At 65.6% G+C, this 57,671-nt stretch carries 45 protein-coding genes (2 of these 45 running past the window's edge); 27 read left to right on the top strand and 18 right to left on the bottom strand.

All coding sequences use genetic code 11. The annotated features are described in order from the left end of the window. Nucleotides 1-28 carry the beginning of an MFS transporter gene (locus tag ACR65J_RS05590; RefSeq protein ID WP_440166837.1) on the bottom strand. It extends 1,442 nt beyond the left edge of the window, so only the first 28 of its 1,470 coding nucleotides appear in the window; its start codon is at nt 26-28; its stop codon lies off the left edge, out of view. A 1-nt stretch (nt 29) separates the two neighbouring features. Next, entirely contained in the window at nt 30-1,022 is a 993-nt protein-coding gene (locus ACR65J_RS05585) for an LLM class flavin-dependent oxidoreductase (protein ID WP_440166835.1), read from the bottom strand. A 140-nt stretch (nt 1,023-1,162) separates the two neighbouring features. On the opposite strand from ACR65J_RS05585, the gene ACR65J_RS05580 reads away from it, so the two are divergent. Further along, nucleotides 1,163-2,035 carry an aldo/keto reductase gene (locus tag ACR65J_RS05580; protein ID WP_440166834.1) on the top strand — a complete coding sequence of 291 codons (873 nt, stop codon included), beginning with the start codon at nt 1,163-1,165 and terminating at the stop codon, nt 2,033-2,035. A gap of 46 nt (nt 2,036-2,081) precedes the next feature. Beyond that, a complete protein-coding gene (locus tag ACR65J_RS05575; protein WP_440166832.1) occupies nt 2,082-2,780 on the top strand; it encodes a type 1 glutamine amidotransferase domain-containing protein in 699 nt (232 codons plus the stop codon). A gap of 101 nt (nt 2,781-2,881) precedes the next feature. Here the strand turns inward: ACR65J_RS05575 and ACR65J_RS05570 are convergent, their stop codons facing one another. Beyond that, nucleotides 2,882-5,221 (bottom strand): coiled-coil domain-containing protein, encoded by a 2,340-nt coding sequence (locus ACR65J_RS05570; RefSeq protein WP_440166830.1) that lies wholly within the window; start codon nt 5,219-5,221, stop codon nt 2,882-2,884. Nucleotides 5,222-5,542: 321 nt separating this feature from the next. Between ACR65J_RS05570 and ACR65J_RS05565 the strand changes: the two genes are divergently transcribed. Then, complete coding sequence (locus tag ACR65J_RS05565) at nt 5,543-6,520, top strand: ABC transporter substrate-binding protein (RefSeq protein WP_440166828.1); 978 nt, start codon at nt 5,543-5,545, stop codon at nt 6,518-6,520. A 76-nt stretch (nt 6,521-6,596) separates the two neighbouring features. Here the strand turns inward: ACR65J_RS05565 and ACR65J_RS05560 are convergent, their stop codons facing one another. After that, nucleotides 6,597-7,295, bottom strand: a complete 699-nt coding sequence (locus tag ACR65J_RS05560; RefSeq protein ID WP_440166827.1) for a maleylpyruvate isomerase family mycothiol-dependent enzyme — start codon at nt 7,293-7,295, stop codon at nt 6,597-6,599. Between the two features lie 332 nt (nt 7,296-7,627). Between ACR65J_RS05560 and ACR65J_RS05555 the strand changes: the two genes are divergently transcribed. The 4 genes from ACR65J_RS05555 to catC all read left to right on the top strand — a co-directional run bounded on the left by ACR65J_RS05555 (nt 7,628) and on the right by catC (nt 11,398). Then, nucleotides 7,628-9,001 carry an MFS transporter gene (locus ACR65J_RS05555; protein ID WP_440166825.1) on the top strand — a complete coding sequence of 458 codons (1,374 nt, stop codon included), beginning with the start codon at nt 7,628-7,630 and terminating at the stop codon, nt 8,999-9,001. Between the two features lie 77 nt (nt 9,002-9,078). After that, complete coding sequence (locus ACR65J_RS05550) at nt 9,079-9,993, top strand: LysR substrate-binding domain-containing protein (protein WP_440166822.1); 915 nt, start codon at nt 9,079-9,081, stop codon at nt 9,991-9,993. Continuing rightward, nucleotides 9,990-11,090 (top strand): mandelate racemase/muconate lactonizing enzyme family protein, encoded by a 1,101-nt coding sequence (locus ACR65J_RS05545; protein WP_440166820.1) that lies wholly within the window; start codon nt 9,990-9,992, stop codon nt 11,088-11,090. The genes ACR65J_RS05550 and ACR65J_RS05545 overlap by 4 nt, the downstream gene beginning before the upstream one ends. A gap of 29 nt (nt 11,091-11,119) precedes the next feature. After that, nucleotides 11,120-11,398 (top strand): muconolactone Delta-isomerase, encoded by a 279-nt coding sequence (catC, locus tag ACR65J_RS05540; protein WP_275180556.1) that lies wholly within the window; start codon nt 11,120-11,122, stop codon nt 11,396-11,398. Between the two features lie 29 nt (nt 11,399-11,427). On the opposite strand, the gene ACR65J_RS05535 is transcribed toward catC, so the two are convergent. The 5 genes from ACR65J_RS05535 to benA form a co-directional block, all read right to left on the bottom strand. Beyond that, entirely contained in the window at nt 11,428-14,259 is a 2,832-nt protein-coding gene (locus ACR65J_RS05535) for an AAA family ATPase (protein WP_440166818.1), read from the bottom strand. A 60-nt stretch (nt 14,260-14,319) separates the two neighbouring features. After that, nucleotides 14,320-15,147, bottom strand: coding sequence for a 1,6-dihydroxycyclohexa-2,4-diene-1-carboxylate dehydrogenase (locus tag ACR65J_RS05530; RefSeq protein ID WP_440166816.1), 828 nt, complete (start codon nt 15,145-15,147; stop codon nt 14,320-14,322). After that, nucleotides 15,147-16,718, bottom strand: a complete 1,572-nt coding sequence (gene benC / locus ACR65J_RS05525) for a benzoate 1,2-dioxygenase electron transfer component BenC (RefSeq protein ID WP_440166814.1) — start codon at nt 16,716-16,718, stop codon at nt 15,147-15,149. The genes ACR65J_RS05530 and benC overlap by 1 nt, the downstream gene beginning before the upstream one ends. 123 nt (nt 16,719-16,841) lie before the next feature. After that, entirely contained in the window at nt 16,842-17,378 is a 537-nt protein-coding gene (gene benB / locus ACR65J_RS05520; RefSeq protein ID WP_440166812.1) for a benzoate 1,2-dioxygenase small subunit, read from the bottom strand. A 35-nt stretch (nt 17,379-17,413) separates the two neighbouring features. After that, nucleotides 17,414-18,799, bottom strand: coding sequence for a benzoate 1,2-dioxygenase large subunit (gene benA / locus ACR65J_RS05515; protein ID WP_440166810.1), 1,386 nt, complete (start codon nt 18,797-18,799; stop codon nt 17,414-17,416). Nucleotides 18,800-19,126: 327 nt separating this feature from the next. Here benA and catA point away from each other — a divergent pair, with 327 nt between their 5' ends. Together catA and ACR65J_RS05505 are read left to right on the top strand one after the other, a co-directional pair. Continuing rightward, nucleotides 19,127-20,008 carry a catechol 1,2-dioxygenase gene (gene catA / locus ACR65J_RS05510; RefSeq protein ID WP_224023546.1) on the top strand — a complete coding sequence of 294 codons (882 nt, stop codon included), beginning with the start codon at nt 19,127-19,129 and terminating at the stop codon, nt 20,006-20,008. 91 nt (nt 20,009-20,099) lie between these two features. Next, complete coding sequence (locus tag ACR65J_RS05505) at nt 20,100-21,383, top strand: benzoate/H(+) symporter BenE family transporter (protein WP_440166808.1); 1,284 nt, start codon at nt 20,100-20,102, stop codon at nt 21,381-21,383. 30 nt (nt 21,384-21,413) lie between these two features. Here the strand turns inward: ACR65J_RS05505 and ACR65J_RS05500 are convergent, their stop codons facing one another. Beyond that, nucleotides 21,414-21,602 (bottom strand): hypothetical protein, encoded by a 189-nt coding sequence (locus ACR65J_RS05500; protein ID WP_440166806.1) that lies wholly within the window; start codon nt 21,600-21,602, stop codon nt 21,414-21,416. 151 nt (nt 21,603-21,753) lie between these two features. On the opposite strand from ACR65J_RS05500, the gene ACR65J_RS05495 reads away from it, so the two are divergent. The 7 genes from ACR65J_RS05495 (at nt 21,754) to ACR65J_RS05465 (ending at nt 32,374) form a co-directional block, all read left to right on the top strand. Beyond that, the gene (locus tag ACR65J_RS05495) at nt 21,754-22,347 is read left to right on the top strand and encodes a TetR/AcrR family transcriptional regulator (protein ID WP_440166804.1); all 594 of its coding nucleotides are present in this window, start codon (nt 21,754-21,756) and stop codon (nt 22,345-22,347) included. A gap of 130 nt (nt 22,348-22,477) precedes the next feature. Then, nucleotides 22,478-24,016: an aldehyde dehydrogenase family protein gene (locus ACR65J_RS05490; RefSeq protein ID WP_440166802.1), complete on the top strand. Its 1,539-nt coding sequence runs from the start codon at nt 22,478-22,480 to the stop codon at nt 24,014-24,016. Continuing rightward, nucleotides 24,017-25,657 (top strand): GMC family oxidoreductase, encoded by a 1,641-nt coding sequence (locus ACR65J_RS05485; protein ID WP_440166800.1) that lies wholly within the window; start codon nt 24,017-24,019, stop codon nt 25,655-25,657. Nucleotides 25,658-25,803: 146 nt separating this feature from the next. Next, nucleotides 25,804-27,378, top strand: a complete 1,575-nt coding sequence (locus tag ACR65J_RS05480; protein WP_440167411.1) for an APC family permease — start codon at nt 25,804-25,806, stop codon at nt 27,376-27,378. 150 nt (nt 27,379-27,528) lie between these two features. Continuing rightward, entirely contained in the window at nt 27,529-28,098 is a 570-nt protein-coding gene (locus tag ACR65J_RS05475) for a hypothetical protein (protein ID WP_440166798.1), read from the top strand. After that, nucleotides 28,095-30,971, top strand: coding sequence for an ATP-binding cassette domain-containing protein (locus ACR65J_RS05470; RefSeq protein ID WP_440166797.1), 2,877 nt, complete (start codon nt 28,095-28,097; stop codon nt 30,969-30,971). Before ACR65J_RS05475 ends, ACR65J_RS05470 begins: the two co-directional genes overlap by 4 nt. A gap of 383 nt (nt 30,972-31,354) precedes the next feature. Next, a complete protein-coding gene (locus ACR65J_RS05465) occupies nt 31,355-32,374 on the top strand; it encodes a S1C family serine protease (protein ID WP_440166795.1) in 1,020 nt (339 codons plus the stop codon). Nucleotides 32,375-32,508: 134 nt separating this feature from the next. On the opposite strand, the gene metH is transcribed toward ACR65J_RS05465, so the two are convergent. The 4 genes from metH to ACR65J_RS05445 form a co-directional block, all read right to left on the bottom strand. Continuing rightward, on the bottom strand, nt 32,509-36,171 hold the full coding sequence (metH, locus tag ACR65J_RS05460; protein ID WP_440166793.1) for a methionine synthase: 3,663 nt from the start codon (nt 36,169-36,171) through the stop codon (nt 32,509-32,511). Between the two features lie 790 nt (nt 36,172-36,961). Beyond that, complete coding sequence (locus ACR65J_RS05455; protein WP_440166791.1) at nt 36,962-37,273, bottom strand: 4a-hydroxytetrahydrobiopterin dehydratase; 312 nt, start codon at nt 37,271-37,273, stop codon at nt 36,962-36,964. A gap of 355 nt (nt 37,274-37,628) precedes the next feature. Next, nucleotides 37,629-38,159, bottom strand: a complete 531-nt coding sequence (locus ACR65J_RS05450) for a putative glycolipid-binding domain-containing protein (RefSeq protein WP_440166789.1) — start codon at nt 38,157-38,159, stop codon at nt 37,629-37,631. 875 nt (nt 38,160-39,034) lie between these two features. Next, nucleotides 39,035-39,829, bottom strand: a complete 795-nt coding sequence (locus tag ACR65J_RS05445; RefSeq protein WP_440166787.1) for an IclR family transcriptional regulator — start codon at nt 39,827-39,829, stop codon at nt 39,035-39,037. 386 nt (nt 39,830-40,215) lie between these two features. On the opposite strand from ACR65J_RS05445, the gene ACR65J_RS05440 reads away from it, so the two are divergent. Both ACR65J_RS05440 and ACR65J_RS05435 read left to right on the top strand, forming a co-directional pair. Next, nucleotides 40,216-40,446, top strand: a complete 231-nt coding sequence (locus tag ACR65J_RS05440; RefSeq protein WP_440166786.1) for a hypothetical protein — start codon at nt 40,216-40,218, stop codon at nt 40,444-40,446. Between the two features lie 1,354 nt (nt 40,447-41,800). After that, on the top strand, nt 41,801-42,454 hold the full coding sequence (locus tag ACR65J_RS05435; RefSeq protein WP_440166784.1) for a DUF8453 domain-containing protein: 654 nt from the start codon (nt 41,801-41,803) through the stop codon (nt 42,452-42,454). A 310-nt stretch (nt 42,455-42,764) separates the two neighbouring features. Here ACR65J_RS05435 and ACR65J_RS05430 read toward each other — a convergent pair whose 3' ends face one another. Beyond that, nucleotides 42,765-44,621, bottom strand: a complete 1,857-nt coding sequence (locus ACR65J_RS05430) for an APC family permease (RefSeq protein ID WP_440166782.1) — start codon at nt 44,619-44,621, stop codon at nt 42,765-42,767. A 602-nt stretch (nt 44,622-45,223) separates the two neighbouring features. Continuing rightward, nucleotides 45,224-46,582: an aspartate aminotransferase family protein gene (locus ACR65J_RS05425; protein ID WP_440166780.1), complete on the bottom strand. Its 1,359-nt coding sequence runs from the start codon at nt 46,580-46,582 to the stop codon at nt 45,224-45,226. A gap of 124 nt (nt 46,583-46,706) precedes the next feature. Between ACR65J_RS05425 and ACR65J_RS05420 the strand changes: the two genes are divergently transcribed. Further along, a complete protein-coding gene (locus ACR65J_RS05420) occupies nt 46,707-48,230 on the top strand; it encodes a PucR family transcriptional regulator (RefSeq protein ID WP_440166778.1) in 1,524 nt (507 codons plus the stop codon). 93 nt (nt 48,231-48,323) lie between these two features. On the opposite strand, the gene ACR65J_RS05415 is transcribed toward ACR65J_RS05420, so the two are convergent. Then, nucleotides 48,324-49,829, bottom strand: a complete 1,506-nt coding sequence (locus tag ACR65J_RS05415; protein ID WP_235008751.1) for a CoA-acylating methylmalonate-semialdehyde dehydrogenase — start codon at nt 49,827-49,829, stop codon at nt 48,324-48,326. A gap of 526 nt (nt 49,830-50,355) precedes the next feature. Between ACR65J_RS05415 and ACR65J_RS05410 the strand changes: the two genes are divergently transcribed. Further along, a complete protein-coding gene (locus tag ACR65J_RS05410; RefSeq protein WP_440166776.1) occupies nt 50,356-51,069 on the top strand; it encodes a GntR family transcriptional regulator in 714 nt (237 codons plus the stop codon). 3 nt (nt 51,070-51,072) lie between these two features. Next, entirely contained in the window at nt 51,073-51,669 is a 597-nt protein-coding gene (locus ACR65J_RS05405) for a short chain dehydrogenase (RefSeq protein ID WP_440166774.1), read from the top strand. 109 nt (nt 51,670-51,778) lie between these two features. Here ACR65J_RS05405 and ACR65J_RS05400 read toward each other — a convergent pair whose 3' ends face one another. Beyond that, complete coding sequence (locus tag ACR65J_RS05400; RefSeq protein ID WP_440166772.1) at nt 51,779-52,138, bottom strand: hypothetical protein; 360 nt, start codon at nt 52,136-52,138, stop codon at nt 51,779-51,781. On the opposite strand from ACR65J_RS05400, the gene ACR65J_RS05395 reads away from it, so the two are divergent. From ACR65J_RS05395 to ACR65J_RS05370, 6 genes are all read left to right on the top strand, one after another. After that, complete coding sequence (locus ACR65J_RS05395) at nt 52,122-52,976, top strand: substrate-binding periplasmic protein (RefSeq protein WP_142118070.1); 855 nt, start codon at nt 52,122-52,124, stop codon at nt 52,974-52,976. The two genes, ACR65J_RS05400 and ACR65J_RS05395, sit on opposite strands and share 17 nt — an antisense overlap. Before the next feature lie 34 nt (nt 52,977-53,010). Then, nucleotides 53,011-53,748, top strand: coding sequence for an amino acid ABC transporter permease (locus tag ACR65J_RS05390; protein ID WP_142118072.1), 738 nt, complete (start codon nt 53,011-53,013; stop codon nt 53,746-53,748). After that, nucleotides 53,745-54,611, top strand: coding sequence for an amino acid ABC transporter ATP-binding protein (locus ACR65J_RS05385; RefSeq protein WP_440166770.1), 867 nt, complete (start codon nt 53,745-53,747; stop codon nt 54,609-54,611). The genes ACR65J_RS05390 and ACR65J_RS05385 overlap by 4 nt, the downstream gene beginning before the upstream one ends. A gap of 51 nt (nt 54,612-54,662) precedes the next feature. After that, nucleotides 54,663-55,925 carry an NAD(P)/FAD-dependent oxidoreductase gene (locus ACR65J_RS05380; protein WP_440166768.1) on the top strand — a complete coding sequence of 421 codons (1,263 nt, stop codon included), beginning with the start codon at nt 54,663-54,665 and terminating at the stop codon, nt 55,923-55,925. Nucleotides 55,926-55,993: 68 nt separating this feature from the next. Then, entirely contained in the window at nt 55,994-56,911 is a 918-nt protein-coding gene (locus tag ACR65J_RS05375) for a dihydrodipicolinate synthase family protein (RefSeq protein WP_440166766.1), read from the top strand. After that, on the top strand, nt 56,908-57,671 hold the 5' portion of the coding sequence (locus tag ACR65J_RS05370) for a proline racemase family protein (protein WP_440166764.1). The gene runs 313 nt beyond the window's last position; only the first 764 of its 1,077 coding nucleotides appear in the window; its start codon is at nt 56,908-56,910; its stop codon lies beyond the right edge, outside the window. Before ACR65J_RS05375 ends, ACR65J_RS05370 begins: the two co-directional genes overlap by 4 nt.

Below are 57,671 nucleotides of genomic sequence, written 5' to 3'. Positions count from 1 at the left end.
ACCCTACGCCGTCTTTTGCGTCGGTCATCCTAGACCGCCACCAAACCTGCGGACTGCGCCAGCAGCTCAACGGACCGCAGCCGCTCCTGGGTGCCGGGGCTCTGGTGCGCCACGATGAGTTCGTCAGCGTCGGCGTGCTTGCCGAAGCTGTCCAGGTAGTCGATCACGACGTCGGGTGTCCCCACTGCGGAGTAGGTCATCATTTGTGCCATGTGCCGGCCCTGGGGTGAGTCGAGGATCATGTCCGCCTCGTCGTCGGTGAATTCGCGGGTGCCGCCGCCGAAGAACAGGGAGACGCGCGCCCGCTTGGTGGCCTGGAACATGGCCTGCGCTTCGGAAGCGGAATCGGCTGCGATCACGTTGACGCCGGCGATCACGTGGGGGGCATCCAGCTGCGCGGACGGCTTGAACTCGCTCCGGTAGATGGCCACGGCGTCCTGCAGGGCAGCGGGGGCAAAGTGCGAGGCGAAGGCGTAGGGCAGGCCCAACTGGGCGGCCAGCCGGGCGCCGAACAGGGACGAGCCCAGAATGTAGAGCGGAACGTTGGTCCCCTTGCCGGGGGTGGCCTCCACGCCCTGGATGCGGGTGGGTCCGGTCAGGTATCCCTGCAGTTCCAGGACGTCCTGCGGGAAGCTGTCCGCGGACATGGGGTCGCGGCGCAGGGCGCGCATGGTGTTCTGGTCACTGCCCGGGGCCCGGCCCAGGCCCAGGTCGATCCGGCCCGGGTGCAGGGTTTCCAGGGTGCCGAACTGTTCGGCGATGGTCAGCGGGGAGTGGTTGGGCAGCATGATGCCGCCGGCGCCCAGCCGGATGCTTTCGGTGTGCGCCGCCACGTGGGCGATCAGCACGCTGGTGGCGGAGGAGGCGATGGAGGACATGTTGTGGTGCTCGGCGTACCAGACGCGCCGGTAGCCCAGCTTCTCGGCGCTTTGCGCCATGGCCACGCTGCCCGCCAGGCTCTCCGCCGCCGTCTGGCCTTTGCCGATGGTTGCCAGGTCAAGAATGGAGAGGGGAAGAGTCACGTCGGTTGCGGCCTTTCAGGAACGTTTCGTAAGAAGTCGCCGGCCGGATCGCGGCGGGCACTTGATGCATAACCACCGCGGGGCCCGGGTTATTTCGTCTTTGCCGGAATACTCAGCACACTGATGATGTTGCCGCCCCTATGAGCCATGATTCAACGAACCAGCTGGAACTGTCCGCAACCATCGACCTCAAGGACCTGGGAACCGTGCACCGGCTCGGTTTTGGTGCCATGCGCATCGTGGGTGACGGTGTCTGGGGTCAGCCCGCAGACCGCCGCGCGGCCGTGGCCGTGGTGCGCCGCGCCGTCGAACTCGGCGTCGACTTCATCGACACCGCAGATTCCTATGGCCCCAACATCAGCGAGGAAATCATCGCCGAGGCGCTGCACCCGTACAAGGAGGGCCTGAAGATCGCCACCAAGGTGGGCTTCACCCGCACAGGGCCCAACAAGTGGGTTCCCGTTGGCCGGCCGGAATACCTCCGCCAGCAGACGGAGCTGAGCCTGCGCAAGCTGAAGGTGGACACCCTGGACCTGCTGCAGCTGCACCGGATCGATCCCAAGGTGGACGCCGAGGAGCAGTTCGGCGTGCTGCGCGAGCTCCAGGACGAAGGCAAGGTCCGCGCCCTGGGCCTGTCCCAAGTGAGCGTCGAGGAGCTGGAGGCGGCCGGGAAGCACTTCACGGTGTCCACGGTCCAGAACCGCTACAACCTGACCGACCGCAGCTCGGAGGACGTGCTCCGTTACTCCGAAGAGAACGGCATCGGCTTTATCCCCTGGGCGCCGATTTCCGCCGGCGAGCTCGCGCAGCCGGGCGGCCCGCTGGATGAGGCCGCCAAGCGCCTGGGCGCCACTACCTCACAGGTGGCCCTGGCCTGGCTGCTGCGCCGCTCCCCCGTGATGATGCCCATCCCCGGCACCGGCTCCGTGCAGCACCTCGAAGAGAACATGGCCGCCGCCAACATCACGCTCGACGACGACACGTACGCTGAACTGGAAGCAGCAGGAAAGTAGCAAGCGGCTTCCAGCCACTCACGTCAGCAAAGACAGGAGAAACACCATGGCAAACATTTTGATGGTCGTATCGGCTGCAGATTCCCTCACCATGAAGGACGGCAGCGAACACCCCACCGGCTATTGGGCTGAGGAACTGGTGGTATCCCACCAGACCCTGACCGACGCCGGCAACACGGTCCACATCGCCACCCCCGGTGGCAGGAAGCCCACCGTAGACCAGGTAAGCCTGGCTCCCGAGTCGGCGGGCGGCGAGGAACGCGCCCAGGGCTTCCGCGACTACATCGCAAAGATCGACGGCGAGCTGGCGCACCCGCTGGTCCTCGCCGACGTCGACATTAACTCCTACGACGCCGTGGTGATGCCCGGCGGCCACGGCCCCATGGCGGACCTGTACAAGGACACCGACCTGGGCCGCATCCTGGTGGCTGCCAACAAGGCCGGCAAGGTCATCGCCCCGTTCTGCCACGGTCCCGCCGGGCTGCTGAGCGCAACGGACGACGACGGCACGTTCACTTTCAAGGGCCGGCGCCTCACGGTCTTCACCAACGAGGAGGAACTCGGCGGCGGCACCGGCGAGAACACCCCATGGCTGGTGGAGGACGCCCTCAAGGAGAAGGGCGCCGTGATTGAAAACGGTGCGGCCTGGTCCTCCAACGTGGTGCGCGACGGCAACCTCATCACCGGGCAGAACCCGCAGTCCAGCGAGGACGTGGCAAAGGAAGTCCTCGCGGCACTGTCGTAACCAGCCGGCATTGACGCACTAAAAGAGGGGGCCAGTCCGCGATGGACTGGTCCCCTCCTTGCGGCGCACGTCGTTGGGCGCCGCACTTCATGCCTCCTGGATCATCCGGCGCAGCCCCCGTTCCCGATGCTCGGGTCGATGGCCGTTATCTGCTTTTGCAGGTCTGCAAGCTGGGTCTGGAGGCCGGTTACGACCAGCTTCTGCGCATCAACCGCGTCTTTATTGGTCTTCTTCGTGGCCTGAAGGTCGCGGAGTTTTGCCTGGGCGGCGGTAAGCTGCGTGTCCACCGTATTGAGCTGGCTCTGCAAGGTCTTCAGTTTCGCTTCCGTGGCGTTGATGTCGTCGTTGAGCTGGTTGAGCTCGTCCAGCAGCGGCGCCACCCTGCCCTGCAGGGAAAGGACGTTGGCTTCAGCCGCAGAGATTTGGTCATTGAGGTCCGTAATCCGGGCAACCAGGTCGCTGCCGATCTGGTTTAGCGAGGCGATCTCACCGGTCTTCGTGGCAACGGCACTGTTCGCGGTATCAAGGGTGGCCTGGAGTCCGCTGATCTGGCTCTGCAGCGCGGAAAGCTCTGCGTTCTTGTCGTCTACTGCTTTCTTGGCTGCGGCCAGCGCATCGTTTGCCTGCGTCAAGGTGGCATTCTTCGCCTCGAGGACCGCCTTCTGGTCCGTGATGGCCTGCTGGGCCTGCTGCGAATTCTCTGCTAGGCCGGCTAGCTGGGCTGTCATACCGTTCACCACCTGCTGCTGTGCCGCCACTGCAGCTGCAGCGTCTTTTGCCGCCTGTTCCAGTGCCGGGAGCTGCCCCTGCAGGGTGTCCAGCTCGGCCTGCTCGTTGGTGACTGCCGAGTTTGCCTGGGTCAGGGCATCCTGCAGTGCTGGCAGCTGTCCCTGAAGGGTGACGATATCAGTCTGTTTTGCGGAAACTGCTGCATTTGCGGCGTCGAGCACCGCCTGAAGAGGCACAACGTTCTGCTGCAGGGCGCTGCTTTCCTGCTGCTTGGCCAGCAACTGGGAATTGAGGCTGTCCACCTGCTTCTGCAGGGTTACGAGGTCACCTTGAAGCCCGGAAATCTGTGTGTTCTTGTCGGTGATCTGGTTGTTCACTGTCGTCAGCTGGGCTTGAAGGGCGTCGCGCTGGGCGATCAGTTCCTTCTTGCCTCCGCCGTTGCCGTTGTTGTTGATCGCATCGATCTGCTTGTTGAGGGTTGCGATCTGCGACTCGAGACTGGACTTCTGCGTCTGCAGCGCAGTCAGGTCCTTTTGGGCCTGGGTCAACGCGGCCTGCGTCGTGGCCACCTGGCTCTTTAAGTTGTCAATCTGGCTCTGGAGGTTGGCGATGTCGGTGTTCACGGCAGCGATCTTGGCGTTGTTGTCGCTGACGGCCTTTGCAGCGGCCGCCGCGTTGGTCTGAAGGGTCCGCAGGTCCGCCTGAGCTGCAGCGATCTCGGCGTTCTTGGCGTCCAGGGCCGCCTTGGCGGTAGCGGCCGTGGACTGCAGGGCTGTGAGCTCCGCCTCTGCAGCGGCGATTTGGTCTGTCTTGGCGGTGACGGCGGCATTGGCGGCTGCCGCAGCGTCCTGCAGCCCCGCCAGCACGGTCTTGGCGTCATCCACCTTTTGCTGCTGGGCCTGCAGCTCTGCTGCAGCGGTGTTTCCGGCAGTCACCAGCGTGTTCAGCAGGATTTCGGCCTCAGATACCGCCGTCTCCGCAGCCTTCACATCGGAGGCAGCCTGGGCTGCCTTAGCGTTCAGTGCATCGAGGTCCGCCTGCGCCTGCTGGATCTGCGTTTCCTTGGCAGCAAGGTCGGAAGCCGCCTGGCCCGCAGTCTTCTGCAGCGCGGCAAGCTCCGTCTGGGCGGCCTCAAGGGACTGGGTGTTCGCTGCCTGCTGCGCCTTGAGATCAGCAAGCTTGGCCTTCAGATCAGCGGAGGCAGCTTGGGCCGCGGCGAGTTCATCCTGCAGCGGTGCCAGCTGGCTCGTCACGCTTGCCTGCTGTTTCTGCAGGTCGGCGAGGGAGCCCTCGGTGGTCTGCACCTGGAGGGTCAGGCTCGTTTGCTCGGCAGTCAGCCTGTCAACCTCTGCCTGTGCCGTTTGTTCCTGGCCGTCCAGCTGCGTCGCCTCCGCCTCCAGATCAGCCAGTGTTTTCTCCACGGCGGCCTTCTGCGCGTTCAAGTCATCCGCCTGTGACTGGAGCACCGCCCTCTCCGCCTGCCGGGCAGCAATGGCGTCGGCGTTCTTCCTGGCAGCGGCCTTCAGGAGGTTCTCCTGGACAAATCCCCGATGCGCGGTCTGGTTCACCACCCCCGTACAGATCCCAGTGGCGGACGTCGTCGCGGCGACGGCAGGCTGGACCAGCACCATGCTGGTGGTGAGCAGTCCGGGCAGGACCACAGCTGCAGCCAGGCGCCGAGACAGGGGGGATTTGGATGGGGAAGTGCGCATGCGAGCTCCTGATAAGACCGTTGCAGCGGTCCACTCTGGCCGCCATATAGCCCAACGGTAGGATCCGGCTACGGGGTAGAACACGCGTAATCACCACTTGTCTTTTTTCCCCAAGTACTCGCTTTCTGCTGTATGGGTGACAGGCACCTGTCCGGCGGAGTTATGACCGGCGAATATGACCGCCGCGGTCCTCCGGTGAACTGCCGTTACTCCCTGTATCCCCGGGTTTCACGGCCTTTGATTCCCCCTCCGCGGCTGCCGGATAGTGGCTGCAACGCGCACATCCCGTTGCATCTTCCACCCCCGTTCCAAGGAGGAACCATGGCCATCACCATCAGGCCGGCCGCCGTCGTGGCCCTTACCGTCTCAGCGCTGCTGGGGCTGGCTGCCTGCTCGGACCCCGGCGCTTCGGCGGCGACAGCACCGTCGTCGTCCGCCACGAACTCCGTCGGCAAAACCTTCAACCTGTCCCCGGAGCAGGACCGCTTCAAGGTCTCCGCGGACCCAGCCGCTGCTGCCCTGGTCCCGGAGGCGATCAAGGCCGACGGCAAGCTCACCGTGGTGACCACCGGCGGCGCGGCGCCGCTCAGCCTCTTCGCCACGGACAACAAAACCCTGATCGGCAGCGAGGTGGACATCGCCTACGCCGTGGGCGAGTCGCTCGGCCTGCAGGTGGAGGTCCTGCCGGTGGCGTGGGCGGACTGGCCGCTGGGCATCGAATCATCCAAATACGAGGCCGTCCTCTCCAACGTCACCGTCACCGAGGCGCGCAAGGAAAAGTTCGACTTCGCCACCTACCGCAACGACCTCCTGGGCTTCTACGCCAAGAGTGATTCCGGCATCGGCGGGATCAAGGAAGCCAAGGACGTGGCCGGCAAGCGGATCATCGTGGGCTCCGGCACCAACCAGGAAGCCATCCTGGTGCGGTGGGACGAGGAGAACAGGAAGAACGGCCTGGCGGCGGTCCAGTTCCAGTATTACGACGACGACTCGGCCTCGAGCCTGGCCCTTCAGTCAGGCCGTGCGGACCTGACGTTTGGGCCCAACGCCGCAGCCGCGTACAAGGCGGCGCAGGACGGAAAGACGAAGCAGGTGGGCACGCTGGAGGGCGGCTGGCCGCTGAAGGCCGAGATCGCGTTTACCACCAAGAAGGGCAACGGGCTTGCGGTCGCCGCGCAGGCTGCGCTGAACCACCTGATTGACGACGGCACCTACGCCAGGATCCTGGACCGCTGGGGCCTCTCCTCCGAGGCCATCGAGAAGTCCGAACTGAACCCGGCGGGCCTGCCGAAGAAGTAGGTATCCCGCCGACGAAGGAATCCCCGCCGGGTGTACCAGCGATCCGCTGGCGCCTGGCGGGGATTTTTATATGGCCCTACCAGACCGGCAGCGCAGGCACGGGGCCCGCCACCTCAACGTCTTCGGCGTCGCCGCGTGCCAGCCATTTCAAGAGGCCCTCCCGGTCTGACTCAACCCGCAGGGCGCCGTCGCCGATGACCCATTCATCGCGTTCCTCGGTAACTAGCGTCATCCCGGGCGCACCCTTGGCACGCATGGCACGCACCACGGCCTCGATGGCGTTCAGCAGCGAATCGGGGTCGGCCTCCTCGATGGTCCAGGCGGTGTCCAGGTCATGGTGGTGCACCACCACCTCGGCAATCCGCAGCGCCACAATGGAGGTTGCCGGCAGCTCCCGGCCACCCACCTTTACCTCCGGCGCCGCCAGCTCCCCGGTCAACCGCTGGGCTTCATCGGCGAAAGCGGTGGCCGAGTCCCGCACTTCAGCCAGGAGCTCCTCCCGCGGCATGGCAGCAAGGGTTGCGATAGCCTCCGCGCGCGCTTCAGGGGACGCGTACAGCTGGCGTTCCTCCCCGGAGGTGGCCCAGTCGATCAGCCCCACCAGGGCACGTCCGCTGGATGCGACGTGCGCGATGACGTGGGCACGGGTCCACCCTTCACACAGCGAAGGAGCAGCCAGCTCTTCATCGGACAAGGAGGAGACCGTGGCAAGGAACATGTCCGTCTCCCGGCCCAGGCGGGACAGGTCTGAGTGCAGCCGTGCTGGATTGATCATCCCGCCAGCCTAACCGCGGCGCCAGGCCCCCGGCCAGGGCTACGGGCCGCCTGGTTCATACTGGCCGCCTATGGACTAAGACGCGGCCTGCCAGCACCGGCGGGACGCCCTTGCCGCCGGGCGCATTGGGCCTGTTCCTGCCGGATCCATTGCAAAAACAGCCCCTTTGATACGCAGGAACGGAACAATGCACCCCCGGCGCGAAACCGGGCATTTCCCTCATATGCCGTACGTCACATTGCCTGTCAGGCTGGGTTGCCGAGGCCCCGGCGCGGATCCATCCGGTCGCCGCAACGACGCCTCCCCACCCGCCCCCTGAAAGGACCTGCGCCATGACGCTGCCGCACCCCCAATCCACGATCTCCGGAAACCCGGGAAAGGAGACCCGGACAGCCAACTGGGTGGCTTTCGTCATCTGCGCCGCCCTCCTGTTTGATGGCTACGACCTGGTGGTCTACGGCACCGTCCTTCCGGGCCTGCTCGCAGACGCGGGCCAGATCGGGCATTTCGATGCAGCCACCGCCGGGCTCCTGGGATCCTGGGCCCTCATTGGCGTGCTGGTGGGGTCGCTGGCATGCGGGGCGATCGGAGACTTCTTCGGCCGCCGCCGGCTGATGCTCGCGGGCATCGCCTGGTTCTCCCTGGGCATGTTCGCCACTGCCCTGGCCACGGACGTCACCGCCTTCGGCGCCCTCCGGTTTGCCACCGGGCTGGGCCTGGGCGTCGTTATCGCCAGCGCCGGCGCCACGATGGCCGAGTTCGCACCCGCGGGACGGCGGCAGTTCTACAACGCGATCGTCTACTCCGGGGTCCCCGCGGGCGGCGTGCTGGCGTCCGTCCTGGGCATCGCCTTCCTGGACAGCATTGGCTGGCGCGGCCTCTTCATCATTGGGTCCCTGCCCCTCCTGGTCATCCTGCCCATTGCCTGGCGGAAGCTTCCGGAATCCCCGCGATGGCTGCTGGCCCGGGGCCGGGAAGAGGAAGCCCTCGCCGCCGCCTGGCGCACCGGGGTGCCGCTCGCCGAAGAGCAGGTGATCCGGGAGGCCGGCGCCGCACCACGGAAGTCCGGGTTTGCCGCCGTCTTCTCCCGCCAGTTTGTCGTGGCATCCATCCTGCTGGGCCTGATGTCCTTCTGCGGTCTCCTCCTGACCTACGGGCTCAACACCTGGCTGCCCAAGATCATGGAAGGCTACGGCTACGGCCGGACCTATGCCCTCTTCTTCCCACTGGCCCTGAACCTCGGTGCCGTGGTGGGCGGACTGATGGCCTCCCGGATGGCCGACCGGAACGGACCGCAGCGGGTCATTGCTGCCACGTTTGCCCTCGCCACCATTTCCCTGGGGCTGATGACGTTCAGCTTCCCGTTGCCGCTGCTCTTCACCTTCATCGCCACTGCAGGGGTGGGAACCCTGGGCACCCAGGTGCTGGTCTACGGTTTCCAGTCCAACTACTTCACCACCAATGCCCGTGCGGCCGGCGTCGCCTGGTGCGCCAGCGTGGGCCGGCTGGGCGGGGTGCTGGGCCCGATCATCGGCGGCTGGCTGGCAGCGGCGGGGATCGGCGGGGCAACAGCCTTCTACATTTACGGGGCAGTGGCCCTGCTCGGGGGCGCCGTCACCGTCTTGGTACCGCGCCAACACGAGCTGCAGGAAGCCCTGCCCGCGGTTGAAGAGCAGCAAGATTACGTAGAAAAAGTATCTAAGTAGGGCTCTTTATGGTTACTCTATGACTCAATGAGGCCGCACAGCGCCTCACCCCGAATGATTGGAGAGGTGGCACCGCAATGGAGATCCGGCAGCTGAACTACTTCATTGCGGTGGCGGAGGAGCGGCACTTTGGCAGGGCGGCCAAACGCCTGCACATGGCGCAGCCACCCCTGTCCCAGCAGATCCGCCAGCTGGAAGAGCAACTGGGTGTCCAGCTTCTCAACCGCACCACCAGGCGGGTGGACCTGACGGCGGCGGGCCAGCTCCTGCTGGACCGCGGCCGTCAGATCGTCAACGACGTCGAGACGCTCCGGGCGGATGTCTACCAGGTGGGCAAGGGCGCCACCGGCGTCCTCCGGGTCGGCTTCTCCGGGTCAGCAACCTACGGCGTCATGCCCCGGATCGCGCGGCTCACCAAGCAGGTCCTTCCCGGCCTGTCGCTGGCGCTGAACGGAGAGATGCTGACGCCGTCCATGGAAGCGGGGCTGCGGAACGGGACCCTGGATGCGGCACTGCTGCGTCCCCCCGTTGCCTCCGAGGAGATCGACTACCGCGTCGTCACCCAGGAACCACTCGTCGTCGCGCTTCCCTCCTTCAGCGCCCTGGCGGTGGACCGGCCCGTGGCCATGCACGAACTGCAGGACCAGGACTTCATCGCCTACTCCCCGGAGTCCGTACTGAACCGCATTACCTCGGACCTCTGCCGCCAGGCAGGCTTCCAGCCGCGGATCACCCAGGTGGTTGGTGAAACCTCCACAATGCTGGCGTTCGTGGCCGCTGGCGGCGGCATTGCCGTCATGCCCTCCAGCGTGCGCGCCTTCCAGCTCGACGGCGTCGCGTACCGGGAAATCGACAATGCTCCGCCGGTGGAACTCGCCGTCGCCTGGCTGCGCGGCCACCGGTCCGCCCTCCTGCAAAACTTCCTGGACGTCGTGGGCACCGCAACTGCTGACGCCTCTGCTCCTGCTGATGAAAGGCTCCTCCCATCATGAAGATCGCAGCCATCGAGGCGATCCCCTACTCGATCCCGTACCGCCACCCGCTCCATTTCGCTTCCGGGTCCGTGCACGAGGCCGACCACGTCCTGGTCCGCGTCCACACCGATGACGGGCTGGTGGGAACCGCAGACACCCCGCCCCGCCCGTACACCTATGGTGAGACGCAGAAGTCCATCGTCGCGGTGGTGCAGGATGTCTTCGCCCCGCAGCTGGTGGGCATTGACGTCTTTGACCGGGAGAAGATCCAGGCCGTGATGGCGCGGACCGTCCACAACCAGACGGCCAAGGGCGCGGTGGACATTGCCGTGTGGGACGTCATCGGCAAAACCCTGGGGCAGCCCGTGACCAAGCTGCTGGGCGGCTACACCGACTCGCTGCGCGTCTCCCACATGCTCGGATTCAAACCCGCCGAGGAACTCCTGGCACTGGCCCTGGAGTTCCGGGAAACGTACGGCATCAACACCTTCAAGCTGAAGACAGGCCGCCGTCCGCTGAACCTGGACATCGAGGCCGCCAGGGTGCTGCGGGAAGGCCTGGGCGAGGACGCCGAGCTGTACATGGACGCCAACCGCGGCTGGACAGCCAACGAGGCCGCCGAGGTGCTGCGCCGCACCGCCGACCTCGGCCTGCAGTTCCTTGAGGAGCCGGACGACGCCCGCGAAATCCTGGGCCGCCGCCGCCTGGTCACCAACTCCCCCATCCCCATTGCCGCCGACGAATCCGCCGCCAACCTGGGCGAAGCGGCCCGCGAGATCCTTACCGGCGGGGCCAACCTCCTGTCCGTCAAGACCGCCCGGTCCGGCTTCACCGAAGCCGCCAAGATCGTTGGCATGGCCGAGGGCATGGGCATCGACGTCTACATCGGCAACCAGATCGACACGCAGGTGGGCACCGTGGCCTCGGTGGTGTTCGGCGCAGCCTTCGCCCACACCGCCAAGCGCGCGGCGGAGCTGTCCAACTACCTCGACATGACCGATGACCTGCTGGCCCGGCCGCTGGCGATCACCGGCGGCCGGATCCGCGTTCCTGAAGGCGCCGGCGCGGGCACTGACGTGGATGACGACAAGCTCGCCCACTACCGCACAGACTGACACCCATCCCTACCACCGAGAGGTCATCCATGAAGTACCTGGTCCATATGGACGTCAACCTGCCCGCCGGCATGCCTGCCGAAGAAGCCGCCGCAATCAAGGCCACGGAGAAGGCCTACTCCCAGGAACTGCAGCGCTCCGGCAAATGGCCCGAGATCTGGCGCGTGGTGGGCGAATACGCCAACTACTCCATCTTCGACGTCGAATCGAACGACGAACTGCACGGCATCCTGCAGGGCCTTCCCCTGTTCCCGTACATGGACATCACGGTGGTTCCGCTGGCCAAGCACCCGTCGGACGTCAAGTAACTACCGGTTAGTGCTGCGGCGTTGCCGGGTCAGTCCTTGGCCCGGAACGCCGCCGCGAGTTCGCTGCGTGACCGGATTCCCATCTTCCGGTACAGCCGCGTCAAGTGGTACTGCACCGTCTTTTCGGCCAGGAACAGGGCCCGGGCAGCTTCCTTGTTGGTTGCGCCCGCAGCTACCAGCTCGGCCACGGCCTGTTCCTGGGCGGTGAGCTGTTGATGGTGGCTGCCCACCGAAGAAAGCACCGGGTCCGCCGGGTCCGGCAGGTTCCCCACGTCCAGGCCGGTGGCCTTCAGCTCACGGTCGCACCGTTCCACGTACGTTGCCGCGCCGAGGGTGTCATACAGGTCCCGGGCAGCACGTAGCACCGAAGACGCCAGGCGGCGCTTTCCGGCCCGGCGCATGCTTTGCCCGAACGCGAAACTGATCCGCGCCCGCAGGTAGGGGCGGTTGAGCCCGCGGAGGTGCCCGAGCGCCGCCTCGAAGTACTCCCTCGCCGTGTCCGGGTCCCCCTGTGCGGCCAGCAGCCGGCCCCTGGCCCACGCCACGCGGGCCAGGTCGGAGGGGACTTCCCGCTCGCGGTGCACTCCTTCGAATGCGGTGAGGAACGTCTCTGCGGCGTCGAGCTTGTCAGTCATGACCAGCGCATTGACGTAGGTGTCCTGCCACGGCCAGAAGGACACCCGCTGATCGGTCCAGGGGTCCAGTTCGGCCAGCGGCTGCAGGGCGGCCAGGGCACTTTCGTAGTCGGCCCGTGCCTCGTGGAAGCGGGCGCGCGCCAGGCTGGCCGGGACCTGCATGGCCCGGTAGGTTCCCGGCTGCACCGCGGCCTGTGACACGTAGTAGCGTGCCCGGTCCCAGTCACCCCGCATGGACCACAGCTCGGCCGCCGTCCAGTACAGCAGCGGCCGGATCAGCGGCATCCGCGAGGTCTCCAGCCGCACGCTTGCCCGGGAGATGGTGGCGGCGGCCGCATCCCAGTTGCCCAGCACAAGGTGGGTGCGGGCCAGCCAGGCCTCGGCCCACAGGGAGATCCGCAGCGATCCCCCGCGGTATTCGGTGGGGGCGGCCGACTCAAAATTCACCAGCGCGGACTCGGCGTTGTCCAGGCGCAGGGCCAGCCAGCCGGCACCCATCTGCACCCGCTGCTTCTGCGCATTCTCGGCCGCCTGGGCAGAGGCCCGCTGGTAGGAAGCCTCGGCGTCCGCAATCCGGCCCTGGGCGTAAAGGCCCAGTCCGTAGATGGCCTCCGACTCGATGTGCGCCGGAGTTCCGGGCTCGGTCAGAGCCATGGCGCGTTCAGCCCAGCCGGTAATCATCGGACCGTCCCAGGAGGCCACCCCGTGGAGGACGAACCGCTGGGCCACCTGCGCTGCCGCGGCGGGTTCATGCTGCGGATTGCTGGTGCGCCAGGCCATCTCCAGTTGGCTTTGGGCGCTGTCATTCTGGCCGGACACCGTGGACAGGTACCCCAGCACCGAGGAGCGCAGGGGCGACGGCGGCAGGGCATCCACTGCCCCGGCCCAGGCCTGCGCCTGCGCCACGTTGCCGGAGCCCACCAGGGCATCGACGGCTTTCAGGAGCCGGAGGTTCCGGGCGCGGATATCGGGGGACAGCCGCGAGGCGGAGAACAGCGCGGTGGAGGCATCCTGCCACGCCCCGACCGTGGCCTGCCGCCGTGCGAATTCCTCCAGTTCGGCGGCCAGGGGTTCGTCGGCTGCCGGGGTGGCGGCAACGCGGTGGCCCAGCTGTTCGCCCTCGGACTGGACAACCTCGGCGGCCTTCCAGTGCAGGGCAATGCGCCGGCTGGGGACAATCTGTTCGTAGACCGCTTCCGCGGTGCCCGGTTCGAGGAAGGCGACGGCGGAGCGGGACTGGTCCACGGACAGTCCAAGCAGCCCCACGCGGTGCCCCTCATCGAGGGCCGGCATGACGGATTCCAGGCCGCCCACCCTGGCCACCTCAGCCAGCCCCGCGCCGGGGCCGAGCACCGCTGCGGCTTCCGCGGCGGCCACCAGGGCGGGGGACGCGGCAGCCAGGACACTGCGGACCCTGGCACGCACCCGGGAAGTAGGCGGCAGGGAAGGGAACCACGACTGCCAGGTCTCCGGGGGCAGTTCACGGAGCAGCTCCACGATGGACTGGGCTATCCCGCCGGTGTGCGTCACCAGGCCGTGGGCCGCCGTCGCACTGAGGTCCAGGCCGAACAGGCTCCGGGCCACGTCCTGGACCTGCTGCGGCGAGAGGGGCTCCAGCGGAATGCGGACCACCTGGTGGCCGGTGAGGAAGTCGAGCACGCCGGCGGGGACACGGGGCGCGTCTACAGGATTGAGGGTCAGCAGGAACAGGACCCGCTTGTCGTGCAGCCTGCGCATGACGAAGGTGAGGATGCGCAGGCTCTCCTCGTCGAGCTTGTGGACGTCGTCGACGGCGACCACCACGCTGCCGTGCGTCTGCAGGCCTTCGAGATGGGTGCTGAGGGTGGAGGCGTAGTTGACCACCTGGTCGGGGGTCAGGGAAGCGACGGGCCCCGGCGCGGGGGCCGGGCCGCCGTCGTAATCCTTTGCCGTCCGGAGCGGCAGGGTCCGCATCAGCTGGGAGTAGCCGGCCAGGGCGAACTGGGCCTCCCAGTCGTCCCCCATGGCGGACAGCACGCGGACGCCGCGGGCGGCCGTGCGGCAGTGGTCAAGGAAGAGTTCCAGGAGCGCGGTTTTGCCGGACCCGGACGGACCGGAGAGGACCACGGTTCCCACTTTGCCCTTGCGGACGGTGCGGAGAATTTCGAGCAGCTGCTCGAACGCCGCGGCCCGGCCCGCCAGCGGGAAGTCCTCCGCCATCTCGCCCTGGGTGGAGCCCGCTGTCATGGCCGCAATCCTACCGGAGCGGCCCGGGCGCCCCTGGTGCCGCGCGTCCAGCACCGGCCCCTACCCCAGGTCGCCGCCGGCCACCGGGAGGATGCTGCCGGTGAGGTAGGACGCCTCGTCCGAGGCAAGGAACACGATGGGCGCCGCCTGCTCGTCCAGGGTGCCGTAGCGCTTCATGAACGAGGACTCCACCGTCTGGTCAACGATGGTCTGGTACCAGTCCTTCTCAGTGGCGGATTCGGCGTCCGGCCCGCGCTTGACCTTACGCGGCGGGGCTTCCGTGCCGCCCGGGGCGGTGGCCACCACCCGGATGCCACGCCCGGCCACCTCCATGGCCAGCGACTGGGTCAGGGCGTTCACGCCACCTTTCGCCGCGGCATAGGGCACCCGGTGCATTCCGCGGGTGGCTACCGAGGAGACGTTCACGATCGTGCCGGAGCCCTGCTCGATCATGGCCGGCAGGACTGCCCGGCAGGTCCAGAGCGTGGGAAAGAGCGAGCGGCGGATTTCCTTCTCGATCTTGTCCTCGTCGTACTCCTCGTAGGGGCGGGCCCAGATGGTCCCGCCCACGTTGTTGACCAGGACGTCCACCCGCCCGTGGGCCGCGAGCGCGGCCTTGATGGCCTGGGTGGCACCGGCGAAGGTCTCCAGGTCTGCGGTGACAGCCGTGGCTGAGCCCCCCGAACCCGACGCCCTGGCGGCCTCGCCGATGCCGCGGGCAACATCGTGGACCAGGTCCGCGCGGTCCACCAGGACCACGGCGCCGCCCTCTGCGCCGATGCGTTCGGCCACCTTCTGGCCGATCCCCTGGGCGGCCCCGGTGACAACGGCGACCTTGCCGCCGAACCTGCCCGGGGTCACGTATTGCCCGGCGTACGGCGCAGCCATCAGCGGGCGGCCTTGGCGTCGATGGCCCCGGCCATGGTGTCCTTCGCGTCCTGGGCATGGGCGGTGATGACGGCGCGCAGGTGGTCCTTGTCGCCGCGTTCGAAGGCATTCACGATCTCAAGGTGGTCCTGGGTGACGCGTTCGAAGATCGGCGTGCCGGCCTCGAAGGCCGCGGCCATCTGGGCGTGGACGTCCAGGCGCCGGTAGGACTCCAGGAGCATCGGGTTGTCGCAGACCATGAAGAGGTACTCGTGGAATTCCTCGTTGGTGCGCGCGAACTCCTCGGGGTCGGTGATGTTCCCGCCCTGCACCGAGCCGGTGGTGGCTTCCGCGAGCCGGCGGAACTGGCGCAGCTGCTGTTCACTGAGCCTTCCCAGCAGCAGTTCGCTGACCGCAAGCTCTAGGCCCATGCGGGCGTCCAGCTGGGCGAAGCTGTCCTCCTTGCGGAAGTCCAGCCGGCCGGTCTCCAGCGAGGACACGGCCTCGCCGCGGCTCATGGTGTCGCCTTCGGCCTGGATCTTCCCGGCCGGTGCGGGGGCGCCGGTTTCGGCGTCGCCCCCGGTGGTCTCCTTCGGCGCGAAACGTTCGAAGTAGAAGTTGGCGGGCTTGATGCCTTCGATGTCCAGCCACTTGGAGACGGCGTTGACCATGGGCGGCGGGCCGCAGAGGTAGATGTCCACGTCGCCGTCGTTGAGGTGCTTCGGTTCGATGATCTGGGTGACGTAGCCGGTGTGCGGGGCGGAGGTGCCGGGCTCGGAGGCGATGTAGTCCCAGGTGAAGCCGGGCAGCTTCGCCTCGTAGGCGCGGAGCCAGTCCAGGCCCACGATGTCCGCCTCGCGGGTGAGCCCGTAGATGAGGTGGACCGGGGTGGACGGCGGGTTCTCGGAAAGCTTCTCCAGGATGGACAGCAGCGGGGCCAGGCCGGTGCCGCCGGCCAGGAGCAGCAGGGGCCGCTTCGGCTCGCGCAGGAAGAAGGATCCGTAGGGGCCGGTGAATTCGATGGCGTCGCCTACCGCGGCGCGGTCGCGCAGGTACTCGGACATGGCGCCCTGCGGGGTCACGCGGACCATGAAGGACGCGTCCTGGACCTCGGGGCCGCTGCTGAAGGAGTAGGAGCGCTCGGCGTCGGTGCCGGGAACCTTGAGGTTGACGTACTGCCCGGGGAGGAAGGCGAGCGCGTCGCGGTTGTCCACCTCAAGGGTGAAAGAGACCGTGGTGTCCGTGTGCCGGTTGAGCTCCTTGATGGTGGAGCTGAAGGTGGCGGCCGCCGTCTTGGCCGACTCGGACGTGGCCGGGATCTGGATGGCCAGGTCGGACTCCGGGACGGCCTGGCACGTCAGCATGTAGCCCTTTTCGAGTTCCTCCTCCGTCATGGCGTCGTCGATGAAGTCGCCCGGGTCGAAGGAGCCGGAATCGCAGAACGCCTTGCAGGTGCCGCAGGCGCCGTCGCGGCAGTCCGACGGAATGTTGATGCGCGCCTTGTAGGCCGCGTCCATGACGGTCTCATAGTCGCCGACCTTGATGACTTTCGTAACGCCGTCTTCGAAGCTGAGGGCTACTTTGTGGCCCATGGGGTCCTCCTGACTGGGCGGGCGCGTCGTCGCGTCCGGGAAAAGTTGGGGCGTGCCCGTCGGGCACAGGGGTGGGAGCTGCCGTGCGGCGCCCGTTCGTCCCGGGCGCCGGCTGCGGGCAGGTCAGATCATGTAGACGTCCACCACGTGGTGGATGTAGTCGTTCTTCAGGACCACTTTCTTCTTCAGGATCACCGGCTGCGGGCCGGAGAGGTCCAGGGTGTAGTAGCTGGTGCCGAAGTAGGTGTCCGTCGTGTTGTAGCGGAAGTAGAGGGTGAACCAGTTGAAGCGCACCTCCACCGTGCCGCCGTCGTTCGACAACACCTCGATGTCCGTGATGTTGTGGCCCGTGCGCGGCTCCGGGAGGGAAGTGGCCGATGACCTGTCGGTCTTGATCCGGAACACCCGGTCCTCGATGCCGCCGCGGTTGTCGTAGTAGATCAGGGAGATCTCGTTCTGGGGGTCCTGCGTCAGCTGGTCGTCCACGTCCCAGGCCGGCATCCAGAATTCGGAGTCCGGGTGGTAGCACTCCAGCCATTCATCGAACTGGCGGTCATCCAGCAGGCGGGCTTCCCGGTAGAGGAACGCCCGGACGGTTTCGAGGTTTGCGATCTCCTCCGCGGTCTTCAGGGCCGGGGCGGTGTGGGTCAGGTTGGTCATGGGTTCTGCGCTCTCTGTGGTTGCGGCGGGCTCTCTCAGGCAGTGACGGGAACGGATTCCAGGGCGGAACGCTCCTCTTCCTCCGCCAGGGCCCGGTCCATGACTTCCTTCCAGTACCCGTGCTGGATGGGGTAGAGCCCTTCGTCTTCGGTGCGCACGCCGGAGGCGATCACCCGGGTCATGCCCAGGGCCTGCGCCTGCTCATCCGGTCCGGTGATCTCGTGGGTGGAGCCGCGGGTCATGTCGTTCCACGGTGCGCTGGTGGCCCAGTAGGTCTTGTTGCAGGAGCGGAATTCCTCCAAGTCGTCCGGGGTGGCCATGCCCGTGGCGTTGAAGAAGTCCTCGTACTGGCGGATGCGCTTTGAACGGTTCTCCTGGGACTCGCCCTTGGGGGCGATGCAGTAGATGGTCACCTCGGTCTGGTCCGCGGAGATCGGCCGGAAGTGGCGGATCTGCGAGGAGAACTGGTCCATGATGTAGACGTTCGGGTACAGGCACAGGTTGCGGGAGATGTTGATCATGAAGTTCGCCATCTCCTCGCCGTACTTGGCCACAAGCTCGTCGCGGCGGTCCCAGAGCGGACGGTCCTGGGGGTTGGTCCATTCCTGCCACAGCAGCAGGTGTCCGTGGTCATAGGAGTAGAAACCTCCCTTGACCTTGCCCCACTTGCCGGCGTCCATGGCCTTGGTCTTATTGGCGGAGTCGCCGGCGCTGCGGCGCGCGGTGGTGGCGGCATAGTTCCAGTGCACGGCCGTGACGTGGTAGCCGTCCGCGCCGTTCTCGGCCTGGACCTTCCAGTTGCCGTCGTAGGTGTAGGTGGACGAACCCCGCAGCACTTCCAGGCCTTCGGGCGACTGGTCGACAATCGAGTCGATGACCTTGGTGGCATCGCCCAGGTGCTCCTCGAGCGGGAGCACGTCGGCCTTCAGCGAGCCGAACAGGAAGCCGCGGTAGGACTCGAAGCGGGCCACCGTGGTGAGGTCGTGCGAGCCTTCCTTGTTGAAGGTCTCGGGGTAGCCGGCGTTCCGGGAGTCCTTGACCTTCAGCAGCTCGCCGGAGTTCTTGAAGGTCCAGCCGTGGAAGGGGCAGGTGAAGGTGGTGCGGTTGTCCGTCTTACGCCGGCACAGCATGGCGCCGCGGTGCGAACAGGCGTTCACCAGGCAGTTCAGCTTCCCGTCCTTGTCCCGGGTGATCATCACGGGGGTGCGGCCGATGTAGGTGGTGAAGTAGTCGCCCACGTTGGGGATCTGCGACTCGTGGGCGAGGTACACCCAGTTGCCTTCGAAGATGTGCTTCATCTCGAGTTCGAAGATCTCCTGGTCGGTGAAGATCTCGCGCTTGGCCCGGATGACGCCGTTCTCTCGGTCGTCGATCACGGCGTCTGCAAGGACCTCGCGGGCATGGATCAGGTTCTCGGTCATGGCGTGCTCCTTCATTGGAGATTGCTGGACGGATGGGCGGAGGTCCACTCGGGAAAAGGCTTCGGCGGCGGACGTTGTCCAGCAATTCTTGCCGCTCGTGATTGGCCTCACATCAGGCAAATACCTAGGTTCCACCAAGGGTGCCTTTATGTACTGATAATGACTCAAAAGGCGCCTAGTTGATATTTGTAGCGTCCTTATCTCCGGCTTACGCTTGAGACCGAGATCACGCGGTGCGGCGCAGGGCAGGTGGAACGTCCGCCCCGCAGGCCGCGTGGGGAGCAGGAGCCCTTCCTGTCCCATTCAATGAAGAAGGTGGACATCGTCATGACCCAAACCCCAACGGACAGCCGCACTGAAAACGAAGGCACCGCCGTCGAAGCAGGCTCCAAGGCAACCGAGCGGTTCGCTGCGTCAGGCAAGCTCTCCCGCGTGGATGTATCCAAAGAACGGGTGAGCCTGCTGGCCGGCGCACTGATCAAGGCCGCCAACGACATCGTCGTCGAGCACCAGGTCACCTACGAGGAATACAACGCCCTGAAAGCGTGGCTGATCAAGGTGGGCACGGACGGTGAATGGCCGCTGTTCCTCGACGTCTGGCTTGAACACACCGTTGAGGACGTGAACTCCCAGGACCGTCCCGGCACCGTCGGCACCATCGAGGGCCCCTACTACGTTCCCGGCTCTCCGGAACTCCAGACGCCCGCCACCGTGGAAATGCGCGACGACGAAGAGGGCACCCCGCTGCGCTTCACCGGCCAGTTCACCGACACCGACGGCAACCCCATCCAGGGTGCCCAGGTGGAGATCTGGCACGCGGACGCCGCCGGCTTCTACTCCCAGTACGCCCCGGGCATGCCCGAGTGGCTGTTCCGGGCCACCGTCAAGGCCTCCGACGACGGCCGGTTCGAGATCAACACGATGCGTCCGGCGCCCTACCAGATCCCCACGGACGGCGCCTGCGGGCAGCTGATCAACGCCGCGGGCTGGCACGCCTGGCGTCCCGCGCACATCCACATCAAGGTATCCGCGCCGGGCTACGAGCCGGTCACGCAGCAGCTGTACTTCCCCGGCGACCCCCACAACGCGGACGACATCGCCTCGGCAGTGAAGCCTGAACTGATGCTGGACCCCCGCCCCCGTACCGACGGGAAGGGCGAGGAAGTAGTTTATGACTACGTCCTGGCAAAGCAGGGCCAGAAGAAGTAGCAGGCAAACTGGGAGTTACCCCCGCACGGAGGCGCTCCGGAGCTGATGCTTCGGAGCGCCTCCGGTTTTTCCGCGCCAGCCAGGAGTTCCGATGAGCCATCCCCGCCCCGACCCGGCCGCCACATCCGTCGGGTCGGCCCCGCCGGCGCCGGCGCCGGAACCCCTTCTGGAACGCCCGGGGGTCCGGCCCGCTGGTCCGCGCCGGATTCTTCGCGACCTGGGCCTGTCGTATGTCTCCAACGGGGCAATCGGGCTCATTTTCGCGGCGTCCGGACCCATCGCCGTCACCCTGGCCGTGGGGTCGGCCGGCGGCCTGACCCAGGGCCAGCTGTCGTCCTGGGTTTTTGGCATTCTCTTTTCCGGCGGGGCGGCCACGCTGCTGATGTCGCTCGTTTACCGGCAGCCCCTGGGCTTCGCCTGGTCCATCCCCGGCACGGTACTCCTGGGACCATCGCTGCAGCACCTGGCCTTCCCCGAAGTCGTCGGGGCCTTCTTCACCTCCGGCCTGCTGATCCTCGCCCTGGGCGCCACCGGGGTGGTGCGCAAAGCGATGGCGCTGGTGCCCATGCCGCTCGTGATGGCCATGGTGGCCGCGGTGTTCCTGAAATTCGGCACCGACATCGTTGCCTCAACGCAGGACAACCCGGCCGTGGCGGCTCCGATGGTGGTTGCGTTCCTGGTCCTCACCGCGGTCCCCAAGCTTGGCCGGTACCTACCGCCGGTCCTGGGCACCCTGGTGGCAGGCGGCATCGCAGTGGCGGCCAGCGGCCAGTTCCACCTGCCACCTGGCGGACCGCTCCTGGCCACCCCGGTCTTCACCGCCCCTGATTTCACGTGGGCCGCCCAGCTCGAACTGGTGGTTCCGCTGGCCCTCACCGTCCTGTTCGTCCAAAACGGCCAGGGCATCGCCGTCCTCCGCGCCGCCGGCCATCAGCCGCCGGTGAATGCCTTCGCTATTGCCTCCGGAGCGTTCTCGGTGCTGAACGCCGGGTTCGGGGCCGTTTCGGCATGCGTTACCGGCCCCACCAACGCGCTGTTGACCTCGTCCGGGAAGAGGGAGCGCCAATATACGGCCGCCGTGGCGTACGGCCTGCTGGCCCTGGTGTTCGCGGCGTTTGCCCCCACCCTGACCCGGCTGATGCTGGCCGCGCCCAAAGAGTTCGTTCTGGCGCTGGGTGGCATCGCGATGCTGCGGGCACTTCAGCAGGCCTTCGTGACCGCCTTCGCCACCAGCTTCACCCTGGGTTCGCTGGTGACGTTCGTGGTGACCATCTCGGGCATGAACCTCTTCAACATCCATGCAGCCTTCTGGGGCCTGGTGATTGGCTACGGGGTGTCCCGCCTGCTGGAGCGTGAGGACCACGCCCAATCCTGACAGCTGCACTTCCCGGCGGGTTCTTCTGCGTCAGCGCATGTCCGGTTCCAGCGCCCAGGCAAGCCGGTGCAGGAAAGTCGCGGTCCTGCTCCTGAACGCCAGCCATGCAGGCCGCTCCCACCAGGGCTTCGCGCTGATCTGCGGGGCGTGGGGCTGTGCGCTTTCACCCGTGCGGATGGCGCCCGCAAATAAGAGGGCAATGAGGCTTGCGCTTTCCATCGTTCTCCAAGCTCTACTGATCAATCCGGTGTACCACCACCGTGCCCTTCCAAATAAGGCTTCAAACACCATCTGGAGGTCCATCCCGTTGCGGGGAGAGCGTGCCGGTGCTGCGTTAGGCACGTGCAGTATTAGGCAATAGTCTGGCCAGATGGGGACCAGTGCCGTGAACTCCGGCGAACAGATGGACAGGCAGACGCGCATCCTCGATGCGGCGATGGATTTGCTGTCCCGCCACGGCATCTCGGGCGTGAGCATGCGCGCCGTGGCACGCGAAGCGGGCGTGGCGCTTGGCCTGGTGAACTACTACTACGACGACAAGACGACCCTGATCAGGGCGGCCCTGCGCCGGGTGGATGAGCACGACGTTGCGCTCGTGGCCCCCGACCCATCGCTGGCCCCCGACGAACAGTTGCGCGCGGCCCTGCGCCGCGTAGCGGGGGCGGACCTGTTGACCACGCGCTACCTTTCCCTCCGCCTGCACCTGTGGGCCCTCGCCCAAGCGGACGAGGACTACGCGCAGATCAACGCCGCCGCCTTCGACCGGTACATCGACGGGCTCGCAACACTGGTGTCCAACGCCAACCCCGGGCTTTCCTGGGAGGCCTGCAGGGAGCGGGGGGCGGAGATCGTGGTGATCCAGAACGGCGTGTGGCTGACGGCCCTTCTGGGGGTGGACAAGGCCTCCATCGAGCGAAGCATCGCCCGTACGGAGCAGATTGCGTTCGCGCCGGCCCCGGACTAAAGCGGCCGGAACCCGGAAGCCCACCTGATCGAGGGGGCTTTGGAAGGCAACAGTAGCGCCATAAACAGCATTGAACAAGCGTTCAAGAAAAGTATTGAACACTCGTTCAACGTGCATTACTGTCCTTCCTATGACTTACGCCACAGCAACGCAGGACGTCAGCGCATCCCCTGAAACCACCACAGCGTCCTCCCTGTTCATCAACGGGCGATGGGAGGCCGCGGCATCCGGCGCGGTGCGGGAGATCCGCAACCCGGCCGACGGCGAACTGGTCGCCACCGTCTCGGAGGCCGGCCGGGACGACGCTGAACGTGCCATCACCGCCGCCCGTGCCGCCTTCGACTCCGGGGCCTGGTCCAGCGTCCCGGCACCCGAGCGTGGCACCTTCCTCCTGAAGGTCGCCGCCGGCCTCCGCGAACGCCGCGAAGAGTTTGCCCGCGCGGAATCGCTCGATACCGGCAAGCGGATGGTCGAGAGCCGCATCGACATGGACGACATCGCCGCCTGCTTCGAGTACTTCGGCAGGCTCGCCGGGCAGCAGGCGGGCCGGGTGGTGGACGCCGGGGACGCCGCCGTCGTGAGCAGGATCGCCTACGAACCCGTTGGCGTCTGCGGGCTCATCACGCCGTGGAACTACCCGCTCCTGCAGGCGGCGTGGAAGATCGCCCCCGCGCTGGCCGCCGGCTGCACCTTCGTCCTCAAGCCCTCCGAACTGACGCCCTCCACCAGCATCCTGGCCATGCAGCTGCTGCAGGACCTCGGCCTGCCCGACGGCGTCGCCAACCTCGTCACCGGTGCCGGCGCACAGGCGGGCGCCCCGCTCTCGGAACACCCCGACGTCGACCTTGTCTCCTTCACCGGCGGCCTGGAAACCGGCAAGCGCATCGCCGCCTCCGCCGCCGGCACCGTCAAGAAGGTGGCGCTCGAACTCGGCGGCAAGAACCCCAACGTTGTCTTCGCCGACGCGGACTTCGATGCCGCCGTCGACAACGCCCTGAACGGCGCCTTCGTCCACTCCGGGCAGGTCTGCTCCGCCGGCGCCCGGCTGCTGGTGGAGGAATCCATCGCCGAACGCTTCGTGGACGAACTGGTCCGCCGGGCAGAGGGCATCCGCCTGGGCGGCCCCTTCGACGACGCCGCAGAAACCGGCCCCCTGATCTCCGCCGCCCACCGGGACAAGGTCCACGCCTACGTCCAGCGCGGCCTCCAGGAAGGCGCGCGGCTCCGCACCGGCGGCGCCGCACCGCAGGGCGAAAAGTACGACGCCGGCTTCTACTATCAGCCGACCATCCTGGACCGCGTCTCCCGCGGCATGTCCGTGGTCACCGACGAGGCGTTCGGCCCGGTGGTGACGGTGGAAACCTTCCGCACCGAGGACGAGGCCGTGGCCACGGCGAACGACACCATCTACGGCCTGGCCGGCGCGGTGTGGACCCAGGACGCCGGCAAGGCGCAGCGCGTGGCGTCCCGCCTGCGGCACGGCACCATCTGGATCAACGACTACCACCCCTACCTCCCCCAGGCCGAGTGGGGCGGCTTCGGCCAGTCCGGCGTCGGCCGCGAGCTGGGCCCCACCGGCCTGGCCGAATACCAGGAAGCCAAGCACATCTACCAGAACACCAGCCCGCAGGTCACCGGCTGGTTTGCTGACCACGGCAAGGAGAACTAGATGCACTACGACAACATCGAGGACGCGACAGAACGCGGGTTCGACTACGTCGTCATCGGCGGCGGTTCCGCGGGCGCGGCCGTGGCAGCACGGCTGAGCGAGGATGCGGAGGTGACCGTGGCCCTCATCGAGGCGGGCCCGGACGACCGCAATATCCCCGAGATCCTGCAGCTGGACCGCTGGATGGAACTGCTGGAATCCGGTTACGACTGGGACTACCCCATCGAGCCGCAGGAGAATGGCAACTCCTTCATGCGCCACGCCCGCGCCAAGGTGATGGGCGGCTGCTCCAGCCACAACTCCTGCATCGCCTTCTGGGCCCCGCGCGAGGACCTGGACGAATGGGAGTCCAAGTACGGCGCCACCGGCTGGAACGCCGATGCCGCCTGGCCGCTGTACAAGCGGCTGGAAACCAACCAGGACGCCGGGCCCGACGCACCGCACCACGGGGACTCCGGCCCCGTGCACCTGATGAACGTGCCCCCGGCGGATCCTGCCGGCGTCGCCCTCCTGGACGCCTGTGAACAGGCGGGCATCCCCCGCACGAAGTTCAACACCGGCACCACCGTGGTCAACGGCGCCAACTTCTTCCAGATCAACCGCCGCGCGGACGGTACCCGCTCCTCCAGCTCCGTGTCCTACATCCACCCCATCGTGGACCGCCCCAACTTCACCCTGCTGACCGGCCTGCGCGCCCGCCAGCTGGTGATCGACGCGGACAAGCGCTGCACCGGCGTGGACGTGGTGGACGGTGCGTTCGGCCGCACCCACCGGCTCACCGCGCACCGGGAAGTCATCGTGTCCACCGGTGCCATCGACTCCCCCAAGCTGCTCATGCTCTCCGGCATCGGCCCGGCGGCGCACCTGGCCCAGCACGGCATCGAGGTCCTGGTGGATTCCCCCGGCGTCGGCGAAAACCTGCAGGACCACCCCGAGGGCGTGGTGCAGTTCGAGGCCAAACAGCCCATGGTGCAGACCTCCACCCAGTGGTGGGAAATCGGCATCTTCACCCCCACCGAGGACGGCCTGGACCGCCCCGACCTGATGATGCACTACGGCTCCGTGCCGTTCGACATGAACACGCTGCGACACGGCTACCCCACCACAGAGAACGGCTTCAGCCTCACCCCCAACGTCACGCACGCCCGCTCCCGCGGGACGGTCCGGCTGCGCAGCCGCGACTTCCGCGACAAGCCCATGGTGGACCCGCGCTACTTCACGGACCCGGACGGCCACGACATGCGCGTCATGGTGGCCGGGATCCGCAAGGCCCGCGAGATCGCCGCCCAGCCCGCCATGGCGGAATGGACCGGCCGGGAGCTCTCGCCCGGAATCGGGGCGCAGACGGACGAGGAGCTGCAGGACTACATCCGCAAGACCCACAACACCGTCTATCACCCCGTGGGCACCGTCCGCATGGGCCCGGCCGACGACGGCATGTCGCCGCTGGATCCCCAGCTGCGGGTCAAGGGCGTCACCGGCCTCCGGGTCGCCGATGCGTCCGTCATGCCCGAGCACGTCACCGTCAACCCCAACATCACCGTCATGATGATCGGCGAGCGCTGTGCTGATTTGATCCGCGCCGACTATGCCGGCGCGGACGCCCTGGAAGAGAAGGAGCTCACCACGTCCCTCGCCTGAACGGCGGGTCACAAGGGGCCGCATTCCTCAACGATGACGGCCCCGCAGAACGTTATCTTGCCGCACCCCAGGGCGGCCGGTCACATCGTGCTTTTCTGATCTAGGAGTCCAATTTGGAACCCAGCAAGAGTATTGATTCAAGCGGCATGGACGAATTTGGCTACACCCAGACCCTCGACCGGAGCATCGGCAAGTTCGCCAGCTTCGCCGCGGGTGTCAGCTATATCTCCATCCTCACCGGTGTTTTCCAACTGTTCTACTTCGGCTTTTCCATGGCCGGACCGGCGTATGCCTGGTCCTGGCCCATCGTGTTCGTCGGCCAGCTGATGGTGGCCCTGTGTTTCGCCGAGCTGGCCGGCCGCTACCCTGTTGCGGGCTCGGTCTACAACTGGGCCAAGCGGCTGTCCTCCGGAACCTCGTCCTGGCTGGCCGGCTGGCTGCTGCTGTTGTCCTCCATCATGGCGCTGGGCTCGGTGGCACTGGCGCTGCAGATCACCCTCCCCCAACTCTGGGAGGGCTTCCAGTTCGTCGGGGACGGCACCGGGCCCTATGACTTCGCCATGAACGGCGTGGTGCTGGCCACCATCATGATCACCATCTCCACGCTCATCAACGCCTTCGGCGTGAAGCTGATGACCAGGATAAACAGCATCGGCGTCTTCGTGGAGCTGGTCGCCGCCGTCCTGCTGATCCTGGCACTGGGCTGGCACGTGGTGCGGGGGCCGGAGGTCTTCTTTGATACGGCCGGTTTCGGGGAAGGCAAGGACCTGGGCTTCTTCGGCGTCTTCCTCATCGGCGCCATGGCCTCCGGCTATGTCATGTACGGCTTCGACACCGCCAGCTCGCTGGGCGAGGAAACCAAGGACCCCAAGAAGACCGCTCCCAAGGCCATCCTGCGCGCCGTTACGGCGTCCTTCCTGCTGGGCGGCGGAATCCTGCTGTTCGGCATCCTGGCCGCACCGGACCTCAGTGACCCGCAGATCGGCTCCCCCGACGGCGGTCTGCAGCACATCGTCCTTTCCGTCCTGGGCGGCCCGTTCGGCAAGGCCTTCCTGGCCTGCATCGTGGCGGCTGTGGTGGTCTGCACCCTGGCCGTCCACGCCGCCGCCATCCGCATGATGTTCGCCATGGCCCGCGACAACAACCTGCCCTTCAGCCGGCAGCTCAGCAAGGTGGATCCGGTCCGCAGGACGCCCACAGTCGCGGCCATCGTCATCGGCGTCATCGCCGTCATCCCGCTGCTGGTCAACGTGATGCAGCCGGCCATCTTCACCATCCTGTCCAGCATCAGCATCGTGCTGATCTACCTGTCCTACCTCCTGGTCACGGTCCCCCTGCTGCGCAAGCGGCTCGCCAGGAAGTGGCCCATCCTGGATGACGGTTCCGAGCCCGGGTTCTGCATGGGCAAGTGGGGGCTTCCCGTAAACATCCTCGCCGTCCTGTGGGGTGCGGCGATGACGGTGAACCTGGTCTGGCCCCGCCCGGAGATCTACAACTCGGTGCCGCCGTTCGAGTGGTACCTGCAGTGGGGCGGGGTGTTCTTCGTGGCCGCCGTGGTGATTGGCGGGGCCATGCTCTACCGCCTGAAGATCCGCCATCAGACCGGGGTGCTGGCCGAACACGCCGCCGCAGTCGCCGCCCATCCGTCGTCCAACGACCCCCGGTTCGACGCCACCGAGGACGCGGTGCCAGCCAACGCAGTCCTGGCAACCGAGGGCTAGCAACACCACAGCAGAACGGGCCGACGTCGGCACCCACCCGGGTGCCGACGTCGGCCCTTCCTGCGTCCCCGGACGCTGCCATGTTGAGCGCCGGCGTCACACAACGGAACGGCCATCGGATCCGGACCGGCAACGCCCTACCCTTGACAGGTGACTTTGACTAAGATCCGTACCGCCGCCGCGGGCTCACTCGCCGCCGCCGGTCTCCTGCTTACCCTTGCCGGCTGTTCCACGCCGGCGGCCAACCAGCCCAGCTCCTCTGCGCCTGCCTCTTCAGCAGCGGCTTCCTCCAGCGCCAGCGCCGCCTCAACCTCTGCCGGTCCCTGCGCCGGCGTGAAGGTCATCGTCGATTCCGGCGCCCTGAAGCAGTCCGCCGCCGACACCTCCACCTGCGTGTCCGTGGACGGACCCACCGTGGCCGCCAAGGTCCTCGAACAGGCCAAGATCAAGACCGAGGGCACCGCCAAGTACCCCACAAGCTTCGCGTGCCGCGTCAACGGCGTGCCCGCCGCGGACTTCGACATCAAGCACAAGGGTGGCACCACCCGTGAAGCGTGCGATGACAAAAACACTGTCTCGTATTGGGCGCTCTGGGTGAAGCCCGCCGCCGGCACGTGGGCTTACGCGCAGGAAGGCCTGGACAGCCTGAAGCTCAACCCCGGCGAGAGCCTTGAACTGCTCTACACGGTGGACAACGAACCGGCAGCCCCCGCGGCATGACCTTCCGGCCCGCGCCGTTGCGCGCAGCGGCGGTTCTCGCTGCTGTGTTCATCGCGGCGCGGGTCGCCTACCGGGTCCTTTTCAACGGGACGGCCACCGGTTCCCCGGTCCTGCTGGACCTGCCCGCGCTGCGGCTTCCCGCCCCGTACGCCCATGTGGTGTTCCTGGGCCCCATCACGGCCCCGGGGCTCTGGGCGGCAGTGCTGTCCGCGCTCCCGATCGCCGCAACGATCCTCGGCTTCGGCCTGCTCAATGCCTGGGTGGATGTATCCCGCGGCTTCGTCCGGCTGGCCCGGGGCGGCCCCCTGCAAGGCGTGGCCCGGATGCTGGTGGTGGCCTGGGCCGCGCTCCCCGCGCTGGCGGAGGCCGTGGCCTCGGTGCGCCTGGCGTTCCGGCTGCGGGGCGAACGCTTCGGCCCGCGCGCCCTGGTCCCCGTGCTCGAACGGACCCTGGAGCACGCCGCCCGCATTGCCGCGGCCCTGGAGCTGCGCGGCTTCGGCAGCCGGGCATTTCGCCAAGGACGTCACGACGGCGGCGCGCCGCTTCTGGTGCGCGACGCACATTTCCGCATCGCTGACACGCGCATCCGGGTTGACTCGTTTGCACCGCCGGCCGGGTCCGTCGCGGTGATCACCGGGCCCACAGGCTCCGGCAAGTCCACCATCCTGCGCGGCCTCGCGGGCCTCCTTTCCCATGTGGACGGCGGCGGGCTGACCGGCACCGTACAGATAGCCGGGACGGACCGCGCCGACGCTCCCCCGCGCGATACCGCGGGGTTGGTGGGCGCCGTCCTGCAGAATCCGCGCGCAGCCTTTGCGACCACCCGGGTCCGGGACGACATCGCCCTGGCGCTCGAGCTCCGCGGCGTGCCGTCCTCCGCCGCGAAGGCCCGGGTGCTGGAGGTGGCCGATCGCATCGGGGTCTCCGCGCTGCTGGACCGGGACGTCAGCACCCTCTCGGCAGGCGAGGCAACGCTCGTGGCCATCGCCGCCGCCGTCGTGGACCAGCCCCGGCTGCTGCTGGTGGACGAACCCCTGGCCGACCTGGACGCCACGGCACGCAGCCGCGTCATCACCGTGCTCAGCACCCTGGCCCGCGAACACGGCGTGTGCATCATCGTGGCCGAACACCGGGCCGCGGCGCTGGCTCCGGTGGCTGATTCCTGGTGGACCATCGAGGGCGGCGCGCTGGTACCGGGCACCGCTCCCTCCCCCTCCGCTCCGGCCACCACCGCTCCCGCCGGCTCCTGGGCGGCGGCCGCTCCCGACCACGCCCGCACCCCTGTCCTGACGGCGACCCACCTCGAGGTACACCGGAAAGGCGCGACGCTGGTCCGCGACGCCTCGCTCGCCCTGCACCGCGGCGAGATCGTGGCGCTGGTTGGGCCCAACGGGGCCGGGAAGTCGTCCCTCCTGGTGGCGCTGGCCCTCGGCGAAGGTACAGGGACAACGTCCGACGGCGGCAGGGTCGCCCTGGTGCCGGACGCCTCGGACGACCTGTTCACGAGGGATACGGTCGCGGGCGAACTGAGGTCGGCGGAGCGGCGGCTGGCGCGCCGGAAGAACGGCACGGCGGTTGCTGCTGGTACCGCCGCGGCCCGCCTTGCCCGGCTGCGGGGAGGCGTCCATATGCCGATCGGCAACCAGCATCCGCGGGACCTCTCCGCCGGCGAGCGCAGGATCCTGGCCATCGCCCTGCAGACCATGGATGACCCGGATGTACTGCTCATCGACGAGCCCACGCGCGGACTCGATCCGGCCGCACGGACTGCAGTGGCGGCGGCTCTGCAGACCGCGGCAGAGGACGGCGCGGCGGTCCTGATCGCCACGCACGACCTCGACTTCGCCCACGGCCTGGGAGCCCGAATCCTGCCCATGCGGAACGGCGTGGCACCATCCGTGGAACCTGTCCCTGTCCCGGAACCGTATGTCCCTGCACCGCGCGTCCAAACATCCGTGCCCGCTCGTGCCGAAGCGCAGGCGGGGGCGTCCACCGCTGAACCGGCAGACGTACAGGGCGCCAGGAGGCCCCACCGGGTCCGGTTGCCGCGGAGCGCCGAGCTTGCTGTCCTCGCCCTCGCCAACCTGGCTGCCCTGGCGGCGTTCTGCTGGCCGCTGCTGGCCGCGGCACTCCCCCAGGACGCTGCCGCCGCCACCCCCTACATTGCCCTGGCCATCGCACCCGTGGCAGCGGTCGCCGTCCTGCTTTCCCTGGACGGGTCCGTCCGCTCGGCGCACACCGCGGCGCTGCTGGGTGTGCTGGCTGCCGTCGGTTCCGCCGTGCGGGTGGCGAGCACCGGCGTCGGCGGCGTGGAAGCAGTGTTCATCCTGCTGATCCTGGCGGGCCGCGCGTTCGGTGCCCGGTTCGGCCTGCTGCTCGGTGCCGCAACCATCGCCGTCTCCAGCGCGCTCTGGGGCGGGATCGGGCCGTGGACCCCGTTCCAGATCTTTGCCTGCGCGTGGGTGGGCGCGGGCGCTGGCCTCCTCCCCCGCCGGGTGCGCGGCAAAGCCGAACTGTGGATGCTGGCGGCCTACGGGGTGGTGGCGTCCTACGTGTTCGGGCTGCTGCTGAACCTGTGGTTCTGGCCCTTCGCGGTGGGCGCCGGCACCGGCATCTCCTACGTTGCGGGCGCACCGCTGGGCACCAACCTCAGCAGCTTCCTGCTGTACTCGCTGCTGACGTCGACGGCGGGCTGGGACACCCTGCGCGCGGTCACCACGGTGATCGGCATCGCCGTGGTAGGCCGCGCAGTGCTCGCCTCCCTGCGGCGGGTGAAGCCGGTGTCGGATGGGATGGCAGGATCCCGTGGACATACTGTGCACGCGCCGGCACCGTCGGACGCTGCAACGAACCAGCAACAGCTGACCCCTTAGCGTTTGTTGAGCGACTGAAACACCAAATGAGTCAGTAGCCGGCCGATTTCCCCCTGCCGAAAATAGGGGAGTTTTGCTACCGAATTCGTTCTTTCCCCGGATTAGCTTGTACGTAGTCGTCTTCCGCGGCTGCGGGCCGAGCGTTAGGACCAATTCCAATGAAGCTCAGAAAACTTCCAGTCCTGCCAACCTTCCCCACTGTAATATCTGTTTCCTTGTTCGCGTTGTTGCTGGCTGGATGTAGCGCCCCCGCTGCCTCTCCGCCTCAGAATAATTCGCCCACAAGTTCCGGGACCGTGACGCAACAACCGACATCAACCAGCCCCGTTCCCAGTTCCCCGCCGACGACAGCGGTGCCAACTTCATCCAGGCAGGCCGCGCCGATGTCCTGGCCCGAAGTCGTGGCCGACGTGCGCACCGGGGTGGGACAACTGAGCGTCACAGGCTGCTCCGTCAATTCCACGGGCACCGGATTTTTGGTCGCTCCCGATCTTGTGGTGACAGCGGCCCACGTCGTTGCCGATGCTGCAGCTATCAGCGTCGACTTCGACGGCACGTCAGTGGGTGGTGTGATCTTGGGATTCAACGAGCTTGCAGACCTGGCACTGGTTCGCTTGGAAACCGAAGCGGCGGGCCATCAGTTCCAGTTTCAACTTTCCGAACCGCCAATTGGAACTGAAGTCGCAGCCCTCGGCTTTCCTCGGGGAGAGTCGCTGACCCTTACCCGCGGAGTCGTCAGCGGGCTGGACCGTGATGTGAACTTTGGAACCGGCGTGATCGGCAACATGCTGCAGACTGACACCGCCATCAACCCAGGGAACAGCGGCGGCCCCCTGCTCGACGTGAAAGGCAAAGTCGCAGGAGTCGTCAGTGCAACCAGGAAGGACTCGGAAGGAATGGCCTATGCAGTCACCGCGCCGAGAGTCGCCGAAGCGGTATCAGAATGGCAGCAACGGGCAGTACCGATGGCCCCCGTTGATTGCGGCAGGGCCCCCGCGCCGAATTCCGGCATATTCCCCATGAAAGTCAGTTCGAATCATGATCAGGCCAACAACATTGGCCAAGCCTTGTTACTGCACGGCCAAGGCATCAACCGCGGCGCATACGCTGCGGCATTCAAGCAGTTCACGCCCGAACTGGGGGCAAGTTTCGGTGGCGAGGCGAAGTGGAGTGAAGGACTCGGCTCGTCTTACTGGACGGATCTCGACGTCGTCAGCGTGACAGGGGCAGGAGATGCCCTGCAAGCAAACGTTCGCCTGCAAACACGGCAGGACGCCGGCCATGGAGTCGATGGACAAACCTGTTCCAATTGGCGAATCTCGTACACCATGAAGTGGGACGGCAGCGGCTGGCGCATAGCCGGGACTTCCTTGCCTCAAGGCAAACCGCAACCCTGCAACTAGAACCGCCGCCACGAGAGTCATTGGGACGCCGACAGCGAGGAAGACGAAGAGCCGTCATAGGTTGCGGCGACAAAGAGGATCAAACCGATGAACCAGCCAGAGCAGGCCCTTCAACGTGAAGAACCGGCGCCAGCTCACACCTTGAAGTACTTGGCCTCCGGGTGGTGGAACACGAATGCGTCGGTGGACTGCTCGGGGTGCAGCATGAGCTCGTCGCTCAAGATGACGCCCATGCGCTCAGGCTTCAGCAGCTCGGTGACCTTGCGGCGGTCCTCCATGTCGGGGCAGGCGGGGTAGCCCAGCGAGAAGCGGGCGCCGCGGTAGTCGAGCTTGAAATACCCTGCCGTGTCCTTGGGCTCCTCGGATGCGAAGCCGAGCTCCTTGCGGATGCGGGCGTGCCAGAACTCGGCGAGCGCCTCGGTGAGCTGCATGACCAGGCCGTTGAGTTCGTAGTAGTCGCGGTACTGGTTGGCGGCGAACATCTTGGAGGTAAACTCTTCGATCTTGGAGCCGGCGGTGACCAGCTGCACGGGCAGCACGTCGATCTGGCCGGACTCGCGGGACTTCACGAAGTCGGCCAGGCACAGGTGCCGGTCGCGGCGCTGGCGCGGGAAATCGAACCGCAGGCGGTCGGTGCCGATCGGGCCGCCCGAACCACCGTCCGGGGCGAGCAGCCCCGCCTGCCCCAGGACGCCGTCGGGATCCTCGCCGTGGTGCAACACCACTACCTGTTCGCCCTCGGAGACTACGGGGAAGTAGCCGTACGCCACGGAGGCGTCCAGCATGCCTTCACCGAGGATGCGGTCCAGCCAGTAGCGCAGGCGCGGCCGGCCTTCGCGTTCCACCAGTTCCTCGTACGAGGCGCCGTCCTCGCCGCGGCCTGGCTTGAGGCCCCACTGGCCCATGAAGGTGGCGCGCTCATCGAGGAACGCCGAGTAGTCGTGAAGCGAGACGCCGCGGACGATGCGGGTGCCCCAGAACGGCGGCACGGGCACGGGGTTGTCGCTGGCAACGTCGGACCGGCCGGGCATGGCTTCGGGTTCGGTGACCGTGAACTTCGCCCCGCCCTTGTGGATGCGCTTCTTCAACGGCGGCAGGCCGACGTCGTCCGGTGATTCACCGCGGGCAACGCGCACCAGCGGTTCCATGAGGGAGAGGCCCTCGAAAGCGTCCTTGGCGTAGCGGACCACGCCGTCGAACTGCTCCGCGAGGTCCTGCTCCACGTAGGCGCGGGTCAGGGCTGCGCCGCCCAGGATGACGGGCCACTTCTTGGCCAGGCCGCGGGACTGCAGCTCGGCGAGGTTTTCCTTCATCACCACGGTGGACTTCACCAGGAGCCCGGACATGCCGATCACGTCAGCATTGTGCTCCTCGGCGGCGGCGATGATCTCGGCGATGCCCTGCTTGATGCCGATGTTGACCACTTTGTAGCCGTTGTTGGTGAGGATGATGTCCACCAGGTTCTTGCCGATGTCGTGCACGTCGCCGCGGACGGTGGCGATCACCATGGTGCCCTTGCCGGAGGAGTCCGACTTCTCCATGTGCGGCTCGAGGAGGGCTACTGCGTTCTTCATGACCTCGGCCGACTGCAGGACGAAGGGCAGCTGCATTTCACCGGCGCCGAAGCGTTCACCCACCACCTTCATGCCCTCGAGCAGGTGGTCGTTGATGATGCCCAGCGGGGTCATGCCTTCGCTGCGGGCCAAGTCCAGGTCCGCTTCGAGGCCCTTGCCTTCCCCGTCGATGATGCGCCGTTCCAGGCGTGCGCCCGTGGGCAGTGCCGCGAGTTCGGCGGCGCGCTGGTCCTTGAGCGCTGCGGTGTCGACGCCGGCGAACATGTCCAGCATGATGGCGAGCGGATCGTAGGTGGTGTTGCCGTCGGCGTCGTATTCACGGCGGTCCCAGACCAGGTCCAGGGCCACCTTGCGCTGGTCTTCCGGAATAGAGGCGAGCGGGACGATCTTGGCGGCGTCAATGATGCCGCTGGTCAGGCCCGCTTCGGTGGCCTCGTGGAGGAAGACCGAGTTCAGGACGATGCGCGCGGCCGGGTTCAGGCCGAAGGAGACGTTGGAGACGCCGAGCGTGGTGTTGATGCCGGGGTACTTGGCGGTGATCTGGCGGATGGCCTCGATGGTTTCGATGCCGTCCCGGCGGGTTTCCTCCTGGCCGGTGGCGACAGGGAAGGTGAGGCAGTCCACGATGATGTCCTCGACGCGCATGCCCCACTCGCCCACCAGGGAGTCGACCAGGCGGGAGGCGATGGCCACCTTGCCTTCGGTGGTGCGGGCCTGGCCCTGCTCGTCGATGGTCAGGGCGATAACCGCGGTGCCGTGTTCCTTGACCAGCGGCATGATGCGGGCGAAGCGGCTGTTGGGGCCGTCGCCGTCCTCGTAGTTGACCGAGTTAACCACGGGGCGGCCGCCGATGAGTTCCAGGCCGGCCTGCAGGACGGGCGGTTCGGTGGAGTCGATGACCAACGGGAGGGTGGAGGCCGACGCGAAACGCGAGAGGATCTCCTTGACGTCGGCCACGCCGTCGCGGCCCACGTAGTCGACGCAGACGTCCAGCAGGTGGGCGCCGACGCGGATCTGTTCGCGGGCGATGTCCACGCAATCGTCCCAGCGTTCTTCGAGCATCGCCTGGCGGAAGGCCTTGGAGCCGTTGGCGTTGGTGCGCTCACCGATGGCCAGGTAGGCGGACTCCTGGTCGAAGTTCACGTGCTGGTAGAGGGAGGCGACGCCGGCCTCGCGCTCAGTGGGGACGCGCGCGGGGGCGGGCTTACCGCCGTTGGAGGCAACGGCGTCGTCCGCGGTCTTGCGGGTGCGGAAGGGCGCAAGGCGTTCGACGACGGCGGCCATGTGTTCCGGCGTCGTACCGCAGCAGCCGCCCACCAGGCCCAGGCCGAATTCGCGCACGAACTGCTCGTGCGCGGTGGCGAGTTCGGCGGGCGAGAGCGGGTAGTGCGCGCCGTTGGCGCCGAGGACGGGCAGGCCGGCGTTGGGCATGCAGGCGATGGCGACGGAGGACTGCTTCGAGAGGTGGCGGAGGTGTTCGCTCATCTCGTCCGGGCCGGTGGCGCAGTTCAGGCCGATGGCGTCGACGCCGAGCGGCTCCAGGGCCGTGAGTGCGGCGCCGATTTCGGAGCCCATGAGCATGGTGCCGGTGGTCTCCACCGTCACTTCGACGAAGATGGGCAGGCGGATGCCCTTGGAGACGATGGCCTGCTTGCAGCCGTTGACGGCGGCCTTGGTCTGCAGGAGGTCCTGGCTGGTTTCGATAAGGAAGGCGTCCGCTCCCCCGTCGATGAGGCCCTCGGCCTGGAGGGCGAAGGTCTGCTTGAGGTAGTCGTAGCTGGTGTGGCCCAGGCTGGGGAGCTTGGTGCCCGGGCCCATCGAACCGAGGACCCAGCGCATCCGACCGTCTGTTGCCTCTGCTGCCTCGGCGCGTTCGCGGGCGATCCTGGCGCCCTTTTGTGCGAGCTCCTCGATGCGGTCATCGATGCCGTAGTCGGAGAGGTTGGACCAGTTAGCGCCGAACGTGTTGGTCTCCACGGCGTCGATGCCGGTGGCGAAGTAGGCGTCGTGGATGTCCGCGATGACGTCCGGCCGGGTGTCGTTGAGGATCTCGTTGCAGCCCTCCAGGTTCTGGAAGTCCGTGTCGAGGGACAGGTCCCGGCCCTGGAGCATGGTGCCCATGGCGCCGTCGGCAATGACCACCCGGTGGTTCACGGCGTCCAGGAGTTCCTGGGAACGGGCGGGGCGGGGGACGGACTCGATGTCCAGTGCGAAACGAGGCATTTAAACAGGTTACGGGCGGGGGCGCCTGCGGTGCGCTGTGTGTCCGTGTACTACGGTGGCTGTGCTGGGATCTAAGACGGGTCCGGGACGGTCTTGTAGCCCTTTAGTCAGTCCTCGAGGACGGCCCGAGCGGCTGCAGTGTCGTGGAAATCGGGCGACTGCTGTTCCTGTTCTTCGATCTTGCGGCGGTAAAAAATCGTGGGCCGCTTGTTTCGTGATCCCCAGTGCTTCGCCGATCTGGGCCCATGTCGCGCCACCCTCACGGGCAGATTTCATGACATACCAGCGCCTGGCCGTGAGCAGCTCGACTGCCTTGGCATTTGCCCGCAGGGCCTCTAGCGCGGCCACTTCCGATACCTCCGTCAGAAAATGTGCTGCAGCTTCCCGCGCCTGATCGCTGGCTATGGAGGAAAAGCCAGGCGACGACTCGCCACGGTTGAAGTCTTCCCAAACTTTGAGCAGCTCATGGACGTCACCGCTGTTGAGAGCCCGCTCCACTGACTCCGCATCCATGGCGTCAAGGTAGCTTGACGTCCCTCGAAGGTCAAGGGGAGGTGCCGACTCTTTCTAAAGTGCGGCAGCTGGCGCCGTCACTTCCTTGTCCCATTCGGCGACTATGCCTGTCGCTGGGGGGGAACGCCCTGGCAGGTTGAATTATGGCTTGGTATAGAGCAAGCGCATCTACATCTCTCGCGTCGACAGAAGCCTCAGCATTAGGGCCGATAAACGCGATTCCCTAAAGGCCGCTTAGCGCCCCGATGATCCTTCGCCCCCGCCCGGTGGCGCGGACTCACTCCGCGGCGGCGACCCCGAGGTCAGCGGCGTGGCCGTTGATGGTGCGGGCCAGGTCGATGTCGCGGCTGGTGATCCCGCCGACATCGTGGCTCGAGAGCGTGACGCCTACCTCGGGATAGGTCAGGGTGAGGTCGGGGTGGTGGTTGGCCTTCTCGGCGGAGGTGCCGATGCGGTTCACGAGCTCCAGCCCGGTGGAGAACTTCCGGGTCTTGAAGGTGGCGGTGAGGGCGTCGCCGGTCATGCGCCAGCCGGTGAGCCCGGCTTCGGTGAGCTCGGCGGCGGACAGCTTCCGCTGGGGATCAGTCATAGTGTCATCATGGCTCCCGAGGGCCTCCATGGCTACCCCGCGGGCACCACGCCTCCAGCGGTGATTACAGCGCCGGCCCGCTGGTAAAAAGTCCGCAATCCGCGGAATGCGGCCTTTTCGTCTAGCTCCCCCAGTGCCTGTCTAGAGCCGATAGCCGACGTTTCGTCATCCTAGGGGAGTGGCGCCTTTCGCATGCGCACATAGAAGCCTCTGACTCTGAGCGGTGGTGCTGTTTCTTGTCCGAGGAGATCAGATGGATGGTTATGGGTGACCAGCGTCAGATAGCCCGAACCCTATGGCGATCTGGCACATATCGACCTGTGGATCTTTGCTGGAACCACAGCGGGTTCCGGGACTAGCCAGGGGGTAAACCTCGCGTGTACAGGCCGGGGTAGTCGATGATGAACCCGTCAGGATCGACTTTGATTTGGCAGTTGAAGTCGCTGTCCAGTGACTCATAGAGGTATAGATTGACGGATGTTCTGGTGTACGCCTGCGGGTCTGGCAGCACCCGGAGCGAGGGGACGTCGATATAGGCCGTGGTGATCTCTGCCCGGGACCCAATGGCGAGGTTGAGTCGCCGAACCGGCAGAGTGTTCGTGAAGGGGCTGAATGCCAAGTCGATGTCAATTGCGCCCTCCAGGTCGGGGCGTAGCTGGCCATTGACGCTCCAGGTTCCGTCGCTCCTCCGCTGGACCTCAAGTCGCCGATCGTCGTGACAACGCAGCGTAAGCTCACGAAAGACCCACTGGCCATCAAGGGTTGCCTCGTAGTCGCAGCGCCCCTCACGGGAGGTGATGATGGATCGAGCCTGGAGTTTTCTGCCCATCGTGAACTGGAGACGTTCGATGCTGCGCGTCTTGATGCCGTACCAGGTGTAGCCCACAGTCAACCTCTCCCTCCGCTTCCGTGATAGCAACAGTCTCTATCGAAGTTGCAGGACGGGGTAGTCGTAGGAACACCTAGCCGGGGCGGCTATCAGGACCAGCACGCACAGGGGAAACATTGGCGGGCGCCGGCTGCATCTCACTGCCGCGTGGAACCACAAAAAAGTAATGGACGAAGGCAGTGAAAACCTCGCCCGGTACCTGAAGGCGCGGCTGGTCAGCAACGAATCACGTGAACTAGAGCCCGGGTCCCCGGAATCGCTTCGCTAGCGGACACCGGGCGGGATCAGTGGAAGAGCCATTCCAACCCTGCCGTCGCGCTCTTCCAGCCATTGGCTGGTGTGTAGAGAGCGAGGACCATACCTTCACCAAAGCCAACTCTCCTGTCCGGGGCCTGTCGCAGGGCCGCCCTGATGCATTCCAGGCCCTGTATTGCACCGCTCGCCTTGACGATGGCGTCAGGGATACTCGTCCCTTCCACTGTGAACCAGCCAACGCTTCCCTTGGTCGCGTATTCGAGGAAAAACGGTGCGAAAGGGAGTGCGTCGGTGGCCTCAGGCGGGCGCGCAGAAGGGACGACAGCCGGTTCTTTGGGCATCTCTGGCAACTTTGCTTCTCGAAGTGATACGGGAGGCCCCCAAAAATACGGTCGGCCGGTCACGGCCCGGAGTATGTCGGCCAGGATCAGCCACTGCCCGGGGCAGCATCTTGACGCAGTGTGGGCTGGCAGGCACGGGCCTTGGGGGAGGGACCGCCTGCCAGCCCCGCGTCGCATCCGCGGGGATCGGATACGAAGCGACAGCCAAAACGCCGTGCAAAAATTCTGCCAACCCGACGGACCCCTAACATCCGAAGTTCCCGTTGAACGGGATAATTAGAGTCGGCGGGAACTGAGGAGGCTTTCCGGGCGCGGCTCGCTGACACCGGTTGCATGTTCGGACTTCATGGCTGCGGATATTGCGAACGAGGCTGACCGTAGCACTGCTACTGTCAGCGGGATCTGGGCGTCTTCTTCGGGGATGACCGCTGTCAGTGCGGCGGGAAGCCCGTCAGAGTCGTCACCGAGGACAGGAACGGAAACCGCGATGGTTCCTTCGGTGACGATGCCTGGACGGGTGAGGTATCCCGCCTGGCGGGCCTGCGCCAACACCGGCCGCAGGTTTTCACCCTCGCCGGGCGTTGAGGCGAGGAACGACTCCTGGTAATCAGGGGGCTGATGGGCGAGGAGAACCAGCCCCGATGGCGTACTCGTCAACGGCAGGCGCGCCACCTTCTGAGTGATGTTGGTAGCCGTCGAACCGCGTGATATCCGCTCCAGGTACAACGTCTCACCTTTATCCAAGACCGCGAGGGTGATTTGCGCCTTGAGTACTGCGTGCACCGATTCCATCAAGGGAACGGCAGCGTTGCGTAAACGCACGAACGCCTCTGTCGGTCCGGGTGCACCGCGCTGCCGGATGAGGGGTCCGGGACAAAGGAGCCCGTCGGCGGTTCGTTCCAGGAAACCGTGGGCCAGCAGATCAACCACAAGCCGCTGGGCCGTGGACAATGGAAGACCGGTCCGTAGCGCGACGGAGGTCAGATTCAGGAATTCGTGGTCGTGGTCAAACGCGGCAACGATGCGGGCAAGCCGGGCGACCACCGACTCACCGCTCGGCGAATTAGCCATACGAGCTCAACCCTCCAATGACGACAGCAACGAATGGAATCCGGCCCCGTTCCTAGTCCGTGCCCACGACAAAAAATCGTGCTTATCAGCCATGGCCCCAGTATGCCCCGCCATTACCGGCGGCACGAAGACTCCAGGAAAAGACTGTCCGGCATCCTGACATGCCCGGTCCTTCGCGAGAGGGCAGCACCGGATGCCGCCAATTAGGAAACTAGCCTTCCGGGTACTACTTTTGCTTCTGGCCAAGCGCACGTTTCCCCCAATGTGTGGTGCAGCTAAGAAGGACCCTCGCGGATCGAGTCAAGGACGCGAGGGTCCTTCGCTACCGGCGCCTGGGGAGTCGCCGCGCAGGGGCGTGCAGTTCTCCTGCTGTCGGCGTCTCTGCGATGATCGGCAACGCCACGGTCACGGGAACCGGACTCGGCTCCCAAGGCAACCACTACATCTACAAGGAGAACGGGCAGAGCATTTTCAACCCCGACGGGAGCGCCACCGCCCAAGTTATGGTCTGGCTCATCAGCAAAGGGTCAGGGCTCGACAGCCGGGCCTTCTTCAGGCTCACGGTCTTCCCGGACGGAACATTCGACCTCACGACCGACGCCTCCTGCCCTGCCTGAGCCGCCTGTCCGGACGTTCCAGGGACTGCGATGGCAATCTCATGCAGGCCAGTGCGAACTCCTTCTTCTAGGGCGCTGAAACCCCGGGCGGGGCTTGCTTCTAGCTCAAACGCTCATCGCTCCATAGATTGGCCGTCCGAGACCGTCGCTTGGTTTAAGAGCTTCTTGACTCACGACACGGTGACCAGCTGCCGGCCAGCCCGAACACTCTGCCGTTGCGCCATCGGACTGTTTGCTAGTGAACAGGTCGTTCCGAACGTTAACTATTCCGCCCCATTTCGTGAGCTCCACGGCACATTGCTCGCTTACACCGCGCAAGATTGGAGAGGTGCCTCAGTTGGGCTGAGGCTCTTGACCCAACGAGCTTTAGAACACTACGGACTGAGAATTCCTTACCTCGATGGACTTCTTGAAGCTTGTACCACAGCAATGACCGGAAAAGAGGACGCGTTGCTTCCGAGATTGGGTGGATCCTCGCTGGACGTCGGCTCGTCCCTCCACCTCGGAGATGTAGCGTCGAAGACATCGAACAGAAGTGGGCTCTAGTTGATCTAGCGGATGCCTTCGCCACAGAGGAACTGGTCCAGTATTCAAGCTGTGCTCTAGGTTTCCCGACTCAGGTGACGAGCCGTGAACCTGCAGCCTCTTGGTTGTGTAGTGTCTTGGAGGGCTTAATCCTCGAACGTCTCGCTTCGGGTAAGTTGATTGCTGCGGCTCGTACTATGCGTCTTCGAGGTCATTTGTTCGGCAACTCCGACAAGTTCGGCGAGTCGTTTATGGATACACTTTCGATTCACGCACGAATCCGAGGAGGCTTCGGTGCCGTGGCGGTTCTCCTACCGGATGTGGACATTTCCGTGCGTGAAGCCTGGATGGCGCGTGAGGTCTTCCTGCCGACAACACTAGAGGTGATGTGGGCAGCGGCGTCAGTGAGAGCTCCGAACTGGTCCCCCTTCTTTGAGTCAGAGAGTACTTCGCGTCTACCTCATGGTGATTCTGGCAGGGCATAGACCCAATTTTTTGCGCTTGGCTTCTGAGCAGCGCTACTGCATGTCGGTCGGTGACCGACCAAGCCCTGCTGCTGTGCGGGGCGATGCAGCCACGGAAACCATTCCCTGTTAGCAATTCTGGAGGGTTCCGGCCCGGGAAGAGCCCTCCGGGATAACAGGATGCCCGGGCGGTCTACACCCAAACCTGACGTCAGAGTGAGCGGACAGAGACGTAATTCTTGATACTTCCGCCTCTAGGTCTCAGACCAGAATCTGACACAACGTGTGGATCCACACCTACCCAAGCTCAACTGAATGGAATGAAGCTGCTATCGTCCAAGTCTCTACGAAGGGGGAATAGCCGAATGCAGGCAGGGGATTGGGTATCACTTGGGGCTGCAGTCGTGGCAGTTGTGGCATTGATCTGGACAAGGGCACAGGCACAATCAGCAAAGATGCAAGCTGAGTCTGCCAAACAGCAAGTAGCCCTGGCGAAGCGGCAGACCGAGATCCAAGAACAGCTCTACCGCGACCAGCAGCAGCCCTATCTGTGGATCGATTTCCGGGTTGATCCGGTTTCCTATTACCTGATCGATCTCGTGTTAAAGAATGAGGGGCCCACCGTTGCAACCAATGTGCGAGTGACTATGGACCCACCTATCCAACGCTCGTCCGCCTTCACGATGGACGAGAGCCTTCTGGACCTCCCGGGCTTCACAAACGGGTTCGCCTCGATCCCGCCTGGCCGGGAGATGAGGTGGAGTCTGGGGACGCACGTCGAAATTTTCGAAGAGCGTACTTTCCACCGGCACACAGTGACGATTGCATTCGATGGTCCCTTCGGGCCAGCGGAGCCGCTTGTCTACGTCCTGGATTATGCAGACGCAAAAGCGATGTCACTGCGCGACCCTGGCAACCTAAAGTCGATGACAGAGGCGCTCACTAAGGGTAACCGGGAGCTTACGCGAATCCTCGGCCGCGTCGAGCACGCCCTTCGAACGGACGACCTGCAGGACTAGCAGACGGACACGATGCAGGTATCCACTCCCCCAGCCTTACAGAATCTGCATTATCGGCGTGCTGAAATGGACGGGGGAGAGGGCTTCGAAAGGGGCTTCGCCTGATTTCCAACCGACACGCCTCTAGGACAATTGGCGACGGCTTTAGCGAATTGCGGCTCGATTCCAGCCTCGGGAGTGGCCCGGAAAGCGGGCTCGGGCTGAACGTCGAATAGGAATCAGATGTGGCAGCGGTTCGTCCGTGATGGGGAGGAAGAACGCGCCTTGACGCAGGCTCCCGTTATCTCTGGCTCTTCGTGGGCATCCGTTTCTACCGCGTGCTCGGGCCGTGGGAAGTACATTGGATGTTCTCCAACTTCTCTGCAGCCAGGAGGGAGGCAAGTTCTTCAGTTGGGCCGCCGGCCCAAACAGACCAGAAGAACGTCCCGACAGCGAGGGCTGCCATGGTCAGGATGTCAGTTTGATTTCCCAGCGCGGGCTCGCCTAGGGGGCCGAACTGTCCATAGTAGGCAATAAGGAGCGTCGTCAGGAAGGTGACGACTATCCACAGGCCGCCGCGGATGTGACCCCGCCCCTTCGTGTTGCTCGACAGGTACAGGCCGCCTAGAAATAGCCCAGCGACTATGACCATGGCGCTGAAATAGATGGGGAAAGACCATGAGCCCGGGGCTTGTTCCTGGTTCCGGGTGAACAACCAGCCGCCGGCGGCCGCTACCCAGATCCACGCGACAGTGAAGCCTGCGGAGAGCAGCCAGCTGGGCAGAGGACGGCTCCACCCGCTCCGAACGCTTGCGTAGCCGCCGTAGAGCGGAAGCGCGAAGAATACGACGGTGAAAAGGTTGATGAGAGAGACCCAGCCGGCGAAGTAGATCAGCAACAGGCTGGCTACGTATCCGGCGAGGGCCCAGAAGGTGGCGGCCTTGAGCCGGAATGGGCGTGGGAGCTCAGGTGCGGTGCGCCGAAGGACAACGAGCACTGGCCCACCCATTAGGTAACTCAGTGTCAGGGCGATCGAAACCTGACCAACGAAGGAGTACCAGCTTGGGGCCGGAAAGAAGAAGAACATCCCCAGAGCTGTGCATATGGCCAGCGCCACGATGGGTGTGCCGAACCGGTTGATCCGTTGAAGTGCTTTGGGCAGCTCCCCATTTACCGACATGGAGTACGTGGACCGTGCGCCAATGCCCAGCCACACCCAGCCCGTGGCCATTGGCGAGAGTGCTGCGTCCGAGAGCAGGACCACGGAAAACCACGCGAAACCGGCGGCGGTGACGGCGTTGAGCAACGGCGCGGAAGCCCAGTGGCTTCCAAGGAGAGCGTGCCAGTCCCCTGACGCTACGTTGGCCGCGTCCCAGTTCACGGCTCCCACGAATCCGATCTGCAGAAGTATGTAAATCACCAGGGGAATCAACAGTCCTCCGACCACGATGGCGATCGGGATGTTCCGCTGTGGATTGATTGCCTCGCCGCCGAAGTCAAGAATCTGGCGGAGGCCGGAGTAGGCGAACACGATGCCGCCGCTGGCAAGTGCGCCGAGGATAGCGCCTGCACCTTGAGGGGCGAAGCCACCGCCGATGGTGAAGTTCGCGGAGGAAAAAGCGAAGAACATCAGCGTCGCTGCCACGAGTGGGATCACGAGCTTCCAAATAGTGATGTATTTGTTCGACTCGCTCAGGACTTTCGCGCCAAAGGAATTGAGGATGAAGAAGACAATGAGGAGCCCGAAACCTGCCACGATTCCCCGGGGCCATGACAGGATCATCGTCCCGTCGCTTTCGGTGAGGAGTCCTAGTTCAGGCCAGTTGCCCCCGACGTACGTGAGGATTGCCTGGACTTCAATAACGGGCAGTGCCAGCGCCGCAATCAGGTAACCCCACCCGTTGAACCAACTCAGGAATGCTCCGTGGGTGAGTCTGGGGTAGCGGACGCCTGCGCCCGAGCGCGGGAGCATGGTTCCCAGCTCCATCCATGCCGCTCCGATGACGCCGAAGAAGACGGCGCCCAGTACCCAGGTGATAATCGAGGCAGGTCCGGCGATACTTGCTGCGGCGAGGGTGGCCAGGAGCCAGCCGGAACCGATTTGAACGCTGACAGCAAGCGCGATCAGGCCGAAAAGTCCGATCTGCTTCTTCAGCTGGGCGTCGCTCGCCTCATAAGCTTCCCTCATGGGCGCATTATTTTTCGAGTGTCCATATGACTCCTTTGTCCTACCAGTATCCGGCTTCCGGACTTCACGCGATGTAGACGTTTCAGCTGTCGATTCGGCTTTGACTGCGCTTGCTGGCTGGCTTTGTTCCTGGCACTTCCCCTGCCGCCGCTTTTGGGGTCGGTTGATCCGGCCGTTCCAGGAAATGCCAAGGACGTCCTTCCGGCGTGGAACGTCTTTCAGGTTTATAAGAAATGGCGGTCCTGGGGTGCGCCACGGGAGGCGCGTCTAAGGAGTGCCATCTGCGTGAGGTCGTCGACGACCTGGTTGACGCGGGTTCTCCGGGCCTTGCTGCCGAGGGAGCGGCGCTGTTTGCCTGCGGCCAATACACGGGCCTGTTCCCGAGCGGTGGGAATCGCGTCCGTCCCCGGGGCGTGTGTAAAGGGATGGTAGAAGAGCGGCAGATTCGATCTGTCCTGCTCGTACTCAGACATTGTTCTCACGTTTTCAGTCCATTGTCGTCACGAAACATGGTGCTGCCTATCGCAGGGATAGGCAGCACCACAAGGATCTACGTCTCATAGGCACCCTGGGCCTAAGAGCACGCCGGCCCGCAGATTTTTTCAGTGTGTCATGGCGGTGAAAGCCTGATCGTAGATGGCCAGCGCCTGCTTCACCTCATCTGCCGTGACGACGGCGGGCGGCACCACGTGGAGGCGGTTGTCGGCCAGGAACGGCAGCAGGCCCAGGCGGAGCAGTTCAGCCTTGAGCCGGCCCATGTACTCTGCGTTGACAGGGGTGCGGGAGTCCCGGTCCTGGACGAGTTCCAGGGCCCAGAAGACGCCGCGGCCGCGGACTTCTCCGATGACGCTGTGCTTTTCGGCCAGTGCGAGCAGGCCGGGTTCGAGGTGGTCGCGGCCGATCCTGGCGGCATTGCCGACGATGTCTTCTTCTTCGAAGGCTTCGATGGACGCCACCACCGAGGCCGCGGCGAGCGGGTGCCCGGAGTAGGTGAGCCCGCCGGGGAAGACCCGCTCATCGAAAGTGGCGGCGATGTCGCCGGAGATGATGACGCCGCCTACGGGGACGTAGCCGGAGTTGACGCCCTTGGCGAAGGTGATGAGGTCCGGGGTGACGTTGAAGGCGTCGAAGGCGAACCAGTCGCCGGTGCGGCCGAAGCCGGCCATGACCTCGTCGAGGATCATCACGATGCCGTATTCGTCGCAGAGCGCCCGGACGCCTTCGAGGTAGCCGGGTGTGGGGACCAGGATGCCGGCGGTGCCGGGGACGGTTTCCAGCAGGATGGCGGCGATGGACTGCGGGCCTTCGGCCTGGATCACCCGACGGAGGTGGTGGAGGGCGCGCTCGGTTTCCTGTTCGGGGGTTTCGGCCCAGAACTCGGAGCGGTAGAGGTAGGGGCCGAAGACGTGGACGTGGCCGCGGGAGTATTCGTTGGGGATGCGCCGCCAGTCACCGGTGGCAACGATGGCAGCGCCGGTGTTGCCGTGGTAGGAGCGGTAGCGCGAAAGGACTTTGTCGCGGCCGGTGTGCAGGCGGGCCATCCGGATGGCGTTTTCGTTGGCGTCTGCACCACCGTTGGTGAAGAACACCTTTTCCATGTTGGCGGGTGCGTGGGACAGGATCTTGGCTGCGGCGGTGGCCCTGACGTGATTTGCGGCCGCGGGTGCCACGGTGGCCAGGGTGGTGGCCTGCTGGGCGATGGCGGCTATGACTTTGGGGTGCTGGTGGCCGATGTTGGTGTTGACGAGCTGGCTGGAGAAGTCCAGGTAGGTGTTGCCGTCATGGTCCCAGACGGTGCTGCCGGATCCGCCGGCGATCGCCATAGGGTTCAGGGACTTCTGCGCGGACCAGGAATGGAAGACGTTGGCCCGGTCGAGGGCTACGACGTCGGCGTTGCTGAGGGATACAGCGGCCGACGTCTTGGCGTCTGCTGCGGGCAGGAGTGCCTGGTTGGCGACCATGGCGTTTCCTCTCGGTAAGTGGAATGGGAAGTTCCTTCATCATCCGCTTTCCGTCAGGGCTAGTGCCGTATACGTTTGTACAACCCATCTGTTTCTGTTCGACGTTTTCACACCGGGGATCAACATGCCGCCAAACCTTAATATCCTCCTCCGCAGCCGCTCGTTGAAGTTGCGGCTGGTGGTGCCGGACCTCGGGGCACCTCGCCTTGAGCAGTCAATCAGTTGGGTGCACAGCTCTGACCTGGCGGACCCCACCCCGTTCCTGGACTCCGGCCAGCTGTTGCTGACGGACGGTACCCAGTTTCCCGTCGAGGGTGAGTTCGGGAAGGGGTATGAGCACTATGTGGGCCGGCTTGTGGAGCATGGCATCGTGGGACTGGGCTTTGCCACCCAGGTGGTCCACGGGACGTTGCCTCCAGGCCTCGAGGAAGCCTGTAGGGATCAGGGCCTTCCGTTGGTCGAGGTACCGGACCGGACACCGTTCATCGCCATTATCCGCACTGTTGCGGACTATCTGGCGCGGGAAGAGCACGCACGTGCCGAGTGGTCGCTGCAGGCCCAGCGTGCCATCTCGCGGGCAGCCCTGCGGCCCGACGGGTTGACCTCGATCCTCGGTGAGCTCGAGCGACAGCTTCACAGCTGGGTGGCCCTGTACGATGCCGCGGGCAACTATGTGCGCATGCCCCGCAACCGTCCCGTCCCGTCGGAGATCGCGGCTGGAGTAGGCCGGAAGGTACGGCAGGCGCTGGAATTAGGGACCCGCTCGGCCTCGCACTTCGACGTTGACGGCCAGTCGGTGACCCTGCAGACTCTTGGCCGCAAAGACAACCTGCGCGGCGCCCTCGTGCTGGGTGCCATCGAGCCCCTGGACCCGGCCCGGGCGGACATCGTCAACAGCGTGATCGGCCTGGCAAGCCTGGCCCTGGAGCAGGCGCGGACCCTGGACACGGCACGGAGGCACCTGCGCGCCGGTGTCTTTGAGCAGCTGCTGGCGGGCAGCACCGACGTCGCATTCCGCACAGCCCGCCAGGTGTGGGGCCAGCTGCCACGGGATCCGCTGATGGTGACCGTCTCCCGGCAGGAGAGCCCGGCGCCAAACCTGTTGGAGGCCTTGGAGCTGCTGGCGGACGACCACCGGGGTGCCGTGTTCTATGCGCTGCGGGGCGAGGTCCTGGTGATCCTGGCGGGCCAGGCCCACCAGGGGAAGGTTTTGGAGCTGCTGGGGCGCCACGGCGCGACGTGTGGTGTCTCGGCCGAGGCACCAATGGAGGGGCTTGCCGGTGCCCTGGAAGAAGCCACACGTGCGTTGCGGCGGGCAGCTGAAGTGGGCAGGGCCGTCGTCGAATTTTCCGAGCTCTCGACAGGCGGCATGCTGGGCCTGCTTCGCGAGGAGAAGGCCGGCCCGGTGGCCCGGGGGTTGCTGCAGCCGCTGATCAGCCATGACGCGGCCGAGCAGACGGAACTGCTGGAAACCGTACGGGAATGGTTTGCCAATAACTGTGCCTGGGACAAGACAGCGCGCCGTCTGGGAGTGCACCGCCATACGCTCAGGAACAGGATTGATACTGCCGGCCGAATCCTTGGACTGAACCTGGACAGCATGCAGGACCGCCTGGAGCTGTACGCGGCTGTTCAGTTCCTGGAATAGGCCGGAAACGAAGGCGAGGACCTCCGGCAGGTGTGCCGGAGGTCCTCGCTGTCAGGGCCCAGTGCCAGGTGCTGACATCCTGTGGGTGCTGCCCTAGTTCTGCGGGAAGCCCAGGTTAATGCCGCCGTGGCTCGGGTCGAGCCAACGGGAGGTGATGGCCTTTTCGCGGGTGAAGAACTGGAAGCCCTGGAGGCCGTAGGCCTTGGAGCTGCCGAAGATGGAATCCTTGAACCCTCCGAAGGAGTAGTACGCCACCGGAACCGGGATTGGCACGTTGATACCCACCATGCCCACTTCCACCTCGTTCTGGAAGCGGCGGGCCGCGCCGCCGTCGTTGGTGAAAATAGCCGTGCCGTTGCCGTACGCACTGGAGTTGATAAGGTCAAGACCCTCTTCATAGCTGTGGACGCGGACCACCGCCAGGACCGGGCCGAAGATCTCCTCGGTGTAAGCGCGGGAGGTGACCGGGACCTCGTCGATCAGGGTCGGGCCGAGCCAGAAGCCGTTCTCGTCGCCGTCCACGTTGATGCCGCGGCCGTCCGCCACAACCTTTGCGCCATCCTCAACGGCAATGTCGATGTAGGACGCCACCTTGTCGCGGTGCTGCTTGGTCACCAGGGGGCCCATGTCGCAGTTGCGGCGTCCGTCACCGATCTTCAGGGTCGCCATCCGGGAGGTGATCTTCTCGATCAGTTCGTCAGCGACGGGCTCGACGGCGACGACGACGCTGATGGCCATGCAGCGTTCACCGGCGGATCCGAAGCCGGCGTTGATGGCGGCGTCGGCAGTCAGGTCGAGGTCGGCATCGGGCAGGACCAGCATGTGGTTCTTCGCGCCGCCCAACGCCTGGACGCGCTTGCCGTTTTTGGCTGCAGTTTCGTAAATGTACTGGGCAATGGGGGTGGAGCCCACGAAGGAGATCGCCTTGACGTCGCGGTGCTCGAGGAGTCCGTCGACGGCTTCCTTGTCTCCGTGCAGGACGTTGAACACGCCTGCCGGAAGGCCTGCTTCGGTGAACAGTTCGGCGAGCCAGTTGGCGGCGGAGGGGTCCTTCTCGCTGGGCTTGAGCACGACGGTGTTGCCGGCGGCGATGGCGACAGGCAGGAACCACAGGGGAACCATGGCCGGGAAGTTGAACGGGCTGATGATGCCCACGACACCGAGGGGTGCCTTGGTGGAGTAGACGTCCACTCCGGTGGAGACGTTTTCGGAGTGCTCGCCCTTGATCAGGTGCGGGAAACCAGTGGCCAGTTCCACGACCTCCAGGCCGCGGGTGATTTCGCCCAGCGCGTCCGAGACGACTTTGCCGTGCTCAGCGGTGATGATCTGGGCGAGCTCGCCTTTGCGCTCGTTCAGCAGTTCGCGGACGCGGAACAGGATCTGCTGGCGCTTGGTGATGGAGAGGTCACGCCAGGCAGGGAAGGCTTTGTGGGCGGACGAGATGGCGGTTTCGATGTCCGAGGCATTCGCCAGGGCGACGCGTTTGGTTTCGATGCCGCGGGCCGGGTCGTAGACCGGGGCGGTGCGGTCCCCCGAGGAAAGGGCCTCGGCGCCGTCGATCCAGTGGGACAGGACGGGAAGTTCTTCGTTCGCGGTCACGCTGTTGCTCGCTTTCAGTTCAGGGAGTGTTGCCGGAGCGGCTTTGCAGCAACGGTACGGGGACGCCGCACGCTCGCGGGGACTCCATTTGGAGCTTGGTGCCGTTTCGGCTCGACACATGTATAGGCGGCCGCAGCCAGCGGACGTCCCTACCGTGGAGGCCACAGCAGGATCAAGTCTTTGAGGAGCCCAATGAAACGACGCAGCCACTTCCCTTCTGTACCCCCAGGCGCCGCCCGTACCGGGGAACACTGCCCCCAAACCGGATGGTGGAACCCGGCCGGGGAAGAGGCAACCAAAGCTTCCCTCCCAGCCGCCGCCGAGGCACGCTTCATAGGAGAGGGAAGCCTCATGCCGCCCATCAATGGCCTGCCCGGGACATGGGTGCCCCGCTGGCTCCGGGCTGCAGTTGCCCGTTCCAAAGACTCGTTCGATATCCCTGTATACGCGAAGTCGGAAGAGCGGTAGAGTTTGTCTGACAATCTGCACACGCAGTAGTCGACTTTCGAATGTATTGGGGAAGCTCATGGCGGAATCAAACATGTCAGCTGCGGCACTTCCTCTGCGGATGTCCCCGGTGGCCTCGGTGTCGCGCAGGGATGGCGTCGTCAATGAGATCCGGCGCGCCGTTGTGCTTGGCACCATCAAGCCCGGCGAGAAGCTCACGGAGGTCCAGCTTTCCGAATGGCTCAACGTCAGCCGGCCCACTGTCCGAGAAGCCCTCAACCAGATGGCCCAGGAAGGACTCCTGGTCCAGGAGCCGTACCGCGGCCTCAGAGTGGCAACCCTGGACGCAGCAGCCATCATGGACCTCGCCAACACCCGCATGGCCTTGGACATGCTGGCCGCCACCGCGATCGTGGAGGATGACTCCGGGCGCCGCATGAAAATGGTGGAGGACAGCTGGGCCGAGTACAGCCGCGTGGAGATGGATCCGGACCCGGTCATCCGGCACGAAAGCCACGTGTCATTCCACCGGAGCCTGTGGGCCGCCTCAGAGAACGCGCTGCTGCTGCGACTCTGGCCGGTCACCGAAGCGCACCTGACCATCATCCTTGCCCAGGACCAGGCGGCACGGGCAGACCCCGTCCGCGCGCACCGGGTCCACGAAAAGCTGGTTCAGGCCCTTCGAACCCAGGACCTCGACGTCATCCGGAAAGCCTTCAGCGAACACACCATGCGCAGCGCGGAGGAACTCATCCCGCTGCTGGGCAGCGCAATCCCACAGAAAGAGAGCTAACCCATGAAGATTCTGATCGTAGGCTCGACCGGCCTGCTCGGGTCCTCGGCCGCCTCGGCCCTGCGGGACCGGCACGAGATCATCGAAGCCTCACGCTCCGGGCAGGTCACGGTCGACCTCACCGAACCGGACTCCATCCGCCGGATGTTTGACCAGGTAGGCCGCGTGGACGCCGTCATATCCTGCACCGGCTCCGTCCCCTTCAAGCCGCTCGAAGAACTCACGGACAAAGACTTCCGGGCCGGCTTCGAGGACAAGGTCCTCGGCCAGGTCAACCTGGTCCAGATAGGCGTGGAGTATGTGAACAACGGCGGCTCCTTCACACTGACCAGCGGGGTGCTTGCCCGTGAACCCATCCTGACCGGTGTCGCAGCCTCCCTGGCCAATGGCGCCCTGGAATCCTTTGTCATGGCGGCCGCGGCCGAGCTGCCGCGCCGTATCCGCATCAATGCCGTCAGCCCCTCGGTCCTCGCCGAGGCCACCGGCTACCACGACTACTTCCCCGGATTCCAACAGGTTCCCGCGGAAACGGTGGGGCGCGCGTACGTAAAGTCCGTCGAAGGCATCCAGACGGGACAGACGTACGCCCTGGACCAGTAGACAGGCAGCGCGCGCACCCCTCCCCCGGGCAACCCCCGCAAAAGCCGGTCTTCACCCTGTGAAGGCCGGCTTTTGCTGTTTCCAGTGGCAGTCCTCTGCGGCGCGGTCATCAGGAATTTACATTCGCGGTCTTCCTCACCCCCTCGCCGGCCCCGGCCCCGGAAGCACGCGGAAGCCGCGTTACAGCTTTATTTCCTTCACACTCTCCTTTTTTGCAGCAGCCACTGGACGTGGCGCCGGTCACAGGTTTACTCTTGAAGCACGAAGCTGATTGTAAGACAATAAAACAACCAAACGACCTTCGGATGGCAACATCTTCAGCCATTCGCCCCCAGGACAGCACGGCAGCATGGTGGCCGCGTCCGATCAGAAAAACTTCCATCCAGTCGGCATATTTTCCTTTGTTTTTCCCGCCGGCCCCCTGACCCGTTTCCTGTAAAGAGGGTTTTAAAATGACCAAAACAAGCAAGATTGTCCTCGCCATCCTGGCCGTCCTGGTCCTCGGGGGGATTGGCGGCACATTGGGCGGCAAAATGTTCGGCGGCAACAGTGCCACGGCAGCGTCATCAGTCTCCGCCCAGGGCTCCTTTATCGATGACATCAAAAAGCGCGGCGAGCTCCGCGTCGGCGTGGCCATCGCCCCGCCCATGACCACCCAGCAGCCGGACGGGACCCTCGGCGGCCCCAACCTCATTCCCCTCGAGGAACTGGCCAAGCAGCTGGGCGTGAAGCTGGTTCCGGTAGCCGCGGAGTGGAAGAACATCGTGGCAGGCTTGCAGGCCAACCGCTACGACTTCGCTGCAAACCTGGACTACACGGTGGAACGGTCACTGGCGATCTCCTTCACCAACCCGGTCTACGAATACCCCGGCGTGTTCGTCGTCAAGGCGGATGCCCCATTCACCACCAGCGACCAGGTCATCAGCAGCGGCGGACAGATTGCCACCGCCCAGGGCGCAGCACCCGAGGCGACGCTGAAGGGCCTGACCGGGAACATCATGCCGATGGACTCCTACTCCAACGCCATCTCCGCTATCCAGGCAGGACGCGCGGTGGCAGAATTTACCGACCTTCCCACCGCAGAGTCCCAGGCACAGGCCGACTCTTCCCTGAAGATCATCGTCCCCAAGCCTGAAATCTACTCCGGCACCGCCGCCTACGGGGTTCCCGCCGGCGTCGACGCCCGGTCCATGCAGATCGTGAACATCGCCATCGAGCGCGCCCAGAAGAGCGGCACTCTGGCACAGGCCTACACCAAGGTCAACTACTTCGAGGTCAACAACCTCGGCGACCTCGCCAAGAAGTGATCCGCCAGGAACAACGCGGCCAAGGAGCCAAGACATGAACTACAACTTCGACTGGAACGTGGTGGCCAACGCCTTCCCTGCAATGATGCAGGGGCTGGGTCTCACCCTCCAGATCACTGTGATCACCATCGTCATCAGCATGATCCTCGCGGTGCCCCTGGCAGTGGGCCGCATGTCGAAGATCGAGGTGATCCGCTGGGCCGCCCAGGGATACATCGAGATCTTCCGCTGCACCCCGCTGCTGGTCCAACTGTTCTGGATCTTCTACGCACTGCCTGCCCTCACCGGGGTTACGCTCCCCGGATACGCGTCGGCTGTCATTGCCCTCACGGCGAACCTCACCGCCTTCATGGCCGAAACCTACCGCAGCGGTTTCCAGTCCGTTCCGGTTGAACAGGTCGAAGCCGGCAGGATGCTGCAGCTGAGCCGTTTCCAGCAGCTGCGCTACATCATCGTCCCGCAGGCCCTGCGCCAGCAGCTGCCGGTCATCCTCTCCCTGAACATCTCCCTCTTCAAGGACACGGCGCTGGTCTCCACCATTGCCGTCTCGGACCTGATGTTCATCTCCAACACGATTTCTTCCCAGACCTACCGGGCCCTGGAAGTCTTCACCCTCGCAGCGGGCGTCTACTTCGCCATCGCCTTCCCGATTTCGCTGATCACCAGCTCCATCGAACGCAGGATGCAGAACAGCTCCGGCATGGGTGCCCCGGCGCCCAGGAGGCTCGCATCGCGAATGATGCCCGGAACCCGTCCGGTGGTGCCGGCATGAGCCATTCACTGAGCACCGGGCTTCCTCCGGTCCAGCAGCAGAAGGACAATGATGGAACCGAACAGAAGGGCATCAAGGTGACAGCGCTCGAGGCCACCCCCCAGCTCACCGGGAATCGGCAGGTCCTGGTGGAAGCCCGCGGCCTCCAAAAAGCCTTTGGACCCCGCCAGATCCTCAAGAATGTCGACTTCGAGATGAACAAGGGCGACATCACCGTCATCATCGGCAAGAGCGGCTCCGGCAAATCCACCCTCCTTCGCGCCCTGGCCGGCCTCACCGACCCGGACGAGGGCCAGATCCTGATCGACGGGCACACGGTCTTCGCGGACCAGAAACGCACCAAGGAATGGGACAACATCCGCTCCGAAGTGGGCATGGTCTTCCAGGCCTACACGCTCTGGCCGCACATGAACGTGCTGGACAACCTCGTCCTTGCCCCCCGCAAGGTTCGCGGCGCCGCCGCCTCGGAATCCCGCGACCGGGCCGAAGCCGCCCTGGGCGAAGTAGGCATGGCCCACCACATCCTCAGCAAGCCCACCCAACTCTCCGGCGGTGAGCGCCAGCGCGTCGCCATCGCCCGGGCCCTGATGATGAAGCCCAAGCTCCTGCTCTGTGACGAAATCACCTCCGCCCTGGACCCACCCGTCGCGGCAGAAGTACTCGACGTCCTGCGCCGGCTCAAGGAAGAGGACGGCATCGCGGTCGCCCTGGTCACCCACGACATGGCCTTCGCCTCCAAAGCCGCGGACCGGGTGGTGTTCTTCCACAACGGCGAAATCGCCGTCAACGCCACCCCGGAGGCCGCGTTCGACAAGTGCGATAACGAAGACCTCAAGAAATTCGTGGACGCCGTCCGCTTCTAGGCCCACCGGTCCGGAACAGCCCCTCTGCCCCGGACCAAGAAAGGAACCATTGTGCACACCGTAGTGATTGGTGGCGGCGTCATCGGCCTCACCCAGGCCTACCACCTCGCCCGCGAGGGCGAGGACGTCACCGTCATTGACGCCCGGGCCACCGGCCTGGGCGCGTCGAAAGTCAACGCGGGGTGGATCTGCCCCGCGGAATCGGCACCCGTGCCCGGACCCGGCGTCGTCCTCAAATCCATGAAATGGATGCTCCGCCCGGACAGCCCGCTCTACATCCGGCCGTCCCTGAATCCAGCCTTCATAGGATTCATGCTGGGCATGTGGCGCAAGTCCAACGCCCGCGACCAGCGCGCCGGCTTCGAGGGCCACCTCCGGCTTGCCGCCGACACCCTGCAGATCTTTGACGAGTACCGCGCCGACGGCATGGACTTCGAAATGCACACGAACGGGCTGCTCATGGCATTCATGGAGCAGGACAACTTCGACCACCACGTCGACAACCTCGACCTGGCATCCCAGTACGGACGCCAGCCACGCGTACTGGACCGGGACGCGGTGCACGAGCAGGAACCACTGCTCACCGACGAGGTCCTGGGCGGCATCTACTTCCCGCAGGAACGCCACGTGGATCCGGGCGCAATGGCCACCGCGCTGCACCAGCGGCTGGTGGCAATGGGTGTCAAGATTATCGAGAACGCCCCCATTGATGCCGTGGACCGCAACGGGGACCGCGTCACCGCAGTACACAGCCGCGGCAACCGTTACACGGGCGACAACTTCGTCCTCGCTGCCGGCGCCTGGAGCGGAAACCTGTCCAAGCAGTTCGGAGTGCCCCTGCCCGTCCGTCCCGGGAAGGGGTACAGCGTGGAGGTTCCCGCCCTGGGCCTGCGCAGCACCGTCAACCTCTGGGACGCCAAAGTGGCGGTCACCCCGTTCAACGAACGCCTGCGCCTGGCCGGCACCATGGAGTTCGGCGGCCTGGACGAGAAGATCAACCAGGTCCGCGTCGATGCGATCCTGCGGGCCCCGGCGAAGTACTTCCGCAACTGGGAGCCGCCCGCGACCAAGCCGACGCCGATGGCCGGCATGCGGCCGATGACACCGGACGGGCTCCCCGTGATCGGAAATCTCGGACACCTGCAGAACACGTACGTTTCCACCGGCCACGGCATGATGGGCATCACCCTCGCCCCCGGAACGGCTTCGGCACTGACGGATCTGATCGTCCGCGGGAGGATGGCACCCACCCTCCAGCCCTTCAGGGCCGACCGTTTCCGCGGCGTCCAGCGCCAGCCAGTCCCGGTTCACTAGTACCGGACCCCCAAATTTCCTGCCGCCCAACAGCGGCCTGACCACCTTTTGAAAGGAAGCACCACACCATGTCTGCACGCACCAAGAAGGAACTCCGCGGCATCCTCGCCGCCGTCACCACCCCGTTCACCGAGGACGGCTCCGCCATCGACGAAGCGGCTCTGCAGCGCCAGGTGGAGCGCCTGGTCACCGCCGGCATCCACGGCCTCGTCCCCACGGGTACCACCGGTGAATTCACCACCCTCTCCCCCGAGGAGTACCGCCGCGTCATCGAGCTCTACGTCAAAGGCGCCGACGGACGCATCCCCGTAGTCGCCGGCATCGGAGCGCTCTCCACCCAAGGCGCCATCGACCTGGCCCAGCACGCCGAAGCCGTCGGCGCGGACGCCATCATGCTGGTCCCGCCGTTCTACGACCCCCTGGACCTCAGCACCCTCAAGACGTTCCTCTCCGCCGTCGCCGCGTCCATCAACATCCCGATCGTCTACTACAACGTCCCCGGTGCCACCGGCATCCAGCTGACCGCCGCTGAACTGGCCGAGCTCGGCCAGATCGACGGAGTGGACTACATCAAGAACACCTCCGATGACGCCGTGGGCCTGGCCGAACTCCTCGCCAACCACACCGACAGCATCAAGGCCTTCAACGGCTGGGACACCCTGACGTTCTTCGGCATCGCCTCCGGCGCCGAAGCCTCCGTCTGGGGCACCGCCGGCATTGTGCCCGAACTCGCCGTCGAATTCTGGGAGACCCTGGCCGAACAGAAGGACCTGGTCCGCGCCCGCGAACTATGGAAGCACCTGTGGGCCATCAGCGACTTCCTCGAGTCCGTCAACTACGTGGCCGGCATCAAGGCAGGCCTGGAACTCATCGGCGAACCTGTCGGCCCGGCCCGCCTGCCCATCCAGCCGCTGCCCGCCGAGGAACGCGAGCGTTTCGCCGGCATCCTGCGCAACGCAGGCGTCCTCCCGGCAGTAGCAGCATGACCGCGCGCTCCGCCACCAAACTCGCCCTCGACGCCATCGAGGTCCACGCCGAAGGCGAGCCGGGCCGGATCCTGACCTCCGCCGCGTCCCTCGTGCAGGGCGAGACGATGGCGGAGCGCCTGCAGTACTGCAAGGACAACCTGGACTGGCTGCGCCGGCTCATGCTCCATGAGCCGCGCGGCTACCCGGGCCTCTGCTCGGTGATCCTCCTGCCTCCGGTCAACGAAGGCTCCGACTTTGGCATCGTGGTCCTGGAACAGGGCGGCTTCACCCCGATGTCCGGATCCAACACCATCTGCGCCGTCACCGCGGCCCTGGAGGAAGGCATCGTGCCGGTCCGCGGACCGGAAACCGTGGTCACCATCGACACTGCCGTCGGTATCGTCCAGGCAATCGCCAAGGTCCAGGACGGCAAGGTCCTCTCGGTGACCGTCGTGAACGTCCCGGCGTTCGTCGTCGAACTCGACTTCCCGCTCGAGGTGCCGGAGTTCGGCACAGTGCCCGTCGACGTCGTTTTCGGCGGCCAGTTCTTCGCACAGGCCAAGGCAGCGGACCTCGGCTTGGAACTGCACCCGGACAACGGCAAGGAACTTGCCCGCGCCGGTGCCTTGATCAAGATGGCCGCGCTGGAGCAGATCGCCTGCGTCCACCCGGACAATCCGCTGATTTCTGGGGTCAACCTGGTCATGCTGCACACCGGCGACCGCGTTCCCGGCCGGCAGGACCGCAACACCGTGGTGCTGTCCAACGGCAAACTCGT

This window comes from Arthrobacter sp. SAFR-044 (genome assembly GCF_059414985.1).
The sequence above is the reverse complement of the archived record's forward strand: the minus strand, read 5'-3'. Positions and strand labels throughout refer to the sequence as shown.

Bases quoted from the DNA above. Each gene is read 5' to 3' on its own strand.
- ACR65J_RS05580 (WP_440166834.1), top strand. From the start codon at position 1,163: ATGAGCCATGATTCAACGAACCAGCTGGAACTGTCCGCAACCATCGAC.
- ACR65J_RS05575 (WP_440166832.1), top strand. From the start codon at position 2,082: ATGGCAAACATTTTGATGGTCGTATCGGCTGCAGATTCCCTCACCATG.
- ACR65J_RS05570 (WP_440166830.1), bottom strand. From the start codon at position 5,221: ATGCGCACTTCCCCATCCAAATCCCCCCTGTCTCGGCGCCTGGCTGCA.
- ACR65J_RS05565 (WP_440166828.1), top strand. From the start codon at position 5,543: ATGGCCATCACCATCAGGCCGGCCGCCGTCGTGGCCCTTACCGTCTCA.
- ACR65J_RS05560 (WP_440166827.1), bottom strand. From the start codon at position 7,295: ATGATCAATCCAGCACGGCTGCACTCAGACCTGTCCCGCCTGGGCCGG.
- ACR65J_RS05555 (WP_440166825.1), top strand. From the start codon at position 7,628: ATGACGCTGCCGCACCCCCAATCCACGATCTCCGGAAACCCGGGAAAG.
- ACR65J_RS05550 (WP_440166822.1), top strand. From the start codon at position 9,079: ATGGAGATCCGGCAGCTGAACTACTTCATTGCGGTGGCGGAGGAGCGG.
- ACR65J_RS05545 (WP_440166820.1), top strand. From the start codon at position 9,990: ATGAAGATCGCAGCCATCGAGGCGATCCCCTACTCGATCCCGTACCGC.
- catC (WP_275180556.1), top strand. From the start codon at position 11,120: ATGAAGTACCTGGTCCATATGGACGTCAACCTGCCCGCCGGCATGCCT.
- ACR65J_RS05535 (WP_440166818.1), bottom strand. From the start codon at position 14,259: ATGACAGCGGGCTCCACCCAGGGCGAGATGGCGGAGGACTTCCCGCTG.
- ACR65J_RS05530 (WP_440166816.1), bottom strand. From the start codon at position 15,147: ATGGCTGCGCCGTACGCCGGGCAATACGTGACCCCGGGCAGGTTCGGC.
- benC (WP_440166814.1), bottom strand. From the start codon at position 16,718: ATGGGCCACAAAGTAGCCCTCAGCTTCGAAGACGGCGTTACGAAAGTC.
- benB (WP_440166812.1), bottom strand. From the start codon at position 17,378: ATGACCAACCTGACCCACACCGCCCCGGCCCTGAAGACCGCGGAGGAG.
- benA (WP_440166810.1), bottom strand. From the start codon at position 18,799: ATGACCGAGAACCTGATCCATGCCCGCGAGGTCCTTGCAGACGCCGTG.
- catA (WP_224023546.1), top strand. From the start codon at position 19,127: ATGACCCAAACCCCAACGGACAGCCGCACTGAAAACGAAGGCACCGCC.
- ACR65J_RS05505 (WP_440166808.1), top strand. From the start codon at position 20,100: ATGAGCCATCCCCGCCCCGACCCGGCCGCCACATCCGTCGGGTCGGCC.
- ACR65J_RS05500 (WP_440166806.1), bottom strand. From the start codon at position 21,602: ATGGAAAGCGCAAGCCTCATTGCCCTCTTATTTGCGGGCGCCATCCGC.
- ACR65J_RS05495 (WP_440166804.1), top strand. From the start codon at position 21,754: ATGGGGACCAGTGCCGTGAACTCCGGCGAACAGATGGACAGGCAGACG.
- ACR65J_RS05490 (WP_440166802.1), top strand. From the start codon at position 22,478: ATGACTTACGCCACAGCAACGCAGGACGTCAGCGCATCCCCTGAAACC.
- ACR65J_RS05485 (WP_440166800.1), top strand. From the start codon at position 24,017: ATGCACTACGACAACATCGAGGACGCGACAGAACGCGGGTTCGACTAC.
- ACR65J_RS05480 (WP_440167411.1), top strand. From the start codon at position 25,804: ATGGACGAATTTGGCTACACCCAGACCCTCGACCGGAGCATCGGCAAG.
- ACR65J_RS05470 (WP_440166797.1), top strand. From the start codon at position 28,095: ATGACCTTCCGGCCCGCGCCGTTGCGCGCAGCGGCGGTTCTCGCTGCT.
- ACR65J_RS05465 (WP_440166795.1), top strand. From the start codon at position 31,355: ATGTCCTGGCCCGAAGTCGTGGCCGACGTGCGCACCGGGGTGGGACAA.
- metH (WP_440166793.1), bottom strand. From the start codon at position 36,171: ATGCCTCGTTTCGCACTGGACATCGAGTCCGTCCCCCGCCCCGCCCGT.
- ACR65J_RS05455 (WP_440166791.1), bottom strand. From the start codon at position 37,273: ATGACTGATCCCCAGCGGAAGCTGTCCGCCGCCGAGCTCACCGAAGCC.
- ACR65J_RS05445 (WP_440166787.1), bottom strand. From the start codon at position 39,829: ATGGCTAATTCGCCGAGCGGTGAGTCGGTGGTCGCCCGGCTTGCCCGC.
- ACR65J_RS05440 (WP_440166786.1), top strand. From the start codon at position 40,216: ATGATCGGCAACGCCACGGTCACGGGAACCGGACTCGGCTCCCAAGGC.
- ACR65J_RS05435 (WP_440166784.1), top strand. From the start codon at position 41,801: ATGCAGGCAGGGGATTGGGTATCACTTGGGGCTGCAGTCGTGGCAGTT.
- ACR65J_RS05430 (WP_440166782.1), bottom strand. From the start codon at position 44,621: ATGAGGGAAGCTTATGAGGCGAGCGACGCCCAGCTGAAGAAGCAGATC.
- ACR65J_RS05425 (WP_440166780.1), bottom strand. From the start codon at position 46,582: ATGGTCGCCAACCAGGCACTCCTGCCCGCAGCAGACGCCAAGACGTCG.
- ACR65J_RS05420 (WP_440166778.1), top strand. From the start codon at position 46,707: ATGCCGCCAAACCTTAATATCCTCCTCCGCAGCCGCTCGTTGAAGTTG.
- ACR65J_RS05410 (WP_440166776.1), top strand. From the start codon at position 50,356: ATGGCGGAATCAAACATGTCAGCTGCGGCACTTCCTCTGCGGATGTCC.
- ACR65J_RS05405 (WP_440166774.1), top strand. From the start codon at position 51,073: ATGAAGATTCTGATCGTAGGCTCGACCGGCCTGCTCGGGTCCTCGGCC.
- ACR65J_RS05395 (WP_142118070.1), top strand. From the start codon at position 52,122: ATGACCAAAACAAGCAAGATTGTCCTCGCCATCCTGGCCGTCCTGGTC.
- ACR65J_RS05390 (WP_142118072.1), top strand. From the start codon at position 53,011: ATGAACTACAACTTCGACTGGAACGTGGTGGCCAACGCCTTCCCTGCA.
- ACR65J_RS05385 (WP_440166770.1), top strand. From the start codon at position 53,745: ATGAGCCATTCACTGAGCACCGGGCTTCCTCCGGTCCAGCAGCAGAAG.
- ACR65J_RS05375 (WP_440166766.1), top strand. From the start codon at position 55,994: ATGTCTGCACGCACCAAGAAGGAACTCCGCGGCATCCTCGCCGCCGTC.